Raw genomic sequence first — 57,671 nt, 5'->3', positions numbered from 1 at the left:
CTGTTCGTCCTCATCGCGCGCCTCGCCCGATGCCAGCGCCGAACCGGAGACGATCAGCAGGACCGACACCGCAGCCCATCCGACGTTGCACTTCATGACACAATCACCGCAATAATCCCAAAAGCCGTTCTGGCGCACCCGATCACCGCCAGTGACTCGCATCATACGCAACCGGGCCGCTGCGGAAAACATACCCGACACAAACTGACATGAAGACACCTTACGCAAATCTCGGCCCCGATGTGGTACTGGCCGCGATCGAGTCGATCGGGTACCGCACCGACGGCGGCCTGCTGGCGCTCAACAGCTTTGAAAACCGGGTCTGGCAGGTTGGCCTGGACACGGCCGAACCGATCATTGCCAAATTCTATCGGCCCGGGCGCTGGAGCAATGCCGCAATCGGCGAAGAGCACGAGTTCGCCGCGCAACTGGCCTCAGCCGATCTGTCAGTGGTCGCACCCCTGGTGATCGACGGCCAGACGCTGCATGAACACGCCGGTTACCGCTTTGCGCTGTTCCCGCGGCAAGGCGGGCATGCGCCCGAGCCGGCCCACGAGCCGACGCTGCGCACACTCGGCCGCGCGCTGGGCCGCATGCACGCAGTCGGGGCGAGCGCCCGTTTCGCACACCGCCCGACGATCAGTATCGAGCGACTTGGCCGCAATTCGATGACCGAGCTGCTCGAGGGCGACTGGATTCCCGCCCATCTGACCACCGCTTTCTCCAGTCTGGCCGAACACCTTCTCGAAGCGGTAGAGGCCGCCTGGGCGCGCGCCGGCACCCTGACCTTCATTCGCCTGCACGGCGACTGTCATCCGGGCAACATTCTGTGGCGCGATGACCAGGCGCACTTCGTCGATCTCGACGACTGCCTGAGTGGCCCAGCCATTCAGGATCTCTGGATGCTGATCTCGGGCAGTCGCGCTGAACGGGAACGACAACTCGACTGGCTGATCGGAGCCTACCGCATGTTCTACGACTTCGACCCGCGCGAGCTGCAGCTGGTCGAGGCCCTGCGGACGCTGCGCATGCTGCACTACCAGGCCTGGCTGGCACGGCGCTGGGTAGACCCGGCCTTTCCGGCCGCCTTTCCCTGGTTTGGCGAATCACGGCACTGGGAACAGGTCATCGGGCAACTGCGCGATCAGCTCGGCGAACTGTCCGAGCCGCCGCTGAACCTTGACGCTGGCTGAGCGAGATGGTCATGTTGCGCCGTCCGTCCCGTTATGATGGTGTGGGCCGTTCAGCGCGCCGGGCCGGCGCCGGGGGCCGCAATCCGGACATGGACACAGTCACGCCATGAGCGCATCGTTTACCTATCACGCAGGCTGGGGCGAACTGGATTCGGCGGCCAGCGAGGAGATCATCGGCTTCTGGCTACTCCAGCAGGCTCTGCCCAGCGAACAGGCCGCGCGCCGGCGCGTGGCGCAGGTCGTCACCTACGCACGCAGCGCCCAGGGCAAGATCGCGGCAGTCAGTACGGCATTGCCACAGATTCCGGCGCAGCTCGCTCAGCCGGTCTATTTCTATCGCAGTTTCGTGGCGCCGGAATGGCGCAAGTCACTGGTCGTGTTTCGACTGCTCAAGCACTCGGTCAAGCTGCTTGAAAACGATGCCCGGGAGCACGACTGGCCGTGTATCGGCGTGCTGTTGGAACTGGAGAACCCGCGCTTCCTGGACAAGGGCCGGATGCCGATCTGGCCAGGCATCGACTTCACCTACATCGGCAAAAGCCCGCGCAACCTGGAATGTCGCGTCCACTGGTTCCGGGATGCCCGACTGAAGCCGTTTTCACCATGAACCAATCCAACCACGAGCAGAGCAATCGCCCATGAAGCTGGACGCCTCTTTCATCCGCCTGCCGCATCGCTTCGATCCCGACGCGGCACTTGAACAGATCGATCAGCTCGGCGCAGAGGCCTGGCGCGCACACCCGCGCGGCTGGGCCGATCACCGCATGGTGCCGCTGGTCACGGTCGACGGCGAGGACGACGCCACCCGGATGATCGGCACGATGAAGCCCACCGCGCAACTCGACGCACTGCCGGCCATCACGCACCTGCTAGGCGCACTCGATACGGTCGTCGGCCGAACCCTGCTGGTGCGTGCCGAAAGCGGGGCCAAGGCAGAACGCATGGTCGATGCCGGGGCCTACTGGCACCGGCGCGTCCGGGTGTTCATGCCGCTGGCCAGCACGGCGCGGGCCGTGTGGACCTGTGCCGAAGACCAGACCCCGATTCCGGCCGGCCAGGCCTGGCTGGTCAACGGCTGGGGCGGGTACGGATACGACAATGGCGCTGACGAAGCGTTGATCTACGTGGTGGTCGACACGATCGGCTCGGCTTCGTTCTGGAACACCGTGCGCAGCGCAGACCGTCCGCTCGAGCCGGAGCGGGCGGATCAGCTCTCGCCCCGCCAGATCAGCCTGCGCGAGCAGCCGCGGACCTTCGATACCGAAACGGTGCGCGGCCGCCGCATCATGCCGCCGGCCGAGATGGAAAACCTGGTCGGCACCGTCATGGCGGATCTGCGCAGCAGCGTGCCGGCCGACGCCCCGCACCTGCCCAAGCTGGAGTCGGTGCTTGACCAGTTCATCCGCCAGTGGCAGGCGATCGATGCCCGGCACGGCGAGGACAGCCAGGGCGATCCCGCCTATCGCCAGGCACTCGAGCAGCTGGTCGCCCAGGCTGCCATGTTTGCCGGAGCCTGGCGTTTGCCCAACGGCCTCGATGCCGCCCAGCTGCTCTACCAGACCATTGTCGCCGACGCCCTCAAGGACAAGGACGGCAATCCGGTGGTGATCAAACCACCGGGCACGCGCCCGCCTGCGCCGGCCCCTCAGGCAGCTCCGGCATCAGCCGCCCGACCCGGGCAACCACAGCGCACGCCAACCACCACAGAGGCATCACCGCAACCAGCGGCTCGGCCTGGCGCACCGCAGCGCGCACCCGCCCGACCTCCGGCGAATGCGGCGGCCGGCGGCGGCACGTCTTCGGGCACGGCTCAGGACCCCGAGCATTCGCCGCTGCGCAGCGTGCACACCGGCAGTTTTCCGCAGCTTCTCAAGCAGATCGCCAGCTCGGTGCTGGTCAGCACCTATCAAGCCGGCAAGCTGGTCGTGCTGCGCGAAGCCGAGGGCAAACTCAATACCCATTTCCGCGTCTACAACCGGCCGATGGGCCTGGCCGCGGATCGCAGCCGACTGGCTATCGGCACCGCCCTGGCCGTCGAGTACTACCGCAACATGCCCCTGGTGGCCGCGCGACTGGAGCCGGCCGGGCGCCACGATGGCGCATTCCTGCCGCGCCAGCTGCACGTGACCGGCAATATCGATGTTCACGAGATGGCCTGGGCGGGCGATGAGCTGTGGCTGGTCAACACGCGTTTCTCGTGCCTGTGCACGCTTGACGGCGAGCACAGCTTCGTGCCGCGCTGGCGACCATCGTTCATCTCCGGCTACGCCGCCGAAGACCGCTGCCACCTCAACGGCCTGGAAGTCATCGACGGCAAGCCGCGTTACGTAACCGCGCTGGGGACCTCCGACGTTGCCGGCGGCTGGCGTGAGAACAAAGCCAGCGGCGGCGTGCTGATCGACGTCGACAGCGGCGAGATGATCTGCCGCGGTCTGTCCATGCCGCACTCGCCGCGCTGGTACCAGGACCGGCTGTGGGTGCTGGAATCGGGCAACGGCTCGCTGGCCACCGTCGACCTCGACACCGGGCGAGTCGAGACGGTTGCCGAGCTACCGGGTTTTACCCGCGGCCTGACCTTCTACGGCCCCTACGCGCTGGTCGGCCTGTCACAGGTGCGTGAGTCGGCGGTGTTTTCGGGCATCTCACTGACCGAGCGGGTCAGCGAGCGCAATTGCGGCGTATGGATTGTCGACATCCGCAGCGGCCAGGTAGCCGGGTTTCTGCGATTCGAGGACGCGGTTCAGGAAGTGTTTGCCGTCTCCATCCTGCCCGGACTGCGTTTCCCCGACGTGCTGGCCGCAACCGACCAGGCCGTCGGCATCAGCTATGCGCTGCCCGACGAGGCGCTCAAGGAGGTCGTCCAGCCCCCGGCCCGGAATCCGCACAGCGGCGGCTAGTGGTCCTTCAACCTGATAATTTAGGGTTCAGTTGGTCTGTCAGCGTTCAGGGCAAGGCGCGGCTCGCAGTGAATGGCCATAGCCCTTTACAAGAGCCGGAACGCAGCCATGGACGCTGACAGGCCAACCCTTCGGGCGCTCCTGTAGCGCTCCGCTGCTGCGTTCCGCCGCTTGGCAAGGGCTACGGCCATTCCCTGCGCGGCGCGCCTTGCAGTGGAGCGCTACAGGAACGCTGAACCCTAAGTTATCAGGTTGAAGGACCACTAGTGGGCCATGCGGCTAATGAGGTAACACTCAGCCGTCGCACAAGCGTTGTGGGCAAGGCGCGCGAGCGCAGGACTGGCCATCGCCAATTCAAGCGAGTGCAACGCCGCCCACAGCGCTTGTGCGGCGGCCCTTCGGGAGCCACTGTGCTGGCGCGACTCGGCGTTGCGTTTCTTGGAAAGGGACCAACCATTCCCTGCGAAACGCGCCCTGATTCGCACACAGCACAATGGCTCTGAGTGTTACCTCATTAGCCGCATGGCCCACTAGCCCGCATTATTCATGAATCGCCGCGATGATTGCGCAGGGGATTGTTCGCACAGCGGATTTTCCGACCGAGCGGAATACCAGGCTGTATTTCCGAGGGAGGAAAATCCGCTGTGCGAACAAGGCGCAAGCAAGGGCGCGAGTGAATTCATGAATAATGCGGGCTAGCGCCGCCCGCCCGCCAGGCCGGCGAACGCCTGCGGGTGCTCCCGCGCGAGCGCTTTGATCTGTTCGTCGGACAGGGTTTCGAGCACGCCCAGCATCCAGTCACGCTCGGCCTCAGCCAGGGCGGCGGCCGCCTCGGCGCGCTGATCGATCAACCGGCGGATGGACTCACGCTCGGCCTCGGCCAGTTGCGCGCGCAGCTGTGCGGTGGCCTCGGCCAGTGTCTGCCGGTGCTCACGCGCAGCCTCGCTGCGCTTGGCGTCAGCCGCCTCCAGGGCGCGGCGCTGGTCTTCGGCCAGCCCCAGCGAGGCGCTGATATCGTCGTCCTGCCACCACGAGCCGCGCAGGCTGGAACGCCGCCCGAAGTGCTCGACGACGCTCGGGTCACGGGCATCCCTACCGTCGCCGCGCTGCTGACGCATGCGCTCACGGATTGCCGCCCGGCGCTCGGCCCGCACCTCGTCATCGACCACTTCGCCGCGGCGCTCGCGCAGCTGCTCCATCAACTCGCGGCGCCGGTCCGGATCGCGCATCGCCTCGCGAAGCGCTTCCGGGTCGCGGGAGAGCTCAGCCAAAGAGTCGCTATCGCTGCCGGCCGTATTGCCCTCGGTTTCGGCTTCGGCCGCTGTGGACTGGTCAGACGGGTCCTGGGTGCGGTCGGATTCCGGCCCGTTCGCCTGGCCACAGCCGGCAGTCAGCCACAGCGCGATCAGAAGGATGCCGCATTGACGCATGATCCATCTCCGTTTCTCAATCCAGTGACAGGGCTGTCAGTGTAGCGGAAGCGCCCCGCGTCCTGCAGCCTGGCAGGCCGGATTCCGCGTATCGGGCCGGTTATTGACCGGTCGACCAGTTCATAGTAAACTGGCCGGCATGAACGAATATGCCACCCGTGATCCTGACCTGACCCGCGCAAGGATTCTCGACGCGTCGCTCGCGCTGTTTCTCGACCAGGGCTTCGCAGCCGTCACCATGCGCGAGATCGCCGAACGCTCCGGGGTGACCAAAAGCCTGATTCATCACCATTTCGGCACCAAGGAGGCCCTGTGGGAGGCGGTCAAGGAATACGCCTTCCTGCACTACTACGAGGCCCAGAAGGAAGAGCTGACCACAGCGCGCGAGCCCAATGTCGAACTGCTGCGCAGCGGCGTTGTGCGTTTTTTCGAGTTTCTGCGCAGCAACCCGCAGGCCGTGCGTCTGTTCGCGCTCACCCATCTCGAGGGCGATACCAGCTGCAGTCATCTCGACGAGGAACTCGCCGCGCTGGGCGCCGAGCGCGTCCGTCAGGCCCAGCAGCGCGGGCTGCTGCGCGACGACATCAACCCGATGCATGTCGTGGCGATGTTCATCAACGTCTGTACCCAATGGTTCGAGGCGCATGATCACCACGCCCGGTGGCCAGGCATCGGCAGCGATGACGATTTTCTCGAAGATTTCCTGAAAGTCTTCATGGACGGACTTCAACCGCACCACTCCACCACCAGCCAGTAGACGTATCCATGTCCGATTCAAACGCCCCTTCCCACCGCCTCGGGACTGACCGGTCGACCAGTCCATGCCGGATCGCAAGCCTGCTCCTGCTCGTCGCGCTGATCACCGCCTGCAGTGACTCAACCGGGCTTCCGCAGGCCGATGCCGACCCCGGCCGGCCGGTGCGAGTCGCTGAAGTCACCGAAACCGGGCGCAGCGGCAGTTTGCGTCTGCCCGGTGTCACGCGCGCCGTAGAGCGGGCTGAACTGGCGTTCCTTCATCCCGGCCAGCTGGCCGAGCGCCCGATCGGCCTGGGCACGCCGGTCAGCGCCGGGCAGACCCTGGCAGTACTGCGCAACCCGTCGCTGATGCCCGGTGTGGCTGCAGCCGAGGCACGGGTGCGCGAACTCGACGAGCAAATCGAACAGCTCGAACGCGATACGCGCCGGCTCGAAGACCTGCACGAACGCGGACTGATCGCCACCGAGGAGCTCGAACGCACGCGTGCCCAGCGCAACGCCGCGCGCGAAGGACGAGACCAGGCCCGCGCACAGCTCGAGGAAGCGCGCGACCAGCTCGAGGAGGCGCGGCTGCGCGCGCCGTTCGATGGCCGGATCGTCGCGTTCCATGCCGAACCGGGCCAGTTTGTCGCCGCCGGCCAGCCGGTCATGTCGATCAGTTCAGAGCGACGCCTGGAGGTGGAGCTGGCCCTGCCGGCAGGCCTGTCACGACAACTCGAAATCGGCACCACCCTAACCGTTCGACAACTCGCGCATGCCCAAGCGGCAAAGGCAAGCGTGCGTGAGATCGGTCTGGCTGCACCGGGTCAGCCGGCCCGGGTCATCATCGATCTGGAGCCGTCCGATCAGTCGCTGTGGCAACCTGGCCAACCTGTCCAGGTGGAGTTGGGCTGGCTCGGCGAAACCGGCTTGAGTGTACCCCTGGCGGCGTTGCTCGACACCGGAAGCGGGATCAGCCAGGTGTTTCGGGTGAACCAGGGGCGGGCCGAGGCTGTCCCCGTGGTGGTCGGCGAACTGCTGCACGGGCGCGTCCGGATCAATGGCGATCTGAGCACCGGTGACCGGATCGTCATTGCCGGACACAGCCAGCTGCTTGACGGAGAACGCGTGCGGGTGCTGCCATGAGCCTGATGTCCGGAGCGCTCGATCGTCGGCGCCTGATTCTGGCGGCAGTGGTCATGCTGTCGCTGATCGGGCTGGCGGCGTGGTTCGGCATGGACCGCCAGGAAGATCCGTTCTTTCCCTACCGCTACGGCCACGTGCTGGTCACCTGGCCAGGTGCCGAGCCGGCCGATGTCGAACGACTGGTGCTCAACATCCTCGAAGAAGAGATCGCCCAGGTCGATGAGGTCAACGAGATTCGCGGCACGGCCCGCCTGGGCTTTGCCCATGTCATTGTGGGCATGCACCAGCATGTCTACGATACCGACGGTGTGTGGGACCGCATTCGCATCGCAGTCGCCCGGGCCGAACGGCGTTTCCCGGACGGCGCCGGGCCAGCCGAGATCAAGGACCGGGCGATGGAGACTCACGGCATCGTGCTGGCCGTGACCGGTTCCGATGACCTGCTCGAGCTGCTTGACGCCGCGCGCCAGCTGCGACGCGAGCTGTTTCGCGTGCCCGACATCGGCCGGGTTGACCTGATCGGCCAACCCGGCGAACAGCTGACCGTGGCGCTGGACCCTGCGCGCGCGCTGGCAACCGGTGTCACGGCCGGTTCTCTGGCCGCCCAGCTGGCCGCGCGCAACCATGTCCTGCCCGGCGGCACGCTGGTGGCCGGCGACCGCAACCTGATCGTCCAGCCGCTGAGCGATTTCGACTCGCTTGACGAGCTGGCCGCCACACCGATCCAAACGGCAACAGGTGCCCTCGTGCCGCTGGCCGAGATCGCCAACCTCACGATCGGACCGGCCGAGCCGGCCACCGAGCGAGTGTGGTTCAACGGTCGGCCAGCCGTCGGGCTGGGCATTGTCATTCCCGAAAACCGCCTCAACGCCGTGCGCTTCGGCCAGCGCACGCGTGAGCTCGTCGACGAGGTTCGCGGCCGTCTCGCGCCGCTGGAAATCCACGAGATGTTCTTTCAGCCGCGCTGGGTCGAGAAGCGCCTGGCCGAACTGGGCCGCTCACTGCTGATCGGCGTGGTCATTGTCGCGCTGGTCCTGCTGCTGAGCATGGGGCCACGGCTGGGGCTGGTGGTCGCCGGACTGCTGCCGATCGTGACGCTCTCGGCACTGGCCATCTACGCGATCGGCGGCGGCGTGCTGCACCAGATTGCCGTCGCCGGCCTGGTCATTGCCCTGGGTATGCTGGTCGACAACGCGATCGTCATGGTCGAAAACCTCCAGTGGCATCTCGACCGGGGTAAACAGCGCGCCCAGGCCGCAACCGCGACGGTCAGCGAACTGGCCGGACCGCTGGCGGCCGCGACCGGCACCACCCTGGCCGCCTTCACCCCGCTGCTGATTTCCGCCGGTGATACTGCGGACTTCACGCGCGCCATCCCGATCATGGTCATGCTGGTGCTGGCGGTCAGCTATGTTTACGCGGTATTCGTCACCCCGACGATTGCTGCACTGCTGCTCAGGCCGGGCAGCGCACGCCCCGGCGAAGCACTGGCCGCGCTGGGCCGCCGGCTCGGTCAGCTCGCCGTGGTAAGGCCGTGGCTGATCCTGGCCGCAGCCACCTTGCTGATTGTCGGATCGCTCGGCATCAGCGGGTTCATGCAGCGCGATTTCTTCCCCAGCACCGACCGCAACCAGCTGATCGTCGATCTTTACTTTGCCGAGGGGACGCGCGTTGAAACAACCGCACTACAGGCCAGCGAGCTGGCCCATGAGCTGCGGGAGCTGCCCATCGTCCGCGCTGTCCATCACTTTGCCGGCTTCAGCGGCCCGCGCTTCTACTACAACCTCATCGAGATCCCGCGCAGCCCGCACCTGGCACGCATCGTGGTCGTCACCGAAAGCGATGGCGACCTGCCAGCATTGCTCGACTGGATCCGCCAGCATGCGCCGCAGCGCATCCCGGCCGCCCAGGTCGTTGCCCACCGTCTCGGCCAGGGCCCACCGGTCGATGCCCCGGTTGAGGTCCGGCTGTTCAGCGAAAACGCCGAGGCGCTGGCCATCGCCAGCCGCCAGGTGATGGCGGTCATGCGCGCCACGCCGGGAGCCGCCGACGTGCGCCACAAGCTGGGCGACGGAATTCCCACGCTGGAATTTCGCATTGACGATGCCGAAGCCGCCCGACACGGGCTGGCGCGAGAGACCATCGCCACCACGCTGGCACAGGCCACGCTGGGTCGAGACATTTCGACCTGGCGGGCCGGGCGCGAACCAATGCCGATCCGGCTGCGCACCCCCGAAGGCGAAGCGCTGCCGACCCGCGCACTGGAAGGCCTGCAGCTCGAGGGCATCCACGGTGCGGTGCCGCTGGCGACGTTCGTCAGTACCCGACTGAAGCTGGAGCCGGCCGTCGTTCACCACCGCGACCTGCGCAGAATGACCGCGGTCCTGGCCGAGACAGCCGACGGCTCGACCTATAACCAGGTACTCGAGGAACTGAGACCGCGGCTCGATGCGCTGAACCTGCCCGGCGGCGTCGAGCTGGTCTATGGCGGCTCGGCCGCCGAAGCCGACACGGCCAACACGGCGCTTTATCAGACGCTGCCGATTGGCGTGGTGCTGCTGGTCGTCTTTCTGCTCTGGCAGTTCAACTCCTTCCGCCTGGTCGGACTGGTGCTGCTGACCGTGCCGCTGGCAACGGTCGGCGTCATTCCGGGCCTGATCCTGGCCGGCCAGCCCTTCAGCTTCACCGCCACCCTGGGCGTGGTGGCGTTGATCGGTATCGTCGTCAACAATGCCATCGTGCTGATCGACGTCATCGAGTCGCATCGCGCCGAGGGGTTGACGCTGGAGCAGGCCATCAGCAGCGCGGTCGGGCGCCGCATCCGCCCCATCCTGCTGACCACAGCCACAACGATCTTCGGCCTGCTGCCGCTGACCTTTACCCAATCGACGCTGTGGCCGCCGCTGGCCTGGGCCATCATCTCGGGGCTGCTGGCCGCCACCCTGCTCACGCTGCTGGTCATCCCGGCCGCCTACCGCCTGCTGATGTCGCGTACGACCGACCTGCAGCGCACAGGCTAGCCCGGCAGGAGCGACAACCGCTCCCCCATTGCCACGCGCACAGAATGCCCCTATCATATCCGGCTCCGGCACAAGCTGGCGGCAAGTGGGCGATTAGCTCAGCGGGAGAGCACTGCCTTCACACGGCAGGGGTCGCTGGTTCGAACCCAGCATCGCCCACCAACCTGATTCAGACCGCCAGGCGGGAAACCCATGATTTTCATGGGCTTTTTTGTGTCCGGTCGAAGCACGACCACGCCCCCCGCACATTCAAGCCGGACCTCAGGTTTTCGCTTGCGCCCATTCTGTGCCTGAATTGCGTCCGGCGCGTGCCAGCACGGGCGGGAAATTGACTCCTGCCCACTCGCTCGCTCAGTGGCGCTCAGATAAGCCGCGCAAGGTGCCTCATCCCAGGCCAGGCACCCTCAACCGCCCAATATTTTCAAACTCAGATATCAGGCGTGGCCCGGTGCCGGTTTCCCATTACTCGATAAATTTCTCGATCACACTATCCGCTCCGATCAGGGGGATAATGCGGACCAATACCTGATCCATCACACCATCTTCAGCCTTGGTGATGAAAGCTGCTTTCCGATTTTTCCAGGAGAGCGTTTGGATGAGGCTTGCGGCCACTACAGAAGGGTTATCCAGATTATCAACGGCAACTTCAGTGGCAACACCCCGAATGCTAGTGCTGATCGGGCAGCAAATCAGGAGTCCGGTCTGCTTGTTGTACTGTTTGGACGACAGTACGAGGGCTGGCCGGTATTTGCCAATCTCTTTCCCTTTGGTGGGCTCAAAGTCCAGCCAGATCATATCGTTTCGATCAGGGACGTACTGAGCCATCAACCCCCCATTTCAGTTGAAGTGGGTTGGGCCAGTTCATCTGCATGAACCCCGTGTGCATCGAGCCCTTTCAGCAAATCAGCTTCCGAGAACGGAAGATTGACCTTGCGTGTCGCGTTTTCCGCAGGCTCAATCACAATCTTCCCCCCCTTCACATCAATGGTGACGGGGCTGGAGACGTCCAGTTTCGCCTGGGCCATAATCTTGCTGGAAAGTCGGACAGCCGCGCTGTTTCCCCAACGCTTGATTTGGCTCTGCATGGTTAACCTCTCGCTGACGGTTGTAGCTGATTAGGGGGTTACATTAGCTGCCCCCGGGCTGCGTGTCAACAAATGTATCTACATTTTTACCGGTTTCACGCCGCCCCGAACGGCTTTCGCGAACGGGCACCGCTAAATCCCTGTACGAACCGGGGCCCCGGCGAGCCCCCGCCGGGTTTTGAATGCCCCAACCGGGCACTGGAGACGACTAACCGGGCACCCGCTGCGCGGCTCTATCGTCATGCCTGGAGCCGAGCGCTATGCAAGGGAACAACAAAAGACTCTTGCAAACTCGACCCGCGCATATCAGGGTCACTCCCGCACGGGAGGCCGAAAGCGAGGCTTTGCGTACCTCGTGTTCGGGAAGTCTAGGAAAACCCAGGGCAATTCAGCCGGGCGCCCGGGCAGCAGTCATAATCTGTTTCCTTCACACGGCAGGGGTCGCTGGTTCGAACCCAGCATCGCCCACCAACCTGATTCAGACCGCCAGGCGGGAAACCCATGATTCTCATGGGCTATTCTGATTGACCATGCTATTAACCCGGCACGAGATTAGATCGCATTCAGCCACAGCGTGCGCTTCGGCAGCAAGGCAGCGAAACGCCGCTGTAGTGACCCTACAGCAAGTTTCGATAACGTAACCTGCCGAAGCGCACGCTTTGGCCTGTCTTATTGAAATCAATCGATTAGGGGCTTCAAGCAGGCCCCGACTCTGCGTTCTCGCTCTTGTCAATGGAACCACCATTCGCTGCGAGCGACGCCTTGATTCGGGGCCTGCTTGAAGCCCTGAATGCGATCTACATTCGTGCCGGGTTAGTAGCCTGTCCCGCCTCCAGCCGAATTCACCTAGACCGGCCAGGATCAACCCGATCGCCGCGCCAGTCATGTGCTGAGGGGTTGATGAAGCACTACGAATACTGGTCGCCGTCCGCCCCGTGACCGGCAGCCCTGCCGGGGGGACAGCAATTTTACGTGTAATTCCGTAGTGACGGCCCCGGAAGCATCGTCTAGGATTGATCCCACGCTGGAGACCAGGAGTGGGTTGAACAAGCCAAACCACCTTCTGTTTTCCACCCGAATCGGCCGTTAGGGCTGTTTCGGGTTCGGGCATGGCCCGAATCAACTGATGCTCTCAATCGCAACTGGAGGTTTATCACATGGCTGACAAGAAACTGCTGACTTCTGCAATCGGTACCGTTGCCGCACTGTCGTTTTCCATCGGCAGTTTTGCCGCCGACACCAACCAGGCCGACCCGTTCCAGGCCGAAACACTTAACAGCGGCTTCATGGCTGCGCAGGCAAATTTCGGTGACAAGGACGAGGAAGGCTCCTGCGGCGAAGGCTCGTGTGGAGAAGGTGAAGGCGAGGACAAGGACGAGGAAGGCTCCTGCGGTGAAGGTTCCTGCGGTGAAGGCTCCTGTGGAGAAGGTGAAGGTGAGGACGACAAGGACGAGGAAGGCTCCTGCGGTGAAGGTTCCTGCGGCGCAGCCTGATCGACCATTGTTGCCCACAGCCTGATCTGGAGAAACGACGATGACCCATCATCCGTCCATCGAAGGAGCAGGCCTTGGCCTGAGGCGGGCCCTGCTGGGCCCGCTGCAGGACGCCGATCTGTCTCCGGTCGGCTTCATGGAAGTCGCCCCGGAGAACTGGATCGGGGTTGGCGGTCGGCTGGGACGCAGGTTTCGCACCTTCACTGAACGCTTCCCGTTCGTCTGCCACGGCCTGTCCCTCTCGCTCGGCTCGCCCGACCCGCTCGACGAGGGGTTCCTGCGGCGGGTTCGCAACTTCCTCGATGAGCACGACATTCGCGGTTACTCGGAGCATCTGAGCTACTGCTCGGAAAACGGCCATCTCTACGACCTGATGCCGATCCCCTTCACCGATGAGGCGGTCGACTGGGTCGCCACACGAATTGCGCGCACCCAGGAGCTGGTGGGCCGACAGATCGCCGTTGAGAACATTTCCTACTATGCTGCCGTCGGCGCGGAAATGAGCGAACTCGAGTTCATCAACGCCGTGCTCGAGAAAGCGGACTGCCTCTTGCTGCTCGACGTCAACAATATCTACGTCAACAGCGTCAATCATCGATACGACGCCCGTGAATTCCTGGCCGGACTGCCGGCCGAGCGGGTGGCCTACATCCACGTGGCAGGCCACCACAACGAGGCCGAAGACCTGATCGTCGATACCCATGGTGCAGCCGTGATCGATCCGGTCTGGGCTTTGCTCGACGCCGCCTATGACCGGCTCGGTCCAGTCGCCACACTGCTTGAACGCGATTTCAACTTTCCGCCGGTCGACGAGCTCCTGGCCGAGGTCTCCACGATCAGGCGCCTGCAGCAGCGCCACGCAGGCTTCCGGACGGAACGATCAATGAGTGCCGGTCAATCGGCAACGGCCTGAGCCGCTGCGGACAGACAACAACATCGAAACACCTGACGGGAATACCAGAATGCTCATCGACTTCTACGACAAACTGGCACAGCGCCTCAGCGGCGCAGGCAACTGGCTGGCACCGCTCGGATTGCGACTGCTGCTGGCCTACGAGTTTTTCAGCGCCGGGCGCCAGAAATGGGGCGCGGGAATCGGCGAGGCGCCCGGCTGGTTCGCCAACCAGGATTTTCCGGTGCCGTTCGGTTTGCTGTCGGCCAACATGAACTGGGCCATGGTGACGCTCGGCGAACTGATTGCCGGCCTCGCCATTCTTCTGGGCCTGTTGACGCGGTTCTTCGCTTTCGTCCTGATTGTCATTACCACGGTCGCCATTGTCTCGGTCCACTGGCCCGAAAGCTGGGCCAGCCTGGGCCAGCTATGGGAAGGCTATTCGGTCTCGCGGGTCATGGATGACGGCGAATTCCGCGGTAATTTCCGCATCCCGCTGCTGTTCATGGCCATGCTGCTGCCGCTGTTGTTCCTTGGCGGGGGCAAGCTCAGCGTCGACCATCTGCTGGTGACGCTGACCGGTCGTTCCACCAGTCTCGATCAGGGCAGCGAGGACGTTCTTGCGTTCGCCATTGCGACATTGATCCTCGGGCTGGTCGCCGTTTATCTAATCCTGTCCTGGGGTATCGTGCTGCTGCTGCTCAGCGCTGCGCTGTTCGTCTACGCCAGGGTTCGACAGGTGCCGGTGCCGGCTGCCTGAAGAACCGGTCAATGGCAATGCCACAACAATTCCGACGATGAACGCTGGCGCGCAAACCAGCCCCCATCCGGCCAGCACCGGCCAGGCCAGCTACGAACCCTGCGTGTTCGTTACCGACGACGACGAAGCGGTGCGCGGCGCGATTTCCTTTTTGCTGCAGGCCGAAGGTCTGCCGCATGAAACCAGCGCATCGGCCGCCGAGTTGCTCGACAAGATCACGCCGGATCATCGCGGTTGCATTCTGCTCGACGTGCGCATGCCTGGCATGGGCGGACTGGAACTGCAGACGGCCCTGGCCGGGCGCGGCATTCGGCTACCGATCATCTTCATCTCCGGTCATGCCGATGTCGGCACCGCGGTCCGCGCCGTGCAGGCCGGCGCATTGGACTTCATTGAAAAACCGTTCGACGACGAGCAGCTGCTCGAAAAGATCAACAACGCGCTCGAACTGGACAAGACCGAATGGTATGGCCAGGCAGACCGTGAGCAGATCGAGCGTGCCCTGCAGAGCCTCACGCCGCGTGAGCGTCAGGTCATGGAGGGCATTCTCGAGGGCAAGCTCAACAAGATCATCGCGTCCGATCTCGATATTTCGGTTCGGACGGTCGAAATCCATCGCGCCAACGTGCTCGACAAGCTCGAAGCGCGCAACAGCTCGGAGATGATCCGCAAGGTATTGTCGAGCTACAGCTACCGCGACTGGCTGCTCTGAGCCGTCCCGAACCCGTACTCAGGCCATCATTCTCATGCCGGACCGGAGGGCGCGGCCGGGATGTGCTCGGGCAGGGAAAAGCAGAAAGTCGCGCCACTGCCGGTGTCTTCCTCCAGCCACATGCGACCCTCGTGGTTGTCGACAACCGATTTGCAAAGCGACAAGCCAATCCCCATGCCTTGCTTGCGGGTGCTCGCGAACGGCTCGAACAGCCGATCGCGAATCGTCTCGCTGACGCCATTGCCGGTATCGGTGACCTTGACGATGACCTGGGCGGTGTCCTGGCGGAACACGCGCACGGTCAGCACGCGTTCCTCGTGATCACTGTCGTTGATGGCTTCGATACCGTTGCGCGCCAGGTTGAACAACACCTGCTGAATCAGAATTGGATCGGCCTTGACAACCGGCAGTTCTGCTGCCATCTGCAGATCGAGCTGCACGCGGTGGTGATGCGCCTCGGTTTCAAGCAGCACGGCGCACTCGCTGACCAGGCGCGCCATGGGTACCGGCCGGCGCCGAATGTCGCCACGCCTGACGAACTCACGCAACTTGTGGACGACACGCTGGGTGCGCTCGGCGTTGGCCAGTGACTTCTCCATCGCCTCACGCAGGCTGTCAGGATCAAGCCGACCCTGTTTGAGCATGCGCAGGGAAGTGCGGCAGTAGGTCATGATCGCGGTCAGGGGCTGATTGACCTCGTGCGCCACGGCCGACGCCATTTCACCCATGGTGCTGACACGCGAGACGTGGGCCAGTTCATTGAGATGCTGACGCGCCCGGGCTTCGCTGTCGCGCAGCGCCTTTTCGGCCTGGATGCGCTCGATCTCGGCACCGGCGCGCGCCGCTATGATGCGAAACATCGACTCCACCAGGGTGTCAGGCTCCATCGGCCGTCGGTCGAACACGGCAATATGGCCGACGATACGGCCGTCGCTGGGGGCGAAGACCGGAATACCGATGAAGCTCTCGACGCCTCCTTCTTCGCTGGCCCACTCCGGATAGCGCTCGCTCATTCGGTCGGGGTAGAAGCAGAATCCGTTACCGCTGATGACGTGTTCACACGGCGTCCCGACCAGGTCGAACTCGATGTTCTCGGACAGACCGCCACCCTCCCAGTAGGCGAGCGTGCGCACGTGGTTTTCCGGATACTCGAGACACTCGGTCACCAGTGCAGCGTCAACGCCCAGGTTCTGGGCCAGCTTGGCCACAAGTGAACGAAAATAATCACCCCCCGTCAGTGGCGCCGTCACCTCGTTGATCATGGCGACCAACTCGTCGAATCGGGCCGCCTGTCGCTCGTTCAGCGCCCGCTGTACACCAGCCTCATCGGCACTCACACTCTCAATCATCGCCATGAACGAACTCCACTGCAATCGGAAAGCGGCTGCTGAAACAGACAACTGCGCTGGCAGATGATTCCGCCGGACTCCCTGACGCGACACTCTGCCGGCGCACCGGTTATCCTTTCAGGATTGTCATCAGGACGGTACCACTGACTGTGTCGAGACGCCGATGGAATGGTTGAGTTGGGAGCTGCTGGTCTGGCCAGGCTGGGTGCTGGCGGTGCTGCTGATCATCGTCGGCCTGGCCGGAACGATCCTGCCCGTTCTCCCCGGGGTGCCCATCGTATTGCTTGGCCTGCTGCTGATGGCCTGGCTCGATGGCTTCGAGCGAGTGGGCTTTGGCACGCTGTTCTGGCTGGCTGCCCTGACCGTGCTGTCAGTGTTCATCGATTTCATCGCCACCGCTGAGGGCGCCCGTCGGTTCGGCGCAGGCCGCCACGCCATACTGGGCGCCACGCTGGGTCTCCTGGTGGGCCTGTTCTTCGGAATCTTCGGTATTCTGCTGGGCCCCTTTATCGGTGCCGTGCTGGGTCACATGGCGGGCAAGGCAAACCTGGACGCGTCGCTGCGCGCCGGTGTCGGCGCCAGCATCGGCGTGGTCGTCGGCACGGTGGCGGGCGCGGCGATCGGTGTCTTGATGGTGGCCTGGTTTATGGTGGCGTGGTGGTTGTAAGGGGCCCGGTTTACGGATTCAGGAAAGCGCTTCCGTGGGCGTCGGTCGGGGTCGCACCCCCGACGGGCAACTGAACCAGATGTTCAAACGAAGGAACTGGCGCACAGTCCGATCAGGCCACCGGAAAAGATCCCCAACGCCAGCATGGAAACACCGTTGACCGTCAGCACGGCGCGGAAATCAACCGGCGCGGTCACCGGCTCGGTGGTTTCGGGCTCATCAAAGTACATCAATTTGACCACCCGCAGGTAGTAGAAGGCGCCGATCACCGCAGTGATGACCGCCAGCACCGCAAGTCCCTCGAATCCAGCCGAGATCGCCGCGGCAATGACCTGCCACTTGGCAAAGAACCCGACAAAGACCGGAATACCGGCCAGAGAAAACATCAGCATCAGCATGATGAAGGCATACCAGGGATTGCGCTTTGCCAGGCCTTTCAAATCGTCGAGGCGATCGGCTTCGGTGCCGCCGCCCGAAACCAGGATGACAACGGCGAAAGCACCGGCCGACATGATGGCGTAGACAATAGCGTAGTACATGGCTGCGGCATAACCTGCATCCGTGGCCGGCAGCAGGCCGAGCAAGACAAAGCCCATGTGAGCAATGGTCGAATACGCCAGCATGCGCTTGATATTGTCCTGGACGATCGCGACCAGGTTGCCGAGCATCATCGACAACGCTGCCAGAACCATCAGCATGCCTTGCCAGTCCGCGTGGAGCGCCACCATACCGTTGTCGAGCAGGCGGATAGCCAGTGCGACGGCGGCCAGCTTGGGCACCGAGCTCAAGAACAGGGTAATCGGCAGTGGCGCGCCGTGATAGACGTCGGGAATCCACATGTGCAGCGGCACGGCACCAAACTTGAACGCAATCCCGAGCACGATAAACACCAGCCCGAAGGTGAGCAGCATGTTGTCGCCGATACCCGAAGCCAGCGCCGCACTCAGGTCGCTCAGGTCCAGGCTGCCGGTCGCCCCGAATACAAGGCTCATGCCGAACAGCAGCAGTCCCGACGCCAGCGAGCCGAGCACAAAGTACTTCATGGCCGCTTCGGACCCCTTCAGTGAATTGCGATCAAGCGCGACCAGGGCATAGCTCGACAGGGTCAGCAGCTCAAGGCCCAGATAGACGGTCAGCAGGGAACCGGCCGAAATCAGCACCATGGTGCCGATCAGGGCGAACAGGCTCAGCGTATAGAACTCGCCTTTGAACAGGTTGAACTCGCGCAAGTAATGCTTGGCGTAGACAAATACGCCAATGAAGACGATATAGGCAAAGACCTTCAGCACGTCACCGAAACGGTCGCGCACAAAGGTGTCGGAAAAGGCATAGGCCACCTCGCCCGGCGCCATCATCAGGCGCAGGGTGAGGATGACGGCAAACACCAGCGTGATAATGGCCATGGTATGAGTCAGGCCGCGTCGCTCTTCCGGGATGAACAGATCAGCCATCAGGACCACGCACGCCATGGTCAGCACGAAGATCTCGGGCAGGGCCAACTGCAGTTCGGCAATCGTCATGTCGAATTATCCAATCTTGCTCTGCAAGATGTGCTCGATCAGGTGCTGGATCGAGGGCTCCATCAATTCAATGAGCGGGAACGGCCACAGACCGAGCCCGAGCGTAAATACGGCCAGCACGGTCAGCATGATCCATTCGCGCGCGTCTATATCCTTCAGCGCGGCGACCTTGTCGTTGGCAACCTCACCGTAAATCACGCGCTTGACCAGCCACAGGCTGTAGGCTGCCCCAAGAACCAGCGTGATCGCGGCACAGAAGGCCAGCCAGAAATCGGCATGCCAGGCCGCCAGAATGACCATGAACTCGCCAACGAATCCGCTGGTTCCCGGCAACCCCGAGTTGGCCATGAAAAACAGAACCGTGAACATGGCAAACCACGGCATGGTGTTGGCCACCCCACCGTAGGCGGCAATCTCGCGGCTGTGCATGCGGTCATAGAGCACGCCGACAAACAAGAACATCGCCCCAGAGATGAAGCCATGGGAAATCATTTGCACCATTGCGCCCGACATACCGAGCCCTGCACCGGTCAACGCGCCGGTGCGTTGTGCAATGGCAAAGGCCAGGAACATGCCCAGCGTGACAAAACCCATATGAGAAATCGAGCTGTAGGCAATCAGCTTCTTCATATCGCTCTGGGCCAGAGCGACAAAACCAATGTAGACGATAGCAATCAGAGACAGGCCGATGACCAGCCAGTCCAGCTCAGCGGCTCCGTCCGGGGTGATGGGCAGGGCAAAGCGCACCAGCCCGTAGCCACCGATCTTGAGCATCACCGCCGCCAGTACGACCGAACCGCCCGTCGGCGCCTCGACATGGGCATCCGGCAGCCAGGTATGTACCGGCCACATTGGCACCTTGACGGCAAACGCAATCAGGAACGCCAGAAAGACCCAGATCTGGGCAGTCAGCGACATCGGCAGCTCGTGAAGGTCGGCAATCGCGAAGCTGCCCCCCTGCAGGTACAGCCACAGCAGGGCAACCAGCATGAACACCGAGCCGAAGAAGGTGAACAGGAAAAACTTGATCGTCGCATAGATGCGATTCGGGCCGCCCCAGATACCGATGATCAGAAACATCGGCACCAGCATGGCCTCGAAGAAGACGTAGAACAGCATCGCATCGAGCGCCGCGAACATGCCGGTCATCAGCGCGTGCAGAACCAGAAAGGCAGCCATGTAGTAGTGAGGCCGATCCTGAATTCGCCAGCCACCGATGATCACCAGCACCCCGATCAGGGTGTTGAGCAGAATCAGCGGCAGCGACAGGCCGTCAATACCCAAGTGGTAGTGAATGCTGAAGGCTTCGATCCAAACCGTTTTCTCGACGAACTGCATCTGGGCCGTCGTCGCATCGAATCCGGCGTAGAGCAGCAGCGACAGCGCAAACGTCACCAGCGCAACCAGCAGCGACAACGGGCGAACGAGGTCTGGCGCGCGCGTGCCGAGCGCGACAACCACCGCCGCGCCGGCGATCGGAAGCCAGGTAATCAGACTGAGCAGGGGCCAATCCAGCATGCCGAAAAATCCCTTACCGGAGCAGAACGAACGACGCCACAAGCGCGACCAGCGCGATAATCATGACGAAGGCGTAGTGAAACAGGAAGCCGGACTGCAGGTGGCGCAGTGCCGCCGACATGCGCCCGACCAGTCGGGCGGATCCATTGACCAGCCAACCATCGATAACGATACGGTCCCCGCCCTTCGACAGACCGGATGCAACAGCGAGGCCAGCGCCGGCAAACACCTTCTGCCAGAGATCGTCGAATCCGTACTTGTTGTCAAGAATTCTCCAGAGGGCATGAAAGCGCTTCTTGACGGTAACGGCCAGGCCAGGCTTGAACAGGTAGATATAGGTCGAAATGGCCACGCCCAGCATGGCCAGCCAGAACACCGGCGTCATGAAACCGTGCAGCGCAAAGGCAAGCGTGCCATGGTCGAACTTGCCGGCCAGCTTGTTGGCGACGACATCATTGGCTTCCTTGACGAATATGGCATCGCCCATGGCGCCACCAAACAACAGCGGCTCGACCGTGAAATAGCCGATCGCCAGCGACGGAATGGCCAGCAGGATCAGCGGCACGGTGACCACAGCCGGCGTCTCGTGTGCATGCCTGCGAGTTTCCTCGTCCATGCGAGTCGGACCGTGAAAGGTCAGATAGAGCATGCGGAACGTGTACAGGGCGGTAATCACCACACCGGCCATGACCGCGAACCAGGCGAAGCCGGCACCAGGCCGGTCAGCGTAGTGCACCGCCTCGATGATCAGATCTTTCGAGAAGAAACCCGAAAAGAACGGAAAACCGATCAGAGCCAGCGACCCGACCCAGGCCGTCACGGCGGTAACGGGCATGTACTTGCCCAATCCACCCATCTCGCGCATGTCCTGCTTGTGGTGCAGGGCGATGATGACCGAGCCGGCGGCCAGGAACAGAAGCGCCTTGAAGAACGCGTGGGTCATCAAATGAAAAATCGCGACCGAATAGGCCGAGGCGCCAAGCGCCACGGTCATGTAGCCGAGCTGGGACAGGGTGGAGTAGGCCACGACCCGCTTGATGTCGTTCTGGACGATCCCGACCAGGCCCATGAACAGGGCGGTGATGGCACCGATGACCAGAATGAAACTCAGCGCCATATCCGAGGTCTCGAATACCGGCGACAGGCGCGCGACCATGAATATTCCGGCCGTGACCATGGTGGCGGCGTGGATCAGGGCCGAAATCGGCGTGGGACCTTCCATCGAATCGGGCAGCCAGACGTGCAGCGGCACCTGCGCCGACTTACCCATCGCGCCGATGAACAGCAGGATGCAGATCACGGTCATCAGCGACCATTCGGTGCCACCGATCAGGCTGATCGTTCTGCCCTCCAGCGCCGGCACGGTGGCAAAGACCTCGGCGTAATGAAGTGATCCGGTATAGGCAAGGATCGCGCCAATGCCAAGCAGAAAGCCAAAATCGCCCACGCGATTGACCAAAAAGGCCTTGAGGTTGGCCTTGACCGCCGAATCCTTCTTGAACCAGAAGCCGATCAACAGGTAGGAAACCAGTCCGACCGCCTCCCAGCCGAAAAACAGCTGCATGAAATTGTTCGCCATGACCAGCATCAGCATGGAAAAGGTGAACAGATTGATGTAGGCGAAGAAGCGCTGGTAGCCGGGGTCGTCGTGCATGTAGCCGATGGTGTAGATATGCACCATCAATGACACGAAGGTCACCACCGTCATCATCAGCGCGGTCAGCGGATCAACCAGGAAACCGACTTCGATGTGTATGCCGTCGACCATGGCCCAGGTATAGACGGTGTAATCCAGCGTGGGCAGGCCATTGAAGAACACCTGCCATGCCACGTAGGCCGACAGGGCGGCCGATCCGGCGACGGCCAGAATCGTGATCCAGTGGGCACCGGCCCGGCCCACCTGGTGACGCAGCAGGCCCGCCACGACACTGCCGAGTAGCGGCAGCAGCGGTATCAACAGCAGTACGGTCTCGATATTCACGACAACTTGGACCCTTGTTATAGAACCGCAGATGAACCCAGATCAGCGCAGATCGCGAGTTGACAGCGATCCCCACTCAACCCGTCGTAAGCGGCATCGAATATCGCTGGCAGTCCGGGTTTCATGCGCTTGTACTTTCCTTTATCTGCGTTAATCCGCGTTTATTCGCGGTTTCAAAGAATCAACCCTTCAGGTCGGCAATGTCTTCGACGCTGATCGAGCGGCGGTTACGGAACAGCACCACCAGCAGCGCCAGCCCGATGGCGGCCTCTGCGGCGGCCACGGTCAAAATGAAGAAAACGAACACCTGGCCATCGAGCACGTCGAGAAAGCGCGAAAAGGCAACGAAATTCATATTGACCGCCAACAGCATCAGCTCGATACACATCAGCAGAATCAGCACGTTCTTGCGGTTGAGAAAGATACCCGCGACAGCAATGCAGAACAGGACCGCACCCAGGGTCAGGAAGTGAGCCAGCGTCAACATCAGGCCTCCTCCCCTTCACTTTCCATCTTCACCACGCGCAGCCGCTCGTCACGCTTGACGCGGACCTGACGGCCGGGATCCTGGTATTTCGCCTCGGGCCGGCGCCGGTGCGTCAGCGCAATCGCGGCAATGATCGCGACAAGCAGCAGAACGGCGGCAACCTCGAAGGCGTAGAGATAGTCGGTGTAGAGCAGTTCGCCCAGCTCGCGGGTGTTGCTGTAACCCTCGCCCTTGGCCTCCGGCATCGGTACCGATTCCATGCCCCGTGTCCAGATCAGCAGGAACAGCTGGATGGCCATCGCCAGGGCGACCAGCACACCAGCCGGCAGATAGCGGGCAAAACCTTCCTTGAGCGGGGTGACATTGACGTCAAGCATCATTACCACGAACAGAAACAGCACCATCACCGCGCCGACGTAGACCAGCACCAGCGTGATGGCGAGAAACTCTGCCTGCAGCAGCATCCAGATGCAGGCGGCGGAAAAGAAACTGAGCACGAGAAACAGTACGGCGTGAATCGGGTTGCCGACGGTGATGACACTGAGCGCTGACAGCACGAGGATGGCGCTGAACAGGTAGAAGACGATTTCGATGATTGGCATGGCGTTCTGACCCCTAGCGATAGCGCGCGTCGCGTTCGCGGTTGGCGGCAATGCTTTTCTCGTAGCGATCGCCAATGGCCAGCAGCTGCTGCTTGTCAACCACTTTTTCGGACTTGTCTTCCATGTGGTAGTCGCTGATGTCAGTCAACACGATTGAATCGACGGGACAACTCTCCTCGCAGAAGCCGCAATAGATGCACTTGAACAGGTCGATGTCATAGCGGGTCGTTCGGCGCGTGTTGTCTTCGCGGTTGTGCGACTCGATGGTAATGGCCAGCGCCGGGCAGACCGCCTCACACAGCTTGCAGGCAATGCAGCGTTCCTCCCCGTTGGGATAGCGCCTGAGGGCATGCAGTCCGCGGAAGCGTGGCGACTTCGGTGTTTTTTCTTCCGGGTAGTTGAGCGTAGTCTTCGGTGCGAGGCCGAAGCGCCATGTCAATGCCATGCCCTGGAAGAACTCCAGCAACATCAGCGACCTGAAATAGCGGACGAGAGCTTGCATAGATACCTCGATCAGCCTCCGAACCAGCCCAGCACACGGAACACACCTGCGACCATGATCCAGACGATGGTGATCGGAATGAACACCTTCCACCCCAACCGCATGATCTGATCATATCGATAGCGCGGAAACGTCGCCCGGAACCACAAAAACAGGAAGCAGAAAACCACGGTCTTGGCCAGGAACCAGTGGACACCGCCTTCGCCGAGCAGCGTGTCACCCACCACCGGAATGCCTGCGAACGGGGACAGCCAGCCGCCCATGAACAGCAGCGACGCAAGCGCCGAGACCAGAATCATGTTGGCGTATTCGGCCAGGAAGAACACGGCGAAGCCGGCACCGGAGTACTCCACATGAAACCCGGCAACGATCTCCGACTCACCCTCGGCCACATCGAACGGCAGGCGATTGGTTTCAGCCACGCCGGAGACGAAATAGATCACGAACAGCGGCAGCAGCGGCAACCAGTACCAGGTCAGGATGCTGCCGCTCTGGGCCTCGACAATGGCGGTCAGGTTGAGTGTGCCGGCCAGCACGATCACGCCGACCAGGGCAAAGCCCATGGCGATTTCGTAGGACACCGTCTGGGCCGCGGCACGCAGCCCGCCAAGCAACGCATACTTGGAATTCGACGCCCAGCCACCGAGCAGAATGCCATAGACACCCATCGAGGTCAGCGCCAGCACCAGCAGCAGCCCGGCATCGATATCGGCCAGCACGAGCCAGTCGTCGAAGGGAACGACCGCCCAGGCCGCCAGCGCCGGACCCAGCGACAGCACGGGTGCGAGCAGGAACAGGAACTTGCTGGAGTTGGTCGGAATGATCAACTCCTTGAACAGCATCTTGAAGGTGTCGGCAAACGGCTGCAGCAGGCCGAGCGGACCGATCCGGTTTGGCCCGCGACGCGAATGCATGTAGCCGAGCACCTTGCGCTCGAAATAGGTGTAGTAGGCCACCGCGATGATGAGCGGGAACAGGATCGCCATGATCTTGACCCAGGTCCACATCAGCGTGGTCAGCTGCTCCATCATTCCGGCACCTCCAGGCGAATCTCGCCGCCACCGGGGCCCAGCTCGGCAACCGCGGCGGTGGCCACCGGCAGGCCAACCGCGCCAGGCGCCACCCGGTCGTCGATGACCAGCGCCAGCTCGGCACTGGCGCCGTTCTGAATGACGCGAACGCGCTCGGCGCCGCTGAGACCATGGCGCTCGGCAGTTGCAGAGTGAACGGCAACCACGGTTGCTGCCGCCTGACTGGTCTGCTGCAGCGCCGGCGCCCGGCGCAGCAGGCTGTCGCCGGCATACGGGGGACCTCGCCGGTTCGCCACAGTGTCTCGCCCGTCGCCTGAACCGGCTCGCTCAACGCGTTGGAGGGCTGGTCGGCCACCTCGCGCGAAAGGGCCTGGCCGGTGACCTCATCCAGGCGGGCAAAATCGAAGCCTTCGATCTGCGACAGTGCGCCCAGCATACGCAGGATCTTCCAGCCCGGCCGGGCCTGGCCCGGCGCCTTGCCGACCGCCCGCAGGTCCGTGCGGTGACCATCGGCATTGATCCAGCTGCCGTCGGATTCCGGTACCGGCGAGAGCGGCAACAGGACATCGGCCGTTGCCCGCAACACGGCGTTGTCGAAGACCGCAGCTGCGACGACCGAGGATGCCATCTCAAGCGCCCGGCGCGCGCCGGCCGGGTCGGCCAGGTCAAAGTCCGGTTCGACATCCCAAAGCAAATAGGCCTGGCGCCCCTTGTCCAGCATTCCGCGGGCATGCAGGCCGCCGGGGCCCGGCACGCTGCCGGCCACCCAGGCACCCTCGCTGTTGGCCGGACCGGGTAACACCACGAGGGCCACTTCCAGCGCTTCGGCCAGCCATTCGGCCAGGTCACGCAGCCAGCCCGCCTCAGGATGGTTGAGCGCCTGGTCGCCCAGCAACACTGCGCCGGATGCAGACTCCCTGAGCAGTGATGCGACCTGTCGGGTGCTGTCATCGGTCTGGCGCTGGCCGATATACGCGCCCAGCCGACCCTCGGGAAGATCGATCCCGGCCAGTTCAGCGGCGGACCTGGCGACCCGGGCCAGGGTATCCACCATCGCCTGTGGCGGGACAATCAGTCGCTCGGTCAGATCGAAATGGCAATCCCAGGCCATGCTGTTGAGGTCAGCGATCTTCGCGCCGTTGTTTCGCCAGGCCGTGCGGACACGATGCCCCAGAATCGGCTGTTCGTGGCGGATATTGCTGCCGACCAGAAAGATCGCGTCGCACGCGGCGATTCCTGCAATCGGGATATCGAGCCGCCCACGGCCGGCCTGTGGATGCGAGAAATCGAGCAGACGCAGCCGGTGATCGATGCTCTCACTGCCCAGTCCACGTGTCAGGCTTGCGGCCAGGTAGTGCTCCTCGACCGTGGCACGCGGCGAAATCAGCACCCCGAGCTCTCCGGCACCGTGTGTTTCGACCGCCCCTTTCAGTGCCCGGGCGGCGATCTTGAGCGCCTCGTCCCAGTCAACCTCGCGCCACTGTCCGTCGACCTTGATCTGTGGGGCCGTCAGCCGATCACCGGCCTGCAGGCCAAAGTGGCTGTAGCGGTCGCGATCGGCCAGCCAGCACTCGTTGACCGCCTCGTTGTCGCGCGGAACCGCGCGCATGATTCTCCCGCCCCGGGTGTGATAGAACAGGTGCGACCCGAGACAGTCGTGCGTGCCGACGTATGGCCGGGCACGCATTTCCCAGGGTCTGGCCGTGTGCCGGAACGGTTTGTTGGTCAGGGCGCCGACCGGACACAGGTCGATGATATTGCCCGACAGCTCCGAGTCAATACTGCGTTCGATAAAGGTGCTGATCTCGTGGTGCTCGCCACGATTCATGCTGCCCAGCTCGGCAGTTCCGGCGATTTCGGCCAGAAAGCGCGTGCAGCGCGTGCAGTGAATGCAGCGCGTCATGTCCGTCTCGATCAGCGGTCCGACATCCTTGTCGCGCACCACCCGTTTGCGCTCGGTAAAGCGTGATACGGACCGGCCGTAGCCCATGGCCAGATCCTGCAGCTCGCATTCACCGCCCTGATCGCAGATCGGGCAGTCAAGCGGATGGTTGATCAGCAGGAACTCCATCACGCCACGCTGCGCGTCAACGCTGCGGCGCGATTCAGTGAATACCTTCATGCCGTCAGCCACCGGCGTGGCGCAGGCCGGAAGTGGCTTGGGCGCCTTCTCAACGTCGACCAGACACATCCGACAGCTGGCCGCGATCGACAGCTTGTGGTGGTAGCAGAAACGGGGAATGTCGATCCCGGCCCGGTCGGTCACCTGGATGATCATCTCGCCCTTGCGGGCGGTCAGCTCGTGACCGTCGACCTCGATGGTGACGGTGTCGGTCTGATTTTCTTGTGCTGTAGCCATGATCAGTCAGTGGTCAGGATTCAGGGTCAGGGTCGGGAAGACAGGTGCCCAAGGGGTTGCTGACCCCTGGTCTCTGAATCCCGACTCCCGCAGCGTCGCGACCGTCATGCGGCCTCTCCAATCTTGTCGGCCACCATCGAACGCCCGTGCTTCACGTAATACTCGAACTCCTCGCGGAAGTGCTTGAGAAATCCCTGCACCGGCCAGGCCGCCGCCTCACCGAACGCACAGATCGTGTGACCCTCGATCTGCGTGGTGACCGACAGCAGGGTATCGAGATCTTCCATACGGCCCTGCCCGGCCATGATGCGATGCTGCATGCGGTGCATCCAGCCGGTACCTTCGCGACACGGCGTGCACTGGCCGCAGGATTCAGCGTAATAGAATCGCGAAATACGGCGCGAGGCCTCGACCATGCAGGTCTTCTCGTCCATGACAATGACCGCGCCCGATCCCAGACCGGAGCCGGCCTTCTGGATCGAGTCGTAATCCATGGTCAGGTCCATCATCACGTCGGCGGGCAGTACCGGCATCGACGAGCCGCCCGGGATCACGCCCTTGAGCCGGTTGCCGTCGCGCACCCCGCCGGCCATCTCCAGCAACTCGGCAAATGGCGTGCCCAGCGGAATCTCGTAGTTGCCCGGCCTGTTGACGTGGCCGGAGACCGAAAAGATCTTGGAACCACCGTTATTGGGCTTGCCCAGCTCCAGAAACCAGTCAGCGCCGTTGCGCATGATGATGGGCACCGAGGCCAGGGTTTCAGTGTTGTTGATCGTCGTCGGCTTGCCGTAGACACCGAAATTGGCCGGAAACGGTGGCTTGAAACGCGGCCAGCCCTTCTTGCCCTCGATCGATTCCATCAGCGCGGTTTCCTCGCCGCAGATGTAGGCGCCGGCACCCAGCAGGTTGTGGATCTCCATATCGATCCCCGAACCCGAGATATCCTTGCCCAGATAACCGGCATCACGGGCTTCCTTGAGGGCCGCTTCCACACGCTCGAATGGCTCGTGGTGGAACTCGCCACGCAGATAGTTGAAGGCCACCGTCGCGCCCATCGAATAGGCGGCAATTGCCATCCCCTCGAGCACCGCATGCGGGTTGTAGCGCAGGATATCGCGGTCGTGACAGGTACCCGGCTCTGACTCGTCGGAGTTGCACACCAGGTACTTCTGGCCCGGCGCCGAGCGCGGCATGAACGACCATTTCAGACCGGTCGGAAAACCGGCGCCACCGCGCCCGCGCAGCGCCGACTTCTTGACCGTCTCGATGATGTCCTCCCGGGGCGTCTTCTGTTCGAGAATCTTTTCCCAGGCCTGCCAGCCGCCAATCCTGCGGTAAGCCTCAAGCGACCAGCAGCTCCCCTCGTCGAGATGCGTGAAGCAGATGTTGTGTTCGGCCATGATCAATCACTCCAGCCCGTCGAGAATCTCGTCGACCTTCTCGGGCGTGAGCTTCTCGTGGTAGTGGCCGTCGACGATCATCATTGGCGCGCCCGTGCAGGCGGCCAGGCACTCTTCCTCGCGCTTGAGGAAGAAGCGCCCGTCCGGCGTGGTTTCACCGATTCGCGTGCCCAGCTTGTTCTCGACGTGCTCGACGATCTTGTCGGAGCCGCAGAGCATGCACGAGATGTTGGTGCAGATCGAGATCGAATGCCGGCCGACCGGCTCGGTCTCGATCATCGAGTAGAACGTCGCCACCTCGTAGACCCAGACCGGCGGCACATCGAGATACTCGGCCACGGCGTCCATCAGATTGCTGCTGACCCAGCCACGGTTCTGGTGCTGGACTGCAACCAGAGACTGGATGATGGCCGAGCGGCGACCCTCGATGCCTTCCGGAAACTTGGCCCGCCAGTGGTCGATCTCGCGACGTGTGTCCTCGCTGAGCAGCTCGGCCTTGCCGTGCACAGGAGATTCAGTGCCCTGCATGGAAAACTCCAATTCCATCCATTGAAGGAATTCGCTTCACAACGTAGCGAGCGGACGCCAGGTGGTGGCCGCCGGAGCGCAGGAACCGCAGCGCAGGCGGAATACCTGGTGCGACTTGCGCCAAGCGCAAGAAGCGCCAGGTTGCAGCCGTTGCGCGTGTACTTGGATGGGTACATGAGGATTCCGAGCACCGCCGGACGCCGCCTGGCGTTCGCGCAGCAGTTCTGAAGCGAATTCCCGTCATCGGTCGATTTCTCCAAAGACAATGTCCTGGGTCGCGATCAGTGCTGCAATATCGGGCAGCATGTGACCCTTCGCCATCTCGTGCATCGACGAGAGATGGGCGTAGCCGGGCGCACGCAGATGAACGCGAAACGGCTTGTTGGCGCCGTCGGACACCAGGTAGCAGCCGAATTCACCCTTGGGTGCCTCGACCGCGGCGTAGGTTTCGCCTTCGGGCACGCAGTAACCCTCGGTGAACAACTTGAAATGATGTATGAGGGCTTCCATGTCGTCTTTCATTTCTTCGCGCGTCGGCGGCGCAACCTTGAAGTTGCGCACGATGACCGGCCCGGGATTGGCGCGCAGCCAGGCGACGCACTGCTTGATGATCCTCGCCGACTGGCGCATTTCCTCGACGCGCACCAGGTAGCGGTCGTAGCAGTCGCCATTGGTGCCCACCGGGATGTCGAAATCGACCTCACGGTACCTGGCATAGGGCTGTTTCTTGCGCAGATCCCACTCGACCCCGCAGCCCCGGAGCATCGGTCCGGTGAAACCCAGCTGCAGCGCGCGATCCGGGCTGACCGCGCCGATCCCGACCGTGCGCTGCTTCCAGATGCGGTTATCGGTCAGCAGCGTCTCGTAGTCATCGACACGATCGAAGAAGTCATCGGTGAAGGCCTCGATGAAGTCGAGCAGCGAGCCCTCGCGCCACTCGTTCATGCGCTTGAGGTCCTTGCCCTTGCGCCAGGGTGATTCGGCCACCTTCGGCATCTCGTCGGGCAGGTCGCGGTAGACGCCACCCGGGCGGTAGTAGGTGGCGTGCATGCGCGTACCCGAGACGGCCTCGTAGACGTCCATCAGGTTTTCGCGCTCGCGGAAAGCGTAGAGAAAGACCGCCATGGCGCCGAGATCAAGCGCATTCGAGGCGACCCACATCAGATGATTGAGAATGCGCGTTATCTCGTCGAACATCGTGCGAATCCACTGCGCACGGGCCGGCGGTTCAATGTCGAGCAGGATCTCGATGGCACGCACATAAGCGTGCTCGTTGCACATCATCGAGACGTAGTCGAGCCGGTCCATGTAGCCGATCGAGTGGTTATATGGCTTGGACTCGGCGAGTTTTTCGGTGGCGCGGTGCAGCAAACCGACGTGGGGATCGGCGCGCACCACCGTCTCGCCGTCAAGCTCCAGAATGAGTCTCAGCACGCCGTGGGCGGCCGGGTGCTGCGGCCCGAAATTGATGGTGAAATTGCGGATCTCGCTCATCAGCGCGTTCCTTCCAGCTTCTTGTCGACATAGCGGCTGTCGCGACGCACCACGCGGGCCACGGTCACGCGCGGCTCAATCTCGACCGGCTCGTAGATCACGCGGCCCTTGTCCTCGTCATAGCGCACGGTCACGTTGCCGATCAGCGGGAAGTCCTTGCGAAATGGATGGCCGATGAAGCCGTAGTCGGTCATGATGCGCCTGAGATCCGGATGCCCCTCGAAAACGATGCCGAACAGGTCGAAGGCTTCCCGCTCGTACCAGTTGACCGAGTTCCAGACCTCAATTAACGACGGCAGCACTGGCAGGCTGTTGTCGGGCGCAAAGCAGCGCAGGCGCAGTCGACGGTTATGCCCATGCGACAACAGGTGAACAACAACCGCGAAGCGATTACGGATCTCGCCGGCCTCGGGCCGCTCCTCCCAGGAGAAGCGTCCGGGACCGAGGGCGTCGGCCGCGCGCGAAAAACCGGTGCCGGTCGCTTCGGCCGTCTCCCACTCATCGTCGCCATAACCGAGATAGTCGATGCCACACAGGTCGGTCAGCTGGCCAAAAGCAAGCGCCGGTTCGTCTCGCAGCAGATAGGCAGCATCAAGCCAGTGATCGCGCGGGATCTCGACGGTCAGCTGGCCGCGATGTTCGGTCAACGAGGCGATGCGCTCGCCGAGCACATCAGTCAGCGACTGGGCCAGGGCCTGGTTGCGGGCGGAAAACTGAGTCATGAGCGGGCGATCGTGTTGGTCCGACGGATCTTCTTGTAGAGCTGCAGTACGCCGTAGACCAGCGCCTCGGCGGTCGGCGGGCAGCCCGGCACGTAGATATCGACCGGCACGATACGGTCGCAGCCTCGGGTGACGGCATAGGAATAGTGGTAGTAGCCGCCGCCGTTGGAGCACGAGCCCATCGAGATGACCCATTTCGGATCGGGCATCTGGTCGTAGACCTTTCTGAGTGCCGGAGCCATCTTGTTGACCAGCGTGCCGGCAACAATCATCACGTCGGACTGGCGCGGGCTGGGGCGGAAGATCATGCCGAAACGATCAAGGTCATAGCGCGAAGCGGCGGCATGCATCATTTCCACCGCGCAGCAGGCCAGCCCGAAGGTCACCGGCCACATCGAGCCGGTTCGCGCCCAGTTGATCAGGGCATCGGCACTGGTCGTGACAAACCCCCTACTGAGCAGCGGATTGTCGCCCCCCGGGCGCAGGATATCGTCAACCTGGCTCTCGGGAACCGGGTTGTGCATGATCTCGCTTATTCCCATTCCAGTGCTCCCTTTTTCCACTCGTAGACAAAACCAATGACCAGAATCAGCAGGAACACACCCATCGCCACCAGGCCGGTCATGCCGACAGCATCGAGCGCGACCGCCCAGGGAAAGAGAAAAGCGATTTCCAGATCAAAAATGATAAACAGGATGGCGACCAGATAGAAGCGCACGTCGAACTTCATGCGCGAGTCCTCGAACGCCTCGAAGCCGCATTCATAGGGCGAAAGCTTCTCGCTGGACGGCCGACGCGGGCCAAGAATGCCGCCGACCAGCAGCAGCGCCGCGCCCATGCCCAGCGCAATCACCAGAAACAGCAAAATGGAAAAATAGTCCGCGAACATCCGTCCAACCTGCCTGTGCGTTGGTTCTTGCCGACGCGCCGGTGACGGTGCGAGGGCGCTACAAGATGGTGCCGAAGGCCGGACTCGAACCGGCACGGCCGCAAGGCCACTGCCCCCTCAAGACAGCGTGTCTACCAATTCCACCACTTCGGCATTGTCGCTTGACCGGCTGGTCTGCTTTTTGACATCAGTCAACCGGCGGTTCCTGTCGGTCTTCGGCCTCCTCGCCCTCGACCGGCAGATCAGAAAACTCATCGTCTGCGCTGGCTTCACCGTCGTCTTCGGTCTCCTCGCCTTCGACCGGAAGTTCCAGAAACTCATCGTCTGCAGCGGCATCGCCGCCCGCTTCCTCGCTGGCCGGTACTTCCTGCCCGCTGGCGCCCAGCTGGGCCGCCACGCCAAGGTCGTCGGCCTGTTCAGCAACTCCACCGGATCGGGCCGCAATCACGGCCATCGACAGGCTGATAACGAAGAAGGCAACGCCAAGCCAGCTGGTCAACTGCGTCAAGAAGCCGGTCGCCCCGCGCGAACCGAATACGGTCCCCGACGCGCCGGAACCGAACGCTGCACCCATAGTGGCACCTGGCCCGCGCTGGACGAGCACGACCGCGATCAGTGCCGCGGCCAGTAACACGTGAAAAACTATCAAAACCGTATACATGAATCTCGTAACCCTGGATGAATTGACAGTCAGGCTGCCTGGTAAATGGCCATGAATGATTCGGCCTGAAGCGAGGCGCCACCGATCAGGCCGCCATCGATATCGTCACAGGCAAACAGATCGGCAGCGTTGTCGGGCTTGACGCTGCCGCCATACAGGATCCTGACTCGGCCGGCTATTGTAGCATCTGCGGCAGCCAGCTGGGTCCGGATGGCGGCGTGCACCTCCTGGGCCTGAGCCGGGGTTGCCGTCTGACCCGTGCCGATGGCCCACACCGGCTCGTAAGCCACGACGGCCCGCGAAAACGCGCCAATGCCGGCCAGCTCGATGACCGCGGCAAGCTGGCGGCCAACCACCTCCTGCGTGCAGCCGGCGTCGCGCTCCTCAAGGGCCTCGCCCACGCACAGGATCGGCTGCAGCCCCGCGTTCTGGGCGGCCACGAACTTCGCCGCGACCAGCGCGTCACTCTCGCCGTGCACCCCTCGACGCTCGGAGTGCCCGACCAGCACGTGGGTGCAGTTCCAGTCGGCCAGCATCCGGCCGGAGACATCCCCGGTGTAGGCGCCGCTGGCGTGCGGGCTGAGATCCTGAGCGCCGAGACAGACCGGCGTGGTGTCGGTCAGCGAGTCGACCAGCGGCAGATACGGAAACGGCGGCAGCACCATCACCTCGGCCGATCGTCCGGGATCGAGACGGGCCAGTATGCCGCCAATCAGGCTGCGAATTTCCGGCTTGCTGCCGTGCATCTTCCAGTTGCCGGCGATCAGCTTGGTGCGCATTGAAGTCACCGAAAGGTGTATCCAGGGGAGGCAGATTCTAAATGTTTTGCGGCCCAAGGTTAAGATTTTCGCAAATCCGCCGGCTGACAGGACAATCCGAACGTCAACGAACCCGGCAACAATCAACGGCGCCGCTGCCGGGATTGGCGCCAGTCCTCGCGCAAACTGCCGCATCAGATGGCATCCGGTGCGGCCGGGTGCCGGTCCGGCCGTTCCCGCCTGCGGCGCTGACACCGCATTGGCGCAGACCGCGTTACCCTTCTAGCCTGACTGACCAACAGAGTACCCCGCCATGATCCGGATTTTCTCGTCAATCATCGTCGCATTGGTATTGATCGGCTCGGCGCAGGCCGGGGAGCGTTACCTGATCGATACCCGCGGCAGCCACGCCTTCATCCAGTTCAAGATCTCGCATCTGGGCTTTTCCTGGCTGCACGGGCGGTTCAATGACTTCGAAGGCGAATTCACGTTTGATCCAAACGATCCGGCACGCTCCTCGGTGAACGTGACCATCCAGACCGCCAGCATCGACAGCAACCATGACCGGCGCGACGAGCACCTGCGCAATGATGATTTCCTGGCCGTGAAATCCTATCCCGAAGCCCAATTCCGATCGACCTCATTCGAGCCGCTGGGCGAGGACCGCTACCGCATGACCGGTGACTTCACGCTGCTCGGGCAAACCCGCTCGGTTACGGTCGATGTGCAGCAGGTCGGCGCCGGTCAAGACCCCTGGGGCGGCTTCCGGCGCGGTTTCGAGGGACATACCACACTGACTCTGTCCGATTTCGGCATTGACTACGATCTCGGCCCCGACGCCCGACAGGTCGAAATCATCCTGTCGGTCGAGGGCATCCGCCAGGACGGCCAATAACGGCGCGGAAGCGCATCAATCGCCTGTCCCGCCCGGCAGGTGGCGGACCCGACGACCTATTGGATGCTGAAGCACTGAAGGCCCCACCCAATGCTGCGCCGGCAGGTGCGACGCAGGGGCGGGCTGTCTACCCGTCCTCCTGGCCCGCCACGGTCATCTCGCCGACCAGCAGCGAGCCGGTACGGATATTGCGGCGGGTATCGACATCGGTACCGGCCGCAACCAGCCCGGCCAGCATGTCGCGCAGATTGCCGGCGATCGTGATTTCCTCGACCGGCTCGGCCAGCGCGCCGCCCTCGACGCGAAAACCGGCAGCGCCGCGCGAATAGTCGCCGGTGACAATATTGACGCCCTGGCCCATGACTTCGGTCACCACGACACCGCGGCCCATCGTCTGCAGCAGCTCGCTGAAGTCGTGCCGAGCGCCAAACAGGACGAGATTGCGCACACCGCCGGCATTCGCGGTGGTCTCCAGTCCGAGGCGGCGCGCCGAGTAGCTGCCAAGCACGTAGCGTTCCAGAACACCGTGCTTGACCAATGGCGAGGTTTGCGTGGCGACCCCCTCGGCGTCGAAGTTGGCCGAACGCGCCGCGCGCGGCAGCCGCGGCTGCTCGACCAGCGAAGCCCAGTCTGGCAGGATCGACTGGCCTGCGGCGTCGATCAGATAGCTGCTGCGACGGTAGAGGTTGCCGCCGGAGACCGCCGATACCAGATGGCCGAGCAACCCGCTGGCGACCTCCGGGACAAACAGGACCGGGCTGCGTCCGGTGCTGACCCGCCGGGCACCCAGGCGGCGCAGCGTTCGTCGCGCTGCACTCTGTCCGGTGGCCTCCGGGCTAGCCAGATCATCGAAGCAGCAGGCGCTGTCCCAGTCGTAGTCGCGCTGCATGCCGGATGCGTCAGCCGCCACCAGCACGCAGCTCTGCGAATAGCTGGTCGCGCGCGAGACGCCCAGGAAACCATGGCTGTTGGCGTAGACCGCGACACTGGCCTCGATCGATACCCCGGCACCCTCGGAGTTTTCGATGCGTTGATCGGTGGCGCGCCCGGCGCTCTCCATGGCCCGTGCCCGTTCGACCAGTTCGTCAAGGGCGATATCGCGCGGATGCCACAGATCAAGTTCATCAAAACCGTCGGCCATGCGATGGGCATCGGCCAGTCCCGCGGCCCGGTCAGGCTGGGTATGCCGCGCGATGGCCAGCGCCCGTTCGACGGTTTCTGCAACCGTCTCCGGACGCAGATCACCGGTCGCCGCGCTGGCGCTGCAGCGGGCACGATAAACGGTCACCTGCAGCTGTCGATCACGCGCCTCTTCGAGGGTTTCGATCTCCCCCAGCCGAACCGCGGCTTCGCGACCCAGGGCCGAGCTCACGTGCACTTCAGCCTGTTCGGCACCGCCGGCGCGGGCACGATCAAGTGCCTGCCGGGCAATGCCGGCAAGCAGGTCGGCCTCGCGGTCCGGATTGTCGATGATGGCCGTCAGCCGGCTGGAAGTCAGGTCATTCATGCGTTCCACCCACGGTCAGACCGTCAATTCTCAGCGTCGGCTGACCGACGCCGACCGGCACGCTCTGCCCTTCCTTGCCGCATACGCCGATTCCCGCGTCGAGCTCGAGATCCTTGCCGACCATGCCGACCCGGGTCAGCACATCCGGACCGTTGCCGATCAGGGTCGCACCCCGGATCGCCGGGCCGAGCTTGCCGTTGCGCACGCGATAAGCCTCGGAGGCGGCAAACACGAACTTGCCCGACGTGATGTCAACCTGACCGCCGTTGAAGCCGACCGCATAGATCCCGTCATCGACCGATTCGATGATCTCGCCGGGATCGTGCGGGCCTGGCAGCATGTAGGTATTGGTCATGCGCGGCATGGGCAAATGCGCGAACGACTCGCGCCGGCCGTTGCCGGTTGGCTGTGCACCCGTCAGGCGCGCATTGAGACGATCCTGCATGTAGCCGACCAGACGACCGTTCTCGATCAGTGTGGTACATGAGGCCGGCGTGCCTTCGTCGTCAATCGTCAGCGAGCCGCGACGGTCGGCCAGCGTTCCGTCATCCACCACGGTGCATGCCGGGGTGGCCACCTGTTCACCCATGCGCCGGGCAAATGCAGAGACACCTTTGCGGTTGAAATCACCCTCCAGTCCGTGCCCGATCGCTTCATGCAGCAGCACGCCCGGCCAGCCCGGCCCGAGCACCACCGTCATATAGCCGGCCGGTGCCGGACCGGCGCCCAGATTGACCGCAGCGATGCGCACCGCCTCGCGTGCGTGCCGCTGCCAGAAGCCGGGATCGGTGAGCGCATCGAAGGTCCAGCGACCACCGCCGCCGGCCAAGCCCTGTTCGCGTCGGTCATCCTCTTCCATGAGCACCCGTACATCGAGCCGAACCAGCGGCCGCATATCGGCCGCCAGCAGACCGTCGGTGTCCGCCACCAGGATCAACTCATGGCTGGTCGCCAGATTGACGCTGACCTGGCTGATTCGCTCATCGAGCGAGCGCACGTAGGCATCGACGGTGCGCAACAGCTCAACCCGATCATTGGCTGTCCCGGCGCTGGTCGGATCGCCGCTGCGGTAGCGTGTCGGAACCGCATTCGCCTGACCGACACGCACCGCACCGCTGCCGCCGCTGCGGGCAATTGAACGCGCGCTGGCCGCAGCATCCAGCAGCGCGGGCAGCGCCATCGAGTCGGCATAGGCAAAACCGCTACCCGCACCAGCCACTGCTCGAACACCCACCCCCTGATCCGCATCGAAGCTGCCGCTCTTGACGCTGCCGTCCTCGAGCACCCAGCTCTCGGTTACACGGCGCTGGAAGTACAGCTCTCCGAAGTCGATACTCGATGCGTACAGGCGCCCGAGCGCCAGCGCCAGTTCCTGCTCGCCGACACCGGCCGGAGCCAGCAGGCGATCTTGTACTTGCTTGAACATATCGCTTTCGCTGCGTTTGAAGGGAGAATATCCGGTCGCTGGCGCCCTGATTCAATCCGGGTTGTCGCCAGGCACAACGACCTCGGACTGGCCGGCTTCATCCTCGACTCGCGCTTCGACCAGCGCAACGGTCGGATTCTCCCAGGGCCCGGTGACCGTGTAGCGCGCCTGGCTGATGCCGCGCAGCGGTCGGTCGAACAGCGTGCGCAGCACCAACCCGGCGGCAGCACCGGCCGGACCGCCGGCCAGTCCGCCAATGATGGGCAGGACGCCACCGACGCCCGGCTCAACCACAAGCTGCTGATTGTAGGTGCGAGCTGCCATATCCGTCTGGCCGCTGACCGAGATCCGTGCTGCCGGTGACTCGATGACCAGGTCGTCGGTTTGCGCCAGTCCGCCGACCAGATCGAACCGCCCTTCGATCCGGTCGTACTTCAGGCCCTGCGCGAACACATCGCGAAAGTCGAGCAGCAGCCGCCGCGGAATGGTGCTGAGGCTGACCAGACCCAGCAGACGCCCGGCGCCGGGGCGCGCTTCGGGGATCAGTCCGTCGCGCATGCTGACCTGCAGCTGTCCGGTGGTTCGGGCCAGTGAAAAATCGCCGGGCGCTCCGGGCCATTGTCCGTCGATGTCAACCTGGGTCTGGGTGGCGCTTACCCCGGAATCGAACTCGAAGGCGCGCAACAGCATTGACAAGTCGGCGGTCATCAGCCGCCCCTGAAAGCGCGTCGTCACCCCCTCCTCGGACTCGACCCAGTGTCCGCTGCCGTCGAGCGTGATGACCTCTCCCTCGACCTTGATGTGCTCGATTTCCATGCCATCTTCGCGCGGGTGTGTTTCCACCCGGGTTCGGCCAAGCGGCAGGTCGCGATAGCTGAGATCCTCGATCAGCAGATGAAGGGGGGGAATGCCGCCTGGCCGCATGATGCTGGTCTGGGAGGGCACCGGCTGCTCATCGAGACTGGCCGGCGCGGTCTCACCGATGATCTCATGCAGGTGCAGCCGCTCGAAATCGGCCACCACGACCCGGCCCGAGTCGATTGGATGCGGCAATCGCACCTGCCCGGCGATCGAGCGACCATCGAGTTCCATCACCCAGTCCTGCGGCTGCCGCTCCAGCGATACATCGATCCCATCGAGCGCGACTTCGCCGAACAGCAACCGATCGACGCTCAGGTCAACGCGACCCGCGATCTCGCCGCCGGTCGACCAGTCGTTCCCGTCGAAATGCCGCAAAGCGGCGCTCCAGCGGCCCAGATCCAGACTGTCGACGCGACCGCCAACGCTCAGTCCCGGCCCTTCGGGCACGGCTGGCGGCGCCTGATTGATCCCCGCTGCGATCGCCCACTGCTGCGCCTGCCGACGCGCCCGTACCCCAATCACCTCACCAAGCTGGCCGACCACATCCAGGGCGCGATCACCCAGCTGGAGTCTCAGCGACAGCGGCCGGCTCCGGTCAGCCTTCTTCTCCAGCGGCGGCGGCAGCGTGATGGCCAGCCCGTTCAGATCGCTGTCGACCTCGACCAGGACGCCGTCCGCCTCCTGGCTCCTGAGGTCCACCTCCCAGTATGCCGATCCGGTCAGGGCATTGCTGAGCTCAACCAGCCCCGAACCGGGCAACAGCATGTCGGCCGGATGCAGTTGACCGGCCAGGCGCATGCGGGCTGGCGGCCTGAAATCGGTCACCAATTCCAAAGTCGCCCGCGACTCACCGGCACCCAGATACAGCACGCAGGGCGAGATTCCAAGGCGGTCGAAAAACGACGTGCCATGAATCGAGGACAGACCGATGCCGGCCTGCGGCAGGCGAAAATCGACACCCTCGAGACTGACCTCTCCGTCCAGCGACCAGTCGGCGATGCGGCGCAAGGGCAGGTTGACCTCGGCGGAAATCGAGACCGGTCCCTGCCACTGCATCGGCGCGAGCACGCCGGACCAGGCGGGCAGGGGAAACGAAGCGACCAGGCGATGAACGGCACTGGCCTCGACGCTATCGGCCAGCACCAGGAACGACAGCTCGGGCGCACTCATATCCGGAATGACCAGGGGATTGGCCGCCAGCTCGAGTTCGCCAAAGTGGCCGCGATCGACGCGACCGACCATGCGTCGGCCGATGAATTCGACACGGCCGTCCAGCTCGCGCCCCGCAGGCCACTGCGGCCAGTAATCCAGATCGGCGTCGGCGAACTCCACCCAGGCCTGAAAGTCGCCAGCATGCCAGCGCCGGAATTTGCGGCCCAGTCGAACGTGATAATTGAGTCCACCGCTGGCGCTGCCCACGTAAACCAGTGCCTGGTCCAGCCAGTCCATGGTGCGCGGAGGAATACGGCCATGCGGCAGGAACGGCCGCGGATCGACCTCTTCGATGCGGTCGGCGACCACGTGAAAATCGAGAAACGCCCGTTCGCCGCCGAGCCAGACCCAGCCGTGAGCACGACCGTCGGCGTATTCGTGACCTATGCGCAGGTTGTTCATCTCAATGGCCTGCGGCGAAACGGTCACGCGCCCCCTGATTGACTGGAGCGAGACCGGGCTGCGAATCATCCGGGGCCAGTCGCCCTGCGGCGCGCCACTCAGATCGATAGCCGCACGATCGCCGCTCAAGCCCAGTTCGAGGTCGATTCCGGCGACGGCCGGCCCGGCACCGCCTGGCTCGACCGACAGCGCACCGATCCGTCCGCTCAGACGGTGCAGGCTGGCGCTGTCGTCACCGTGCGCGCGCAGATCCTCGACCGAACCGGCCAGCGTCTGCGGCCAGTGCTCAAACATCGCGCCCAGGTACGGGTCGAGCAGCCCGTGCACACCGGCCAGCGACAACCAGTCTGCCGCCACGGCCCATTGATCGTCCTGGCGCGCCGCTGCAACGCCGTGCAGGATCGTTTCACCATCCACCTGCAGCGCGACCAGCTCCAGATCGGTTCTTGCGCCCTGGCGCGCGGCCATCAAGCGACCGTCGGCGCGCCGGCCGCCGAGCGTGTCGACGGCAAAGTCCAGGTCCAGCATCAGACCCTGCTGCCGCGACCACTCGAACCACGCCTCCAGCTCGAGCGTCTCGCCCGGCGCATTGATGCCGACCCCGGTCAGGCCGGACAGGCGTTCCAGCGGCAGTCCGCGGCCGTCCGCCCAGGCCCGAAGCGATACCGCCTTGTCCGGGCCGCGGTCGGCCCGCAAGCGCAGATCGACCCGCGCCGAATCGGCGCCGGGCATGGACAGCTGGGCGGCCAGGTCGGTTTGGCTGCCGCGGCGCCGGATCAGCCCCTCGTCCAGTCGCAGTGCAATCGGGTCGAGACCCCGGGGCGCGATTCGCACGGTTGCATCGCGAATCGTCAGATCGCCGGCCAGGGAACGTTCGGCCCAGTCATCCCCCATTTCAGCGCCCTGCTCCAGCCGCATGCCCCAGCGCCCGTCGTCACCCTGCGCCAGGGCCAGGTCCAGACCCAGCACGACCAGCCGGAACGGATTGCGATCAAGGCGGAAAAGATGAGGCAAATGCAGCTCGACGCGAGCCCGTGAGACCGTCGCCAGCCTGGTGTCGGTCGGGCCGACACGAATATCGGCCAGCGAAACGCTTGGAGTCAGGCGCGGCCAGCTGGCCTCGATCGCACCAATGGTCACCGGCTGACCGATGCTGGCAGTCAGGTAACGCTCGAGCCAGGGTCGGGCATGGTCGGCGTGCGGAATCAGCAGGCGGCCGATACCGACAATGATGGCCGTCACGATGATCAGGCCAGCGATCAGGGTGACCGCCACGCGACGGCAGTGTCCGACGCATCTCCGCAGCAGGCCGGGTCTGGCGCTTGCCTCGCGGCTCAAAGCAAGACCACGTCAAACTGTTCCTGCCCGTAATGCTCTTCGGGCTGGAAGCAAATACTGGTGCCAAGTTGCTCGGTCAGCTCTGCGATGGAACGATGATGTTCCTCAAGCATGCGATCGACCACGGCCGGACTGGCCATGACCCGCAACTGCCCGGTTTCGAACTGCCGCACCGCACGCAGGATCTCGCGAAACACCTCGGAACACACGGTGTCGACGCTCTTGATGCGACCGCGTCCGTCGCAGTGCGGACAGGGCTGACACAACCGGTGCTCCAGGCTCTCGGTGGTGCGCTTGCGGGTCATCTCGACCAGGCCCAGATCCGATATCGCGGACAGGGTCGTACGCGCATGATCCCGGGCCAGCGCCCGCTGTAGCGTGCGCAGCACCTGACGTTTATGATTGGCCTCGCTCATGTCGATGAAATCGATGATGATGATGCCACCGAGATTGCGCAGCCGCAGCTGGCGCGCGATGGCCTGCGCCGCTTCGAGGTTGGTCTTGTAGATGGTTTCCTCGAGGTTGCGATAGCCCAGATAGGCACCGGTATTGACGTCGACAGTGGTCATCGCTTCGGTCTGGTCAATGGTCAGGTGTCCTCCGGATTTCAGCGGAGTCGTGCGCTGCAGTGCGCGATCGATCTCGGCCTCGACCCCGTACAGGTCGAACAGCGGACCGTCGCCGTCGTAATACTCGATCCGTTCGACCCATTCCTCGAAGAATTCGCGCGCAAACTGCAGCGACCGTTGCCAGCTCTCGCGGTCATCGATCCGCACCTTTTCGATGCCGCCGTGCATCAGGTCTCGCAGCGACCGATACGGCAGCGAGAGGTCTTCGTAGATGCATTGGCCGGTCTCGGCCTTGCCGGCCTCCGACTCGATGCGCGGCCAGAGCCGACGCAGGTAGGCCAGGTCCTGTTCCAGCGCCGCGCGGTCGACGCCTTCGGCATTGGTGCGAACAATGAAGCCGTCAGTCGAGTCGGCTCCAACCAGGTCGATCAGGTCCGTGCGCAGTCGCTCGCGCTCTTCAGTCGCTTCAATGCGTACCGATACCCCCAGACTGGGCACACCCGGCAAGAGCACCAGATAACGCGAGGGAATGCTAAGCTGAGTGGTCAGGCGGGCGCCCTTGCTGCCGAGCGGATCCTTGATGACTTGCACCAGAACGTCCTGTCCCTGCCGCAGCAGCTCGGTAATCGGTGGTATCGCAGCCGGCTCCCCGTCCTCGTCGATATCCGCTCGTCTGGGCACCACATCGGCGGCATGCAGAAAGGCCGTACGCTCCAGTCCGATATGGACAAAAGCCGCCTGCATGCCCGGAAGCACCCGTTCGACCCGCCCCAGGTAGATGTTGCCGACGTAGCTGGACTCTCCGCTGCGCTCGAGATACAGCTCCTGCAGCAGTCCGTTCTCGACTACGGCAACCCGCCTTTCGGTTGGAGAGATGTTGATCAGGATCTCGTCGCTCACGCTGCACTCATCGTCAGGAACCGCAAACGGTCAAAGCATAGCACCGCGCCACAGCCCGACCTGTCGCAGCAGAACGCCAGTTTCATACAGCGGCAAACCGACTACCCCGGTATAGCTGCCTTCGAGCCGGCTGACCCAGGCGCCGGCCTGCCCCTGGATGCCGTAACCGCCGGCCTTGTCGAACGACTCGCCGGTGGCCACGTACTGCTCAATCCAGCGCTCCGGCAGGGGCGCCAGGGTGACCCGGGTCGAGCTAAGCTCGTCGCGCACGGCGCCGTCACGATCGATCAGCGCCACCGCCGAAAGCACCTCGTGACTGCGGCCGGATAGCTGCCCGAGCATCGCCCGGGCGCTGGCGGGATCGGCCGGCTTGCCCAGAACCCTGCCATCAATCACCACTGCAGTGTCGGCAGCCAGCACCGGGCACGGACGCTGGCGGGCGAAAACCATCCGGGCCTTGCTGTTGGCCATGCGACGCACATAGTCGTCGGCGTGCTCGCGGTGATCGACCGACTCATCGATGGTTGCCGGATCGGTCTCGAATACCACGCCGAGCAGCGACAGCAGCTGGTGCCGGCGTGGCGAGGCAGAGGCCAGAATCAGGGACGGGGATTGGTTCATCTGCCAGCTGTTCTCCGGGCCGCCGCAAGCGGGCGCCTCTTTCTGCCGATCAGACCCGATGATAGGGATGACCGGACAGGATGGTCGATGCGCGATAGAGCTGTTCGGCCACGATCACGCGCACGAGCATGTGCGGCAAGGTGGCCGGACCCAGCGACCAGCACTCGTCGGCCCGCTCCAGCAGCTGCTCGTCGAGCCCTCCGGCGCCGCCGATCAGCAACCAGACCGGATCGCCCTGGAACTGCCAGTGTTCCAGCCGTGAGGCCAGGGTCTCGGTCGACCAGGGCCGGGCATTGATCTCCAGCATGACGATACGGGCCCGCTCAGGCAGCTTTTGGGTCAGCCGTTCGGCTTCCAGTGCCGACTCCCGGCCGGCGCCAGCCTTGCCCGCCGCCGCAACCTCGACCAGCTCGAGCGGCAAATGCGGCGGCATCCGCCGGGCGTATTCACGCCAGCCTTGCTCGATCCAGCCAGGCATGCGCGTGCCCACTGCCGCCACAACCAGGTTCACGCCCGAAGGCTGCGGCTCGCTGGTGGCGCGGCCCAGAGTTTTTCGAGATTGTAGAAGGCCCGGGTCTGCGGCAACATCAGATGAACCACCACGTCAGCCAGGTCGACCAGAATCCACTCGGCCTCCCTGGCCCCTTCCACGCCCAGCGGGCGGATACCGTGGGCCCTGACGTTGTCGATCAGACGATCGGACATCGCCTTGACCTGGCGGGTCGAGGTGCCGGAGACAATGATCATGTAATCGGCGAAACTGGATCGGTCGGCCAGGTCGATGACCTGGATATCCTGCCCCTTGGCGTCTTCCAGTGCCGCAACGGCGAGATCCCGCAGGGCGCGCGGGTCGGCAGGTCGCGTATTGCTCAAAGGCTCGTTCTATGAATGACCATGTTGCCCTATTCTAGCGCTTGTCCGATCGTCTTTCAGCACAACCGTAAAGTCCGTGCTTGCGAATATAGGCGAGCACCGTCGAGGGCAGCAGAAAGCGGGGATCACGCCCTTGCGCCAGCTGCCTGCGAATATCGGTCGAGGCAATGGCCAGCTGGGTCACGCCCAGGTAGCAGACCCGCCCGGCCGGCTTGTCCATCAGCGCACCGGGACGGCGGACACGGCGCGCTTGCACGACCTGCTCGACAACCTCGGGATAGCGCGGCCGGCTGCGCGGCCGCTTGAGCACGACGAGATGGGCCAGCGTGAGCAGTTCCCGCCAGCGATGCCATCGATCCAGGCCGTTGGCGGCATCCTGCCCCAGGCACAACAGCACCGGGCGATGGCCGACCTCGGCACGGATCGAGGCCAGGGTCTCGACCATGTAGGACGGCCCGGCTCGCCTGACCTCTCTTTCATCGACAGTCAGATCCGGATAGGGCGCCAGCGCCAGCTCCAGCATGGCCAGGCGATGATACGCTTCGGCACCGGTCTGATCGCGGTGCGGGGGCTGACCGGCCGGCAGCAGACGGAAATCATCGACACCGAGCTTCTCGCAGGTCTCCGCGGCCGCGCGCAGATGGCCGTAATGAACCGGATCGAAAGTGCCGCCAAACACGGCGGTCGCCGCTCTCATGCCGCGCAGTAGTCCGGCCGATCGTCGGCCAGACCAACACACAGCCGCTCCAGCACCATCCAGAACGTGTCGCGATGGCGCGACTTCGACAGTTCATCAAGCTCCGACAGTCGCGCCAGTGCGCGCCGAACCAGCCGCGGCGACAGCCGCCGGGCGGCCGTGACAAGCGACTGCTGGCGACTCTTCCATACCTTCAGCTCGGCCATCGCCTGTGCTGCGGAACGGGTCCGGGTCAGCGCCTGAAAGCTGCCGATCAACTGCAGCTCCCGGGCCAGCGCACCGACGATCATCGGCATCGGGGTGTCTGCCTCGCGCAGGCCGCGAATGCAGCGGACGGCGGCGCCCGCCTGTCCGGTCAGCACCAGCTCGACCAGCCGGAAGCTGTCAAATCGCGCGCTGTCGGCCACGGCCGCGCGCGCTTCGGCCAGACCGATCGGCGCCGACGGGTAGAGCAGCGACAAGCGATCGATTTCCTGCCTGGCGGCCAGCAGATTGCCCTCCAGGCGTTCGGACAGGAAGCGACAGGCAGCAGCATCGACGCGCAAACCACCTTCAGCGGCACGGCGCGCAATCCATTGCGGCAGCTGGCCGGCCTTGACCTTCCAGCACGGCACGTAGACACCGGCTGCTTCAAGTGCCTTGACCCAGGCGGTTCTCTCACTCTGTATGTCCCAGGCATCGCACTTGACCAGCAGCACGTCATCGTGTTCGTTCTTGCACCAGTCGCGCAGCGCTGCCCCGCCTTCCCGTCCGGGCTTGCCGCCGGGCAGGCGAACCTCGACCAGGCGCCGGCTGGCAAACAGCGATCCGGTTTCCGTTGCGCTGTCGAGATTGCTCCAGTCAAAGCGGGCATCGACTTCCAGCACCACCCGCTCACTGACATCCCGCGCGCGCGCTGCCTTGCGCAGGGCATCACAGGCCTCCTCGATCAGCAGCGGCTCCTGGCCGGCGATCAGATAGACCGGATCGAGCTGTCGATCCAGCCTGGACGCGAGTTTTTCGGGGAACAGCTTCACGACCGCGACAGGCTCTCGAGTCGCCGCATCAGACGCGCGGCCATTTCGCGTCCGAGATCCCTGGACAGGAACTCCTCCTCGCGGTCGGCGGCCAGGATCTCCTGCTCGTCAAAGCTGTAGTCACGCGTCAGGCGCAGTGTTTCACGCTCGAGCAGACGCTTGCCGTCGGCGTCGGCAAGCTCGAAATCAACTTCCAGGACCAGCAGAAACTCGCGCACCCGGGCCTGGCCCGAGACCGAAAGCGCTTGCCGCCACATGCGCTGGGAGTGAATCCGCAGGGTTGCCGTGTCTTCGCCCGACCGCTCGGCCAGGCGCACGCCGTTGGCCACCAGCAACAGACGCAGTTCACGCGCGAACACGGTGCTGTCGTCATCGATTTGCAGATGGGTATCTGACAGCGCCGCCGGCAGTCGGGCCTGACCGCGCAGCTGGAATCCGCAGGCTGCCACGCTCACTGCCGCAATCAGCAGCAGCCAGGGGCGCAGCCTAGGCCACCACGATATTGAGGAGCTTGTCCGGGACATAAACCACCTTGTGAAGCTTCTTGCCTGCAACGAAACGCGCCACGTTGTCGTCTTCCAGCGCGACTGCCTTGACCGCCGCCTCGTCGGCCCCCGTGGGCACCTCGACGCGGCCTCGAACCTTGCCATTGACCTGGACAACGATGGTCACGGCAGCGCGCGTGAGCGCCTCCCGATCGACCTTTGGCCAGCCGGCGTCGAACACCGATCCTGTTCGGCCCAGCTTCTGCCACAGCACCTCGGCAATATGCGGCGCGACCGGGGCGATCAGCCGCACCACCGTCTCCCAGGCTTCCTGGACCAGTCTACGCTCGATTTCTCCGACCGGGTCGAAGCGCTGCAGCTGATTGCAGAACTCCATGATCGCGGCAATGGCCGTGTTGAACGTGAAGCGGCGGCCAAAGTCATGTTCAACCTTGGCGATGGTCTCGTGCAAGGCGCGCCTGAGGTCGCGCGCCGGCCCTTCAACCTCGTTCCCTGTCGCACCGGGCACCACGCCGCCCTCAACATGCGACTGCACCCCGACCCACAGCCGCTTCAGAAATCGCCAGGCCCCTTCCACGCCGCTCTCCGACCACTCCAGCGACTGCTCGGGGGGCGCGGCAAACATCGAGAACAGCCGCACCGTATCAGCGCCATAGCTGTCGACCAGCGCCTGAGGGTCCACGCCATTGTTTTTCGACTTGGCCATCTTCTCGACACCGCCGGGCCGGACCGGCTGGCCATCGCTTCTGAGCACCGCCCGCAAGATCTCGCCCTTGCCGTCACGCTGGACCTCGACATCGGCCGGGTTGAACCACTGACGGCGACCGGACTCGTCCTCCCGGCAGTAGGTCTCGGCCAGCACCATGCCCTGGGTCAGCAGTCGCTTGAAGGGCTCGTCGACCGACACAAGACCCTCGTCGCGCATCAGTTTGGTCCAGAAGCGCGCGTAGAGCAGGTGCAGGATGGCGTGCTCGATACCGCCAATGTACTGGTCGACCGGCATCCACGCGTCGGCGCGCTGATCGACCATGGCGCTGTCGTTGTCGGTGCAGGTGTAGCGCAGGAAGTACCACGACGAGTCGACGAACGTGTCCATGGTGTCGGTTTCGCGCCGGGCCGCTGCGCCACAACGCGGACACGGGGTGTCGAGAAAGGCCGCGCAATTCCTCAGAGGATTGCCGGCGCCGTCCGGCACCAGGTCCTCGGGCAGCAGAACCGGCAGGTCCTCGTCGGGAACCGGCACGTCACCGCACTGCCGGCAGTGGATGATCGGAATCGGGCAGCCCCAGTAGCGCTGCCGGGAAATGCCCCAGTCACGCAGGCGAAACTGCGTGCGGGCCCGCCCCAGACTCTGCTCTTCGAGTTCTGCGACGATGGCCTCGAAGCCCTGCGCGCAGCTCAGACCGTCGAAGCGCCCCGAATTGACCAGCCGACCGTCCCTGGCGGCATAGTCTTCGTGCCACTGGCTGCGGTCGTAGGGCTGGTCACCAGGCCGGCTGATCACCTGCCGGATCGGCAGACCATACTTGTTGGCGAACTCGAAATCGCGCTCATCGTGCGCCGGCACCGCCATGATGGCACCCTCGCCGTAGGCCATCAGCACGTAATTGGCGACCCACACCGGCAATTCATCACCGGTCAGCGGGTGGGTGGCCTTCAGACCGGTATCCATGCCCTTCTTTTCCTGGGCCGCAAGATCGGCCTCGGAAACGCCGCCTTTCTGGCATTGGGCAATGAACTCGGCCAGATCCGGGTTGTGCCCGGCGGCCTGCCTGGCCAGCGGATGCTCGGCGGCTACCGCCATGAAGGTCGCACCCATCAGCGTATCCGGGCGCGTGGTGAACACCCGGATTGCCTCTGTGCCGCATGCAAACTCGACCTCGGCGCCCTCGCTCCTGCCGATCCAGTTGGCCTGCATGGCGCGCACCCGCTCCGGCCAGCCATCGAGCGTCGCCAGGCTGTCGAGCAGCTCGTCGGCATAGTCGGTGATGCGCAGGTAGTACATCGGGATCTCGCGTTTTTCCACCGGTGCACCGGTGCGCCAGCCCTTGCCGTCGACGACCTGCTCGTTGGCCAGTACCGTCTGGTCGACCGGATCCCAGTTGACCGTACCGGTCTTCTTGTAGGCGATCCCGCGCTCGAGCAATCTCAGAAAAAACCACTGGTTCCAGCGGTAATAGTCCGGATCACAGGTCGCCAGCTCGCGTTCCCAGTCGATGGCAAACCCCAGGACCTTGAGCTGCGAGCGCATGTGCGCGATGTTGTTGCGCGTCCATTCAGCCGGAGGCACGCCGTTGGCCATGGCGGCATTCTCGGCCGGCAGCCCGAACGCGTCCCATCCCATTGGCTGAAGCACGCGGCAGCCCTGCATGCGGTGGTAGCGGGAGATGACGTCACTGATGGTGTAGTTGCGCATATGGCCCATATGCAGTTTGCCCGAGGGATAGGGAAACATGCTCAGGCAATAAAAGCGCGGGCCGTTGCCGGTCTCGGCACGGTGGGCATGATCACGCTCCCACTGGCGCTGCACGTCCGGCTCGAGATCGCCGGGATGATATGTTTCTGACACCTTGGTATTGATCCTGGCCAGTCGTGAAAAACAGGCGCCGCCCCGGTCGGGGGGCGGCGTGTTGCTTACCCAATCCGCTCGCGATCAGCCTTCCGTGTCGGGATTCCCGTCGTCGTCAAGCTGATCCCACACGGCCTGCGCCTCATCCCAGGCCTGGCGAGCCCGTTGCTCTGCACCCGCCCAGGTCTCCGAGCTGAATCCTTCTACGTCCTCCCAGGCCCGCTTGGCCCGCTCACGGGCCTCGAACGCGGCTTGACGCGCCTCCCGGGCCGCCTCGCCGCCTTCCTCGCGCGCCAGCTCCAGTGCGTGCTCGGCTTGTTCCCGCGCCGCCTCGGCCAGCTCCGTGGCCCGCTGCCACAACCGCTCGACGCCTTCCTCGGCGCCGTGCTCGGGGCCCTGCTCCATCAGCGATTCGATTTCAGCCTCAGCTTGCTCGGCGGATGCCTCCACTTCGGCGTAGGTCTCGGCGGCCTGCTCCGCTGCCTCCTCGGAAATGGTCGTCTCCCCGGCAGCCTCTCGGCTCTGGTCGCTGTCGTCGTCATCGACCTGGCAGGCAACCAGCGCCAGGCATGCGAACGGTATCAGAATGGATGAATGACGCATGACTGAACTCTCCTCAGCGCGTGCTGACGTGTGTGGACAGGCCCTATCCTAATGGCAGCCGGGTCGCGATGCCACAGCTTCGGGTCAGCCGCGATGATCTGTGCAACGGCAATATCTGCTCAATAATGAGACCGTTAGTATTGATCCGACAGCCAGCGCCACAGGGCGCGCAGCCCCTGACACTCACCGCCGGCCGGCCGGCCCGGGCGGTCGGATTGATTCCAAGCATAGATGTCAAGATGGAACCAGTCGACTTCCGGGGCAACAAAATGATCCAGAAACAGCGCTGCGGTCAGGCTGCCGCCGAAACTCGTCGACGCGGTATTCGACAGATCGGCAATCGCCGGCTTGATCAGTCGCCGGTAGGGTTCGTACAGGGGCATGTGCCACAGCGGATCCTCCAGCTCGAAGGACAGATCCTGAATGGTGCGTGCGGCGTCCGTGTCGCGACCGTAAACGGGCGGCAGGTCCTCACCAAGCGCGATGCGCGCCGCACCGGTAAGCGTGGCGAAATCGATGATGCGCCCGGCGCCCTCCTCGCTGGCCAGCGTCAGTGCGTCAGACAGGACAACGCGACCCTCGGCATCGGTGTTGCCGATTTCCACCGACGTGCCGTTACGGGTGCGAATGATGTCAGAAGGACGATAGGCGTTGCCGGCGATGGCGTTTTCCACCGCCGGGATATAGACGCGCAGGTTGACCTTCAGCCCCAGCGTCATGATGAGTTTCGCCAATCCCAGCGCATGCGCCGCCCCACCCATGTCCTTTTTCATCAGCACCATGCCGGAACCGGGTTTGATGTTCAGCCCCCCGGAGTCGAAAATCACACCCTTGCCCACCAGCGCCAGCGGCGGGTGATCGGGATCACCCCACTGCATCCGTATCAAACACGGTGGGCGCGAGGCGGCCTGACCGACGACATGAATGGCGGGGAATTCATGCCTCAGCCGCTCTCCATCGATCTTGTCGAACGCGGCGCCGCCGGTTTCGGCCAGTTCGCGGGCGGCTTCCGCCAGCTCGGACGGGCCGAGGTCAATGGCCGGTGTGTTGACCAGGTCACGCACGTAGGCCGTCGTTTCGACCATCGCCCGCACCTCTGCCTCCGCTTCAGACAAGACCAGGCGCGCCTTGCAGCCCGCGCGATCCTTGTAGCGGTCGAAACGGTAGGCACCCAGACCCCAGCCGATGGCGGCACGCGCCTGCTCGGTGGGCGGCCAGTCCGATGCCAGCCGGTAGTCACCTGCCGGCAGCACCGCCGGCAGGTGGGCCAGCGACCACAATCGCTCCCCCGGCTCGCACCCGGCCAGTACCGCTGCCACACCCGACTGTTCATCAGGCACCAGCAGATGGCTTCCCGGTTCAGCGTCGAAACCGCTTAGTTCAACCCAGCGGCGCTGGGGCTCGGGCGCGCGGCGTCGCCAGGCCTCCATCCCGGCGGGATCAACCGCATGGATGGGAACCGGAGCCTCGGATCGGGTTGTAAACATGGCAACCGCCTTGGTCATGGACATCGGGCGCAAGTGTACCCGTGATGGCATCGACCCGTGTCCGGGATTGACGATTGCTGACCGGCCCTGCCGACCATGCCGATGAGCGCTGGCGCCGAAACCGGTCCGAAGCACAATCCGACGGCCCATTCCGTGGACGGGTACCGCTCGAGCATGGTTTGGTGCGCAATTTGCAAGATCAGGCTGTGGCCCAACCTGATTTCAAGCTCATGCAACGTCCAAGAGTTCTGTTTGTCGACGACAGTCGCCTGATGCGCTCATGCGCCCAAGCCATTCTTGGCGAGCGCTTCGAACTGCTGCTGGCCGACTCGGCCGAGCAAGCCTGGCAGATGCTGCTGGAGCAGCCCGGCATCATGGTCGTGTTCAGCGACCTGCAGATGAAGGGCGAGAGCGGCTACTGGCTGCTGTCACGAATACGCTGCTGTACCGATCCTGCCCTGGTCGATCTGCCGTTTGTGCTCATCACCGGGGATGACGACGAGGGATGCCGGCATGATGCGCTGCAGCGTGGCGCGACCGATTTCATCAACAAACCCTTCGAAGACACCGAACTGCTGGCGCGCGCCACGGCTTACGCGCGCAGCGGCCAGTCTGCCCGTCGATTGCGCCTGCTCGAGCGCGACCATCACCTCGACTCGGCAACGCGACTCGGCAACCGCCGCTACTGCGAGGAACGCCTGATCCAGGCGATGAGCTTCGCCCGCCGACACAACCAGCCGATCGTGTTGATGCACCTGCGACTGGACGGGCTGTCGCAACTGCTTGAGGAACTTGGCTCACCGCATGCAGAGCGCGCCCTGGCGCGAATTGGTCGCACGCTGGCCGAGCGAATCCGGCGCGAGGACACCGTATTCAGAACCGATGACGAGGTCTTTACGTTTCTGCTGCCGGCCACCCGTGCCGACGGCGCCAGGCGTTTGCAGGAGCGCTTCCTGCCCGACCTGGCCGAGATGGGCCTGCAGCCGGACGACAGCGCGTTGTCGGTGACGGCGGCATTCGTCGTTCAGCAGCCAGACCCCGAACAGATCGAACGGGCCGCCGACCTTCTCGCCGAGGGGCTGGCCCGGCGCGCACCAAAGAACGATCTGCCAGCCTCGGCCGGGACGGTGCTATCGGCGGGGCAACCCGATCTGGAACAGGCACTGGCTCTGCTCGAACAGGGCGACGCCGACTCGGTACGACGGTCACTGCCGGCACTCAGACGACGACTGCAGCCGCTGCTGGCGCTGCTGGCCGATACGGAACAGGCCCAGTCCGCCCAGACGCCCAACATCACCCGGCTGTCAGTTGTTCGGCGCGACTGAGTCCTCGTGCAGCGCGACGCTGACCCAGCCGGCCAGCTCGGCAAACGCTGCGGCCAGAACGGACTCGAACGCCGCCAGCATCTGTGCCGGATCGTCGCCGGCCGAGTCGGCCTGACGCTCAAATCGGTTCACCGCTACCAGACCGCGGCCGGTTGCAGTCAGCCGAGCGGTGAGCTGGAGCTCGGCAACCGGCGCTTGACCCGCCTCGACCCGGATCTCAAATCGGCGGATATCCAGATCGAGTCGATAGGGCGCCGGCAGATCGCCGTAGCGACCCACGGCGACAAACGCCCCATTCGCCGCCAGATAGTCGACCAGCAGCGCTTGCAGCATATCCGGCGCCCGGTCCAGCCAGACCACGCCAGCCAGCGGCATAAGCGCCCGATGTCGACGAACGATGATCCGGTCGGAATCGCGCGTGCGATCGGTTTTTGGCCGGGTTACGGACAGCACCCATTCACCGCTGCGCTTGTCTTTGGGCGGCGGCGCGGGCAGCTCGGGCGCCACGACGCGCACGGATTCGCCGGGCCGGCCCAGGGCGCAGCCCAGCAGCAGCAGCAGCGAAAACACCGTCAGGGACACACGGATCAGATCTCTCATTGCGGTCGGTACTCCTCGGGCTGTTCATCACCCAGCAGGAAACCCACCGGGTGACGCTCGAAACGACGGGTCAGTTGCGACAGCTCGAGCAGCAACAGCCGCAGCTCATCGACTGCCGGCCCCAGCGGCACCAGCACCTGATCGCCGAATGCCGCCACGGCGGACTCGTTGCGGGCCACCATCCGATCAATGCGTTCGGCGGTTCTGGCCAGCTGCTGCATGGTCTCGCGCAGATCAGCGCTGACTTCCGGCACCGTATCGGACAGGCTTGAGTCGAGGTGCCCCACAACGCGCGTGGCCTCGGCAACCAGCGCGCGGATGTCGGTGACCGCCTGGTCAAGTTGCGCGCTACCGGCATGCACATTGCGAACGGTCTCCTCGATCAGGGCGCTTTCTCCGCTCAAGGCGGTCGTGAACCGATCGATGTTGTCAAGCGTCATGGCAACGCGTTCGGCATTGTCCTCGCTCAGGAACTCCAGCAGCCTGAGCATCACCTTGCTGGCGGTCGTGGCAATGTCCTCGGAGGTCTCGAGCAGCCGCTGCAGGGCCGACTCCTCGGCCACGATGCGCGCATGATCAGCGCCCGGGGGCGGCTCGAGCGGCGGACTGTCGGGCTGACCGCCGCGCAGCTGGATGGTCGATACACCGGTCAGCCCGGAAACCGCCAGGCGCGCGGTTGTGTCCTCACGCACCGGCGCTTCGGCGCTGAGCCGAATCAGTGCAACCACGCGGCTGGGATCTTCGGAGGCGAGGTACAGATCCCGCACGCTGCCCATGTTGATGCCGTTGTACTGAACGACGCTGCCCACCGACAGTCCGCTGACCGGCTGCGGAAAGTGCACCTCGTAGTATTGCCAGGCCTGTTCGCTGGCCCAGCGGGCTGACCACAGCCCGCCGGCGATCAGCAGCGCCACCCCGAGCAGGGTGAAGGCTCCGATCAGAACATGGTTGGCACGTGGTTCCACGGCGTCATCTCCTTGCCTGTTGTGCGTTCGCTGCCTGGCGCGCCCGCGGTCCGTTGAAGTAATCGCGCACCCAAGGGTGATCATAGCCGGCAACCTCGTCGATGGTGCCAGTGACGAGGATCTTCTGCTCACCAATCACGGCGACGCGATCGCAGATCGCATAGAGCGTATCAAGATCGTGTGTGATCAGGAATACCGTCAGGCCCAGCGCATCCTTGAGCGTACGCAGCAGCTGATCGAACGCCGCTGCACCGATCGGATCCAGGCCAGCAGTCGGCTCGTCGAGAAACAACAACTCCGGATCGAGCGCCAGGGCACGGGCCAGCCCGGCCCGCTTGCGCATGCCTCCGGACAACTCCGAGGGCAGCTTGGCGCAGGCAGCCACCGGCAGCCCGACCAGGCGCACCTTCAGCCGCGCCAGCTCGCAGCGAAGCTCGGCCGGCAAGTCACGACAATGGGTCTTGAGCGGCACCTCGACATTCTCGCGCACGGTCAGGGAGGAAAACAAAGCGCCGTCCTGAAACAGCACGCCGCTGCTCCGTCGCACGATGTCCTGGGCCCGAGGATCCTGCGAGACCTGCGCGCCCAGCACCTCGATGGTGCCGGCCTGGGAGGGCCGCAACCCCAGTATGGCGCGCATCAGCACCGATTTGCCGCTGCCCGATCCGCCGACAATACCGAGTATCTCTCCGCGGCGCACGGTCAGATCGAGCCCGTCATGCACGACCTGGGTGCCGAACCGATTGACCAGGCCAGAGACCCGGATCACCGGCTGATGCTCCTGCGACGACCCGCTCACCAGCCGATCTCCATGAAAAAGACCGCTGCCAGAGCGTCGATCACGATCACCAGGGCAATCGACTGCACCACAGCCGAGGTGGTCCGCTCGCCCACCGACTGGGCGGTGCCGGCAACCTTGAAGCCTTCCAGACAGCCCACCAGAGCAATGATCAACGCAAAGACCGGTGCCTTGGCCAGCCCGACCAGATAGTGGCGCAGTGCCAGCGTCTGCTCAAGCCGATGGACAAACATGTCCGGGGAGATATCCAGCGACAGCGCCGAGACCGCCAGACCGCCGCCGAAGCCCGCCAGGGTCGCCAGCAGGGCCAGGATCGGCAGCATCACGATCAGCGCCAGCAACCGCGGCAGCACCAGCAAGACGACCGGATCCAGGCCGAGCGTGCGCATGGCATCGATCTCCTCGCGTGACTTCATCGTGCCGATCTGTGCGGTGAATGCGCTGGCCGTGCGACCGGCCAGCAGAATCGCGGTCAGCAGCACCCCGAATTCGCGCAGGAACGAATAGCTGATCAAGTCGATAACGAACAGTTCGGCTCCGAAATCACGCAGCACCGTTGCGCCCAAATACGCAACCACGGCACCGACCAGAAAACTCAGCAACATGACCAGGGGCAGTGCGTTGAGCCCGGTTTCCTGCATATGATGGACGGTTGCCGTGACCCGCCACTGACGTGGCCGAATCAGCGTGGCCATCAGGGTTGACAGCACCAGTCCGAGAAACCCGAGCAGCAGGCGCAGGTGACCGCCAAAGCCGGCCAGCGCCTGGCCGATACCGGCCAGAAACAGCTTCCATCCGGCCGACGGCTCGGGATCCAGATCACCGTCTCGCGCCAGCGCCTCGCGGACTGTGTCAAACAGCGGCTGGTGTCGCCGGTCAAGCACAACGGCCTCCGGCTCGATTTGCCAGCGCGTCGCTGCCCGAACCAGCAGCAGCGCTCCGGCCGTATCAAGATGCTCGATGGCGCGCGCATCGATAACCGCCGGCGCCTCGCATACGGCCTTCAGCCGGCGTTCGAGTGCCGTCAGATAATCGACCCGCCAGTCACCGCCGGCAACGACGCAGCCTGGCCGTTCCGGGTCGAACTTCAGGTAGTGGGTCTGGCTCACCGCTTGACGGCTCACTCACTGCCGGAATCAGGAACCGACAAAGTAGCAGACCGGCCGCGAAGGTCAACAAGCGTGAAGGCACCCGGCCTGCGCATCACGGCTCGAAGGAATCGGCAAACAGGACCGGGCTGGTCGACAGACAGGCGGTGACAGCGGTCTGGTGGTCGACTTGCGCCCGGAGCAGCGATTCGACCTGCGGTGCGAGTTCCAGCCGGTTCGACCCGCAATCGGCGCCGTTGGGGCCCGGCACGTGGCAATAGCTCATCAGGCTGCCCGAGCCAGCCGCCGGACAGCTCACGCCGCCGCTGTAGCAGCCGGGCTCGGCGTTGTAGCACTGGTCGACCGGCGGACTGTAGCAGTGGGTATGCGCCGAGCCGAGATTGTGGCCGATTTCGTGCGCGAACACTCGGGCGCTGGAGGCAACGGCCACCCCGCTGCTCCAGAACAGCTGGTTGACGCTGTAGCTGCCCCCGCTGGACTGGGTCTGGCAGTAGCTGTCGACCCAGGCAATCCCCGAGGCCGACCACCCCGAACTGGCGCGACCGGATACCAGGGCGGCATGCGTGCGATCGATGCCCGCGTAGTTGCTGCTCCAGTACTGGCCGAATTCCGACAGATGGGCAAAGCCGGCGCCCGATCCGGTCTCAGTGTACGGGTCGGTGCCGACCCGGAGCAGGGTGTCCCCCTGCAGCATGCGCAGGTCAAGCTGCGACTCGAAAATGGCGTTACTGGCCAGCAGCAGGTCGACCAGCCAGTCGAGCGCCGCAGCGGTATCGTCACCGAAGCGGCGGTCAAGCCACTCCTTGTCAGTATCGATCGCCAGCACACCCAGGCGCAGCAAAGCGGCGCGATCAGCAGCGCCCGCCGGACGGCCGGGTGGCCGGCCCGTCATCTGTCCGGCAATCCCGTCGATCGGCAGGTCGGCATTGCCGCAACGGCTTGTGGCCTGCACGCCGGCAGGCAGCGAGTCGAACGGCTCGCGCAACGACACTTCGAAACCGCCCGGGCCGCTGACCGCGTGAAGCTCGAGCAGACCGCCAGGGCCGTGGGCCGCACCGCCGAGACGACCGGTGTCCGGATCGAGGCGCAGGTAGGCCCGCCACCCCGGCACGTCGCGGGAGCGGCCGACAAACACCGGCCCGATCGAAAGCGCTCGTTCCCGGGTGCCGCCCGGGTCCGAGATGATCAACCGGGCGCCTGGCGCAGCCATCTCGATCCGCTCCAACTGCACCGCCGCGCGGTCGGTCTCGGTCACGGGAAACGAATCAAGCACAGCAGTCTCGCCGACTGCCAGATGCCTCAGGTGGGCCAGCTGGACGTCAGACAGCGGCACCGCGGCAGCCGAGACAGCCGGCAGGAGGACCAGAAGGGCCAGTCGCGCAGATACGTTCATCGTTCACCGTTACCGGCAGCAAAGCCGCTATGATCTTACGTCACGGCGCCGCCCGCGTACAGGATACCGGGGCGCCCCCGGCCGTTTCCGTCACTCCTCCGCCGGCTCGAACGTGACCAGATAACCCACGCCTCGACGCCGGATTTCCAGCAGCAGCTCCCGATCGA

The 57,671-nt window shown here is 64.1% G+C and carries 53 protein-coding genes, 3 tRNA genes and 1 pseudogene (2 of these 57 only partly in view); 15 read left to right on the top strand and 42 right to left on the bottom strand.

Annotated features, from left to right (window positions below; translation table 11 throughout):
* A protein-coding gene (locus HND55_03495) for a hypothetical protein (GenBank protein QKK01802.1) crosses the window boundary here: on the bottom strand, positions 1-96 show its start. 1,098 nt of this gene lie to the left of the window's left edge; 96 of the gene's 1,194 nt are visible here — the first part of the coding sequence; its start codon is at positions 94-96; its stop codon lies beyond the left edge, outside the window.
* A gap of 113 nt (positions 97-209) precedes the next feature.
* On the opposite strand from HND55_03495, the gene HND55_03490 reads away from it, so the two are divergent.
* From HND55_03490 to HND55_03480, 3 genes are all read left to right on the top strand, one after another.
* Positions 210-1,193: a serine/threonine protein kinase gene (locus HND55_03490; GenBank protein QKK01801.1), complete on the top strand. Its 984-nt coding sequence runs from the start codon at positions 210-212 to the stop codon at positions 1,191-1,193.
* A 106-nt stretch (positions 1,194-1,299) separates the two neighbouring features.
* Entirely contained in the window at positions 1,300-1,800 is a 501-nt protein-coding gene (locus HND55_03485; GenBank protein ID QKK01800.1) for a hypothetical protein, read from the top strand.
* 892 nt (positions 1,801-2,692) lie between these two features.
* A complete protein-coding gene (locus HND55_03480) occupies positions 2,693-4,090 on the top strand; it encodes a TIGR03032 family protein (protein QKK03971.1) in 1,398 nt (465 codons plus the stop codon).
* A gap of 695 nt (positions 4,091-4,785) precedes the next feature.
* Here the strand turns inward: HND55_03480 and HND55_03475 are convergent.
* A complete protein-coding gene (locus tag HND55_03475) occupies positions 4,786-5,520 on the bottom strand; it encodes a hypothetical protein (protein QKK01799.1) in 735 nt (244 codons plus the stop codon).
* Between the two features lie 139 nt (positions 5,521-5,659).
* On the opposite strand from HND55_03475, the gene HND55_03470 reads away from it, so the two are divergent.
* The 4 genes from HND55_03470 to HND55_03455 all read left to right on the top strand — a co-directional run bounded on the left by HND55_03470 (position 5,660) and on the right by HND55_03455 (position 10,583).
* Positions 5,660-6,277 carry a TetR/AcrR family transcriptional regulator gene (locus tag HND55_03470; GenBank protein QKK01798.1) on the top strand — a complete coding sequence of 206 codons (618 nt, stop codon included), beginning with the start codon at positions 5,660-5,662 and terminating at the stop codon, positions 6,275-6,277.
* An 8-nt stretch (positions 6,278-6,285) separates the two neighbouring features.
* Positions 6,286-7,401 carry an efflux RND transporter periplasmic adaptor subunit gene (locus tag HND55_03465; GenBank protein ID QKK01797.1) on the top strand — a complete coding sequence of 372 codons (1,116 nt, stop codon included), beginning with the start codon at positions 6,286-6,288 and terminating at the stop codon, positions 7,399-7,401.
* On the top strand, positions 7,398-10,421 hold the full coding sequence (locus tag HND55_03460) for an efflux RND transporter permease subunit (GenBank protein QKK01796.1): 3,024 nt from the start codon (positions 7,398-7,400) through the stop codon (positions 10,419-10,421). Before HND55_03465 ends, HND55_03460 begins: the two co-directional genes overlap by 4 nt.
* A gap of 87 nt (positions 10,422-10,508) precedes the next feature.
* Positions 10,509-10,583, top strand: a tRNA-Val gene (locus HND55_03455).
* 300 nt (positions 10,584-10,883) lie between these two features.
* On the opposite strand, the gene HND55_03450 is transcribed toward HND55_03455, so the two are convergent.
* Both HND55_03450 and HND55_03445 read right to left on the bottom strand, forming a co-directional pair.
* Positions 10,884-11,246, bottom strand: a complete 363-nt coding sequence (locus HND55_03450; GenBank protein QKK01795.1) for a MazF family transcriptional regulator — start codon at positions 11,244-11,246, stop codon at positions 10,884-10,886.
* A complete protein-coding gene (locus HND55_03445; GenBank protein ID QKK03970.1) occupies positions 11,246-11,446 on the bottom strand; it encodes a MazF family transcriptional regulator in 201 nt (66 codons plus the stop codon). Before HND55_03445 ends, HND55_03450 begins: the two co-directional genes overlap by 1 nt.
* Before the next feature lie 441 nt (positions 11,447-11,887).
* Between HND55_03445 and HND55_03440 the strand changes: the two genes are divergently transcribed.
* From HND55_03440 to HND55_03420, 5 genes are all read left to right on the top strand, one after another.
* Positions 11,888-11,977, top strand: a tRNA-Ser gene (locus HND55_03440).
* 686 nt (positions 11,978-12,663) lie between these two features.
* The gene (locus HND55_03435) at positions 12,664-12,999 is read left to right on the top strand and encodes a hypothetical protein (GenBank protein QKK01794.1); all 336 of its coding nucleotides are present in this window, start codon (positions 12,664-12,666) and stop codon (positions 12,997-12,999) included.
* Between the two features lie 40 nt (positions 13,000-13,039).
* The gene (locus HND55_03430) at positions 13,040-13,912 is read left to right on the top strand and encodes a DUF692 domain-containing protein (GenBank protein QKK01793.1); all 873 of its coding nucleotides are present in this window, start codon (positions 13,040-13,042) and stop codon (positions 13,910-13,912) included.
* A 49-nt stretch (positions 13,913-13,961) separates the two neighbouring features.
* Positions 13,962-14,651: a DoxX family protein gene (locus HND55_03425; protein ID QKK01792.1), complete on the top strand. Its 690-nt coding sequence runs from the start codon at positions 13,962-13,964 to the stop codon at positions 14,649-14,651.
* Between the two features lie 37 nt (positions 14,652-14,688).
* Positions 14,689-15,363: a response regulator transcription factor gene (locus HND55_03420; protein ID QKK01791.1), complete on the top strand. Its 675-nt coding sequence runs from the start codon at positions 14,689-14,691 to the stop codon at positions 15,361-15,363.
* Positions 15,364-15,395: 32 nt separating this feature from the next.
* On the opposite strand, the gene HND55_03415 is transcribed toward HND55_03420, so the two are convergent.
* Positions 15,396-16,718 (bottom strand): GHKL domain-containing protein, encoded by a 1,323-nt coding sequence (locus tag HND55_03415; GenBank protein ID QKK01790.1) that lies wholly within the window; start codon positions 16,716-16,718, stop codon positions 15,396-15,398.
* Between the two features lie 157 nt (positions 16,719-16,875).
* Between HND55_03415 and HND55_03410 the strand changes: the two genes are divergently transcribed.
* A complete protein-coding gene (locus tag HND55_03410) occupies positions 16,876-17,379 on the top strand; it encodes a DUF456 family protein (GenBank protein ID QKK01789.1) in 504 nt (167 codons plus the stop codon).
* Positions 17,380-17,462: 83 nt separating this feature from the next.
* On the opposite strand, the gene nuoN is transcribed toward HND55_03410, so the two are convergent.
* From nuoN to HND55_03320, 18 genes and pseudogenes are all read right to left on the bottom strand, one after another.
* Positions 17,463-18,899 carry an NADH-quinone oxidoreductase subunit NuoN gene (gene nuoN, locus HND55_03405; protein ID QKK01788.1) on the bottom strand — a complete coding sequence of 479 codons (1,437 nt, stop codon included), beginning with the start codon at positions 18,897-18,899 and terminating at the stop codon, positions 17,463-17,465.
* A gap of 6 nt (positions 18,900-18,905) precedes the next feature.
* Positions 18,906-20,417 (bottom strand): NADH-quinone oxidoreductase subunit M, encoded by a 1,512-nt coding sequence (locus HND55_03400; GenBank protein ID QKK01787.1) that lies wholly within the window; start codon positions 20,415-20,417, stop codon positions 18,906-18,908.
* A gap of 13 nt (positions 20,418-20,430) precedes the next feature.
* The gene (gene nuoL, locus HND55_03395) at positions 20,431-22,392 is read right to left on the bottom strand and encodes an NADH-quinone oxidoreductase subunit L (protein ID QKK03969.1); all 1,962 of its coding nucleotides are present in this window, start codon (positions 22,390-22,392) and stop codon (positions 20,431-20,433) included.
* 187 nt (positions 22,393-22,579) lie between these two features.
* Complete coding sequence (nuoK, locus tag HND55_03390) at positions 22,580-22,885, bottom strand: NADH-quinone oxidoreductase subunit NuoK (protein QKK01786.1); 306 nt, start codon at positions 22,883-22,885, stop codon at positions 22,580-22,582.
* Positions 22,885-23,487, bottom strand: a complete 603-nt coding sequence (locus HND55_03385; protein ID QKK01785.1) for an NADH-quinone oxidoreductase subunit J — start codon at positions 23,485-23,487, stop codon at positions 22,885-22,887. The genes nuoK and HND55_03385 overlap by 1 nt, the downstream gene beginning before the upstream one ends.
* 13 nt (positions 23,488-23,500) lie before the next feature.
* Positions 23,501-23,989 carry an NADH-quinone oxidoreductase subunit NuoI gene (gene nuoI / locus HND55_03380; protein QKK01784.1) on the bottom strand — a complete coding sequence of 163 codons (489 nt, stop codon included), beginning with the start codon at positions 23,987-23,989 and terminating at the stop codon, positions 23,501-23,503.
* 11 nt (positions 23,990-24,000) lie between these two features.
* A complete protein-coding gene (gene nuoH / locus HND55_03375) occupies positions 24,001-25,020 on the bottom strand; it encodes an NADH-quinone oxidoreductase subunit NuoH (protein QKK01783.1) in 1,020 nt (339 codons plus the stop codon).
* On the bottom strand, positions 25,017-25,316 hold the full coding sequence (locus tag HND55_03370; GenBank protein QKK01782.1) for a hypothetical protein: 300 nt from the start codon (positions 25,314-25,316) through the stop codon (positions 25,017-25,019). Before HND55_03370 ends, nuoH begins: the two co-directional genes overlap by 4 nt.
* Positions 25,295-27,379 (bottom strand): annotated as a pseudogene (locus tag HND55_03365) (NADH-quinone oxidoreductase subunit G). Before HND55_03365 ends, HND55_03370 begins: the two are co-directional and overlap by 22 nt.
* A gap of 104 nt (positions 27,380-27,483) precedes the next feature.
* A complete protein-coding gene (gene nuoF, locus HND55_03360) occupies positions 27,484-28,779 on the bottom strand; it encodes an NADH-quinone oxidoreductase subunit NuoF (GenBank protein QKK01781.1) in 1,296 nt (431 codons plus the stop codon).
* Between the two features lie 6 nt (positions 28,780-28,785).
* Entirely contained in the window at positions 28,786-29,307 is a 522-nt protein-coding gene (gene nuoE, locus HND55_03355; protein QKK01780.1) for an NADH-quinone oxidoreductase subunit NuoE, read from the bottom strand.
* 240 nt (positions 29,308-29,547) lie between these two features.
* A complete protein-coding gene (locus HND55_03350; protein QKK01779.1) occupies positions 29,548-30,801 on the bottom strand; it encodes an NADH-quinone oxidoreductase subunit D in 1,254 nt (417 codons plus the stop codon).
* The gene (locus HND55_03345) at positions 30,801-31,523 is read right to left on the bottom strand and encodes an NADH-quinone oxidoreductase subunit C (GenBank protein QKK01778.1); all 723 of its coding nucleotides are present in this window, start codon (positions 31,521-31,523) and stop codon (positions 30,801-30,803) included. Before HND55_03345 ends, HND55_03350 begins: the two co-directional genes overlap by 1 nt.
* Entirely contained in the window at positions 31,520-32,065 is a 546-nt protein-coding gene (locus HND55_03340; protein ID QKK01777.1) for an NADH-quinone oxidoreductase subunit B, read from the bottom strand. The genes HND55_03345 and HND55_03340 overlap by 4 nt, the downstream gene beginning before the upstream one ends.
* Positions 32,056-32,412, bottom strand: coding sequence for an NADH-quinone oxidoreductase subunit A (locus HND55_03335; GenBank protein QKK01776.1), 357 nt, complete (start codon positions 32,410-32,412; stop codon positions 32,056-32,058). The genes HND55_03340 and HND55_03335 overlap by 10 nt, the downstream gene beginning before the upstream one ends.
* A gap of 66 nt (positions 32,413-32,478) precedes the next feature.
* Positions 32,479-32,565: transfer RNA gene (locus tag HND55_03330), tRNA-Leu, on the bottom strand.
* 34 nt (positions 32,566-32,599) lie between these two features.
* Positions 32,600-33,073 carry a preprotein translocase subunit SecG gene (gene secG / locus HND55_03325; protein ID QKK01775.1) on the bottom strand — a complete coding sequence of 158 codons (474 nt, stop codon included), beginning with the start codon at positions 33,071-33,073 and terminating at the stop codon, positions 32,600-32,602.
* A 29-nt stretch (positions 33,074-33,102) separates the two neighbouring features.
* On the bottom strand, positions 33,103-33,852 hold the full coding sequence (locus tag HND55_03320) for a triose-phosphate isomerase (GenBank protein ID QKK01774.1): 750 nt from the start codon (positions 33,850-33,852) through the stop codon (positions 33,103-33,105).
* 292 nt (positions 33,853-34,144) lie between these two features.
* Between HND55_03320 and HND55_03315 the strand changes: the two genes are divergently transcribed.
* Entirely contained in the window at positions 34,145-34,726 is a 582-nt protein-coding gene (locus HND55_03315) for a YceI family protein (protein ID QKK01773.1), read from the top strand.
* A gap of 127 nt (positions 34,727-34,853) precedes the next feature.
* Here the strand turns inward: HND55_03315 and pmbA are convergent, their stop codons facing one another.
* The 13 genes from pmbA to HND55_03250 all read right to left on the bottom strand — a co-directional run bounded on the left by pmbA (position 34,854) and on the right by HND55_03250 (position 51,313).
* Positions 34,854-36,233 (bottom strand): metalloprotease PmbA, encoded by a 1,380-nt coding sequence (gene pmbA, locus HND55_03310; GenBank protein QKK01772.1) that lies wholly within the window; start codon positions 36,231-36,233, stop codon positions 34,854-34,856.
* The gene (tldD, locus tag HND55_03305) at positions 36,226-37,659 is read right to left on the bottom strand and encodes a metalloprotease TldD (GenBank protein ID QKK01771.1); all 1,434 of its coding nucleotides are present in this window, start codon (positions 37,657-37,659) and stop codon (positions 36,226-36,228) included. The genes pmbA and tldD overlap by 8 nt, the downstream gene beginning before the upstream one ends.
* A 51-nt stretch (positions 37,660-37,710) precedes the next feature.
* Positions 37,711-41,409: a TIGR02099 family protein gene (locus HND55_03300; protein ID QKK01770.1), complete on the bottom strand. Its 3,699-nt coding sequence runs from the start codon at positions 41,407-41,409 to the stop codon at positions 37,711-37,713.
* Positions 41,410-41,468: 59 nt separating this feature from the next.
* Positions 41,469-42,941: a ribonuclease G gene (gene rng, locus HND55_03295; GenBank protein QKK01769.1), complete on the bottom strand. Its 1,473-nt coding sequence runs from the start codon at positions 42,939-42,941 to the stop codon at positions 41,469-41,471.
* A 30-nt stretch (positions 42,942-42,971) separates the two neighbouring features.
* A complete protein-coding gene (gene maf, locus HND55_03290; GenBank protein ID QKK01768.1) occupies positions 42,972-43,562 on the bottom strand; it encodes a septum formation inhibitor Maf in 591 nt (196 codons plus the stop codon).
* A 49-nt stretch (positions 43,563-43,611) separates the two neighbouring features.
* A complete protein-coding gene (gene rlmH, locus HND55_03285) occupies positions 43,612-44,073 on the bottom strand; it encodes a 23S rRNA (pseudouridine(1915)-N(3))-methyltransferase RlmH (GenBank protein ID QKK01767.1) in 462 nt (153 codons plus the stop codon).
* Positions 44,070-44,402 carry a ribosome silencing factor gene (gene rsfS / locus HND55_03280; protein QKK03968.1) on the bottom strand — a complete coding sequence of 111 codons (333 nt, stop codon included), beginning with the start codon at positions 44,400-44,402 and terminating at the stop codon, positions 44,070-44,072. The genes rlmH and rsfS overlap by 4 nt, the downstream gene beginning before the upstream one ends.
* A gap of 67 nt (positions 44,403-44,469) precedes the next feature.
* On the bottom strand, positions 44,470-45,132 hold the full coding sequence (nadD, locus tag HND55_03275; GenBank protein QKK01766.1) for a nicotinate-nucleotide adenylyltransferase: 663 nt from the start codon (positions 45,130-45,132) through the stop codon (positions 44,470-44,472).
* Positions 45,129-46,148 (bottom strand): DNA polymerase III subunit delta, encoded by a 1,020-nt coding sequence (holA, locus tag HND55_03270; GenBank protein ID QKK01765.1) that lies wholly within the window; start codon positions 46,146-46,148, stop codon positions 45,129-45,131. Before holA ends, nadD begins: the two co-directional genes overlap by 4 nt.
* Positions 46,145-46,603, bottom strand: coding sequence for a hypothetical protein (locus HND55_03265; protein QKK01764.1), 459 nt, complete (start codon positions 46,601-46,603; stop codon positions 46,145-46,147). Before HND55_03265 ends, holA begins: the two co-directional genes overlap by 4 nt.
* A gap of 31 nt (positions 46,604-46,634) precedes the next feature.
* The gene (locus HND55_03260; protein ID QKK01763.1) at positions 46,635-49,223 is read right to left on the bottom strand and encodes a leucine--tRNA ligase; all 2,589 of its coding nucleotides are present in this window, start codon (positions 49,221-49,223) and stop codon (positions 46,635-46,637) included.
* 84 nt (positions 49,224-49,307) lie between these two features.
* A complete protein-coding gene (locus HND55_03255; GenBank protein ID QKK01762.1) occupies positions 49,308-49,826 on the bottom strand; it encodes a hypothetical protein in 519 nt (172 codons plus the stop codon).
* Between the two features lie 134 nt (positions 49,827-49,960).
* Entirely contained in the window at positions 49,961-51,313 is a 1,353-nt protein-coding gene (locus HND55_03250) for a leucyl aminopeptidase family protein (GenBank protein ID QKK01761.1), read from the bottom strand.
* Between the two features lie 230 nt (positions 51,314-51,543).
* Between HND55_03250 and HND55_03245 the strand changes: the two genes are divergently transcribed.
* Positions 51,544-52,638 (top strand): diguanylate cyclase, encoded by a 1,095-nt coding sequence (locus HND55_03245; GenBank protein QKK01760.1) that lies wholly within the window; start codon positions 51,544-51,546, stop codon positions 52,636-52,638.
* Here HND55_03245 and HND55_03240 read toward each other — a convergent pair.
* The 6 genes from HND55_03240 to HND55_03215 form a co-directional block, all read right to left on the bottom strand.
* Positions 52,618-53,238, bottom strand: a complete 621-nt coding sequence (locus tag HND55_03240) for a hypothetical protein (protein QKK01759.1) — start codon at positions 53,236-53,238, stop codon at positions 52,618-52,620. The genes HND55_03245 and HND55_03240 overlap by 21 nt on opposite strands.
* Entirely contained in the window at positions 53,235-54,203 is a 969-nt protein-coding gene (locus HND55_03235) for an MCE family protein (GenBank protein ID QKK01758.1), read from the bottom strand. Before HND55_03235 ends, HND55_03240 begins: the two co-directional genes overlap by 4 nt.
* 4 nt (positions 54,204-54,207) lie before the next feature.
* Positions 54,208-55,005, bottom strand: coding sequence for an ATP-binding cassette domain-containing protein (locus HND55_03230; GenBank protein QKK03967.1), 798 nt, complete (start codon positions 55,003-55,005; stop codon positions 54,208-54,210).
* Positions 54,999-56,093: an ABC transporter permease gene (locus HND55_03225; protein ID QKK03966.1), complete on the bottom strand. Its 1,095-nt coding sequence runs from the start codon at positions 56,091-56,093 to the stop codon at positions 54,999-55,001. Before HND55_03225 ends, HND55_03230 begins: the two co-directional genes overlap by 7 nt.
* A 112-nt stretch (positions 56,094-56,205) precedes the next feature.
* Entirely contained in the window at positions 56,206-57,504 is a 1,299-nt protein-coding gene (locus HND55_03220) for a hypothetical protein (GenBank protein QKK01757.1), read from the bottom strand.
* A 90-nt stretch (positions 57,505-57,594) separates the two neighbouring features.
* On the bottom strand, positions 57,595-57,671 hold the end of the coding sequence (locus HND55_03215; GenBank protein QKK03965.1) for a Do family serine endopeptidase. Its footprint extends 1,288 nt past the window's final position; the window shows 77 of its 1,365 coding nt (coding positions 1,289-1,365); its start codon lies beyond the right edge, outside the window — the gene reads right to left on this strand; its stop codon occupies positions 57,595-57,597.

The sequence above is a fragment of the Pseudomonadota bacterium genome (assembly GCA_013285445.1).
GTDB lineage: Bacteria > Pseudomonadota > Gammaproteobacteria > Xanthomonadales > Wenzhouxiangellaceae > Wenzhouxiangella.
Note: the sequence above shows the minus strand (reverse complement) of the source record. Positions and strands in the feature narration are given on the sequence as shown.

Coding starts and splice junctions, on each gene's coding strand:
- HND55_03420 (QKK01791.1), top strand. CDS start 14,689: ATGAACGCTGGCGCGCAAACCAGCCCCCATCCGGCCAGCACCGGCCAG.
- HND55_03445 (QKK03970.1), bottom strand. CDS start 11,446: ATGGCCCAGGCGAAACTGGACGTCTCCAGCCCCGTCACCATTGATGTG.
- HND55_03320 (QKK01774.1), bottom strand. CDS start 33,852: ATGCGCACCAAGCTGATCGCCGGCAACTGGAAGATGCACGGCAGCAAG.
- secG (QKK01775.1), bottom strand. CDS start 33,073: ATGTATACGGTTTTGATAGTTTTTCACGTGTTACTGGCCGCGGCACTG.
- HND55_03425 (QKK01792.1), top strand. CDS start 13,962: ATGCTCATCGACTTCTACGACAAACTGGCACAGCGCCTCAGCGGCGCA.
- HND55_03410 (QKK01789.1), top strand. CDS start 16,876: ATGGAATGGTTGAGTTGGGAGCTGCTGGTCTGGCCAGGCTGGGTGCTG.
- HND55_03475 (QKK01799.1), bottom strand. CDS start 5,520: ATGCGTCAATGCGGCATCCTTCTGATCGCGCTGTGGCTGACTGCCGGC.
- HND55_03465 (QKK01797.1), top strand. CDS start 6,286: ATGTCCGATTCAAACGCCCCTTCCCACCGCCTCGGGACTGACCGGTCG.
- nuoF (QKK01781.1), bottom strand. CDS start 28,779: ATGGCCGAACACAACATCTGCTTCACGCATCTCGACGAGGGGAGCTGC.
- HND55_03415 (QKK01790.1), bottom strand. CDS start 16,718: ATGGCGATGATTGAGAGTGTGAGTGCCGATGAGGCTGGTGTACAGCGG.
- pmbA (QKK01772.1), bottom strand. CDS start 36,233: ATGAATGACCTGACTTCCAGCCGGCTGACGGCCATCATCGACAATCCG.
- HND55_03245 (QKK01760.1), top strand. CDS start 51,544: ATGCAACGTCCAAGAGTTCTGTTTGTCGACGACAGTCGCCTGATGCGC.
- nuoI (QKK01784.1), bottom strand. CDS start 23,989: ATGCAAGCTCTCGTCCGCTATTTCAGGTCGCTGATGTTGCTGGAGTTC.
- nuoE (QKK01780.1), bottom strand. CDS start 29,307: ATGCAGGGCACTGAATCTCCTGTGCACGGCAAGGCCGAGCTGCTCAGC.
- HND55_03430 (QKK01793.1), top strand. CDS start 13,040: ATGACCCATCATCCGTCCATCGAAGGAGCAGGCCTTGGCCTGAGGCGG.
- HND55_03335 (QKK01776.1), bottom strand. CDS start 32,412: ATGTTCGCGGACTATTTTTCCATTTTGCTGTTTCTGGTGATTGCGCTG.
- HND55_03450 (QKK01795.1), bottom strand. CDS start 11,246: ATGGCTCAGTACGTCCCTGATCGAAACGATATGATCTGGCTGGACTTT.
- HND55_03485 (QKK01800.1), top strand. CDS start 1,300: ATGAGCGCATCGTTTACCTATCACGCAGGCTGGGGCGAACTGGATTCG.
- HND55_03255 (QKK01762.1), bottom strand. CDS start 49,826: ATGCGTCATTCATCCATTCTGATACCGTTCGCATGCCTGGCGCTGGTT.
- HND55_03435 (QKK01794.1), top strand. CDS start 12,664: ATGGCTGACAAGAAACTGCTGACTTCTGCAATCGGTACCGTTGCCGCA.
- HND55_03240 (QKK01759.1), bottom strand. CDS start 53,238: ATGAGAGATCTGATCCGTGTGTCCCTGACGGTGTTTTCGCTGCTGCTG.
- HND55_03480 (QKK03971.1), top strand. CDS start 2,693: ATGTTTGCCGGAGCCTGGCGTTTGCCCAACGGCCTCGATGCCGCCCAG.
- nuoK (QKK01786.1), bottom strand. CDS start 22,885: ATGTTGACGCTGGCTCACTTCCTGACCCTGGGTGCGGTCCTGTTCTGC.
- nadD (QKK01766.1), bottom strand. CDS start 45,132: ATGAGAGCGGCGACCGCCGTGTTTGGCGGCACTTTCGATCCGGTTCAT.
- HND55_03315 (QKK01773.1), top strand. CDS start 34,145: ATGATCCGGATTTTCTCGTCAATCATCGTCGCATTGGTATTGATCGGC.
- HND55_03250 (QKK01761.1), bottom strand. CDS start 51,313: ATGTTTACAACCCGATCCGAGGCTCCGGTTCCCATCCATGCGGTTGAT.
- nuoN (QKK01788.1), bottom strand. CDS start 18,899: ATGACGATTGCCGAACTGCAGTTGGCCCTGCCCGAGATCTTCGTGCTG.
- HND55_03490 (QKK01801.1), top strand. CDS start 210: ATGAAGACACCTTACGCAAATCTCGGCCCCGATGTGGTACTGGCCGCG.
- maf (QKK01768.1), bottom strand. CDS start 43,562: ATGAACCAATCCCCGTCCCTGATTCTGGCCTCTGCCTCGCCACGCCGG.
- HND55_03220 (QKK01757.1), bottom strand. CDS start 57,504: ATGAACGTATCTGCGCGACTGGCCCTTCTGGTCCTCCTGCCGGCTGTC.
- HND55_03470 (QKK01798.1), top strand. CDS start 5,660: ATGAACGAATATGCCACCCGTGATCCTGACCTGACCCGCGCAAGGATT.
- HND55_03350 (QKK01779.1), bottom strand. CDS start 30,801: ATGAGCGAGATCCGCAATTTCACCATCAATTTCGGGCCGCAGCACCCG.
- HND55_03385 (QKK01785.1), bottom strand. CDS start 23,487: ATGCCAATCATCGAAATCGTCTTCTACCTGTTCAGCGCCATCCTCGTG.
- tldD (QKK01771.1), bottom strand. CDS start 37,659: ATGTTCAAGCAAGTACAAGATCGCCTGCTGGCTCCGGCCGGTGTCGGC.
- HND55_03345 (QKK01778.1), bottom strand. CDS start 31,523: ATGACTCAGTTTTCCGCCCGCAACCAGGCCCTGGCCCAGTCGCTGACT.
- HND55_03340 (QKK01777.1), bottom strand. CDS start 32,065: ATGGGAATAAGCGAGATCATGCACAACCCGGTTCCCGAGAGCCAGGTT.
- nuoH (QKK01783.1), bottom strand. CDS start 25,020: ATGATGGAGCAGCTGACCACGCTGATGTGGACCTGGGTCAAGATCATG.
- HND55_03460 (QKK01796.1), top strand. CDS start 7,398: ATGAGCCTGATGTCCGGAGCGCTCGATCGTCGGCGCCTGATTCTGGCG.
- HND55_03400 (QKK01787.1), bottom strand. CDS start 20,417: ATGCTGGATTGGCCCCTGCTCAGTCTGATTACCTGGCTTCCGATCGCC.